The organism is Pseudomonas sp. C9-3, assembly GCF_032392015.1.
In the GTDB taxonomy this organism is placed as follows: domain Bacteria; phylum Pseudomonadota; class Gammaproteobacteria; order Pseudomonadales; family Pseudomonadaceae; genus Pseudomonas; species Pseudomonas nitroreducens.
The window spans coordinates 916,785-972,987 of record NZ_CP135919.1 but is presented as its reverse complement, the minus strand read 5'-3'; the positions used below and the strand labels follow the sequence as shown (position 1 = coordinate 972,987).

At 64.3% G+C, this 56,203-nt stretch carries 54 protein-coding genes (2 of these 54 only partly in view); 23 read left to right on the top strand and 31 right to left on the bottom strand.

Going from position 1 to position 56,203, the window contains the following annotated elements; genetic code table 11:
- Positions 1-806: the 5' portion of an AAA family ATPase gene (locus RS899_RS04370; RefSeq protein WP_015476360.1), read on the bottom strand. 40 nt of this gene lie to the left of the window's left edge; 806 of the gene's 846 nt are visible here — the first part of the coding sequence; the start codon lies at positions 804-806; the stop codon falls past the left edge of the window.
- Positions 807-1,037: 231 nt separating this feature from the next.
- Here RS899_RS04370 and RS899_RS04365 point away from each other — a divergent pair, with 231 nt between their 5' ends.
- From RS899_RS04365 to RS899_RS04345, 5 genes are all read left to right on the top strand, one after another.
- Complete coding sequence (locus RS899_RS04365; RefSeq protein ID WP_054908188.1) at positions 1,038-1,427, top strand: hypothetical protein; 390 nt, start codon at positions 1,038-1,040, stop codon at positions 1,425-1,427.
- Positions 1,428-1,445: 18 nt separating this feature from the next.
- Positions 1,446-1,646 (top strand): helix-turn-helix transcriptional regulator, encoded by a 201-nt coding sequence (locus RS899_RS04360; protein WP_226046240.1) that lies wholly within the window; start codon positions 1,446-1,448, stop codon positions 1,644-1,646.
- A gap of 80 nt (positions 1,647-1,726) precedes the next feature.
- On the top strand, positions 1,727-2,701 hold the full coding sequence (gene cysK, locus RS899_RS04355) for a cysteine synthase A (protein WP_054908186.1): 975 nt from the start codon (positions 1,727-1,729) through the stop codon (positions 2,699-2,701).
- 211 nt (positions 2,702-2,912) lie between these two features.
- Positions 2,913-4,007: a polyamine ABC transporter substrate-binding protein gene (locus tag RS899_RS04350; RefSeq protein ID WP_024765275.1), complete on the top strand. Its 1,095-nt coding sequence runs from the start codon at positions 2,913-2,915 to the stop codon at positions 4,005-4,007.
- Positions 4,008-4,446: 439 nt separating this feature from the next.
- A complete protein-coding gene (locus RS899_RS04345) occupies positions 4,447-5,352 on the top strand; it encodes a DMT family transporter (protein ID WP_315809178.1) in 906 nt (301 codons plus the stop codon).
- Between the two features lie 249 nt (positions 5,353-5,601).
- Here RS899_RS04345 and RS899_RS04340 read toward each other — a convergent pair whose 3' ends face one another.
- Entirely contained in the window at positions 5,602-6,507 is a 906-nt protein-coding gene (locus RS899_RS04340) for a DMT family transporter (RefSeq protein WP_315809177.1), read from the bottom strand.
- Positions 6,508-6,592: 85 nt separating this feature from the next.
- Entirely contained in the window at positions 6,593-7,090 is a 498-nt protein-coding gene (locus RS899_RS04335) for a GNAT family N-acetyltransferase (RefSeq protein ID WP_315809176.1), read from the bottom strand.
- Positions 7,091-7,241: 151 nt separating this feature from the next.
- Between RS899_RS04335 and aceK the strand changes: the two genes are divergently transcribed.
- On the top strand, positions 7,242-8,978 hold the full coding sequence (gene aceK / locus RS899_RS04330) for a bifunctional isocitrate dehydrogenase kinase/phosphatase (protein WP_315809175.1): 1,737 nt from the start codon (positions 7,242-7,244) through the stop codon (positions 8,976-8,978).
- Between the two features lie 68 nt (positions 8,979-9,046).
- On the opposite strand, the gene RS899_RS04325 is transcribed toward aceK, so the two are convergent.
- Positions 9,047-10,951, bottom strand: a complete 1,905-nt coding sequence (locus tag RS899_RS04325; protein ID WP_054908181.1) for a potassium transporter Kup — start codon at positions 10,949-10,951, stop codon at positions 9,047-9,049.
- 244 nt (positions 10,952-11,195) lie between these two features.
- Between RS899_RS04325 and rimO the strand changes: the two genes are divergently transcribed.
- From rimO to RS899_RS04310, 3 genes are read left to right on the top strand one after another with little or no spacing between them, the layout of a single operon-like run.
- Positions 11,196-12,518, top strand: coding sequence for a 30S ribosomal protein S12 methylthiotransferase RimO (rimO, locus tag RS899_RS04320; protein ID WP_054908180.1), 1,323 nt, complete (start codon positions 11,196-11,198; stop codon positions 12,516-12,518).
- Between the two features lie 53 nt (positions 12,519-12,571).
- Positions 12,572-13,033, top strand: a complete 462-nt coding sequence (locus RS899_RS04315; protein WP_024765281.1) for a DUF1456 family protein — start codon at positions 12,572-12,574, stop codon at positions 13,031-13,033.
- A 7-nt stretch (positions 13,034-13,040) separates the two neighbouring features.
- Positions 13,041-13,409, top strand: a complete 369-nt coding sequence (locus RS899_RS04310; RefSeq protein WP_315809174.1) for a DUF2784 domain-containing protein — start codon at positions 13,041-13,043, stop codon at positions 13,407-13,409.
- On the opposite strand, the gene RS899_RS04305 is transcribed toward RS899_RS04310, so the two are convergent.
- Positions 13,357-14,940: a glycosyltransferase family 39 protein gene (locus tag RS899_RS04305; protein ID WP_315809173.1), complete on the bottom strand. Its 1,584-nt coding sequence runs from the start codon at positions 14,938-14,940 to the stop codon at positions 13,357-13,359. The genes RS899_RS04310 and RS899_RS04305 overlap by 53 nt on opposite strands.
- A gap of 173 nt (positions 14,941-15,113) precedes the next feature.
- On the opposite strand from RS899_RS04305, the gene RS899_RS04300 reads away from it, so the two are divergent.
- Positions 15,114-15,887 (top strand): SDR family oxidoreductase, encoded by a 774-nt coding sequence (locus RS899_RS04300; protein WP_315809172.1) that lies wholly within the window; start codon positions 15,114-15,116, stop codon positions 15,885-15,887.
- Positions 15,888-15,945: 58 nt separating this feature from the next.
- Positions 15,946-16,644, top strand: coding sequence for a tRNA (N6-threonylcarbamoyladenosine(37)-N6)-methyltransferase TrmO (gene tsaA, locus RS899_RS04295; RefSeq protein WP_315809171.1), 699 nt, complete (start codon positions 15,946-15,948; stop codon positions 16,642-16,644).
- 8 nt (positions 16,645-16,652) lie between these two features.
- On the opposite strand, the gene RS899_RS04290 is transcribed toward tsaA, so the two are convergent.
- Entirely contained in the window at positions 16,653-16,955 is a 303-nt protein-coding gene (locus RS899_RS04290) for a putative quinol monooxygenase (RefSeq protein ID WP_024765286.1), read from the bottom strand.
- Positions 16,956-17,015: 60 nt separating this feature from the next.
- On the opposite strand from RS899_RS04290, the gene RS899_RS04285 reads away from it, so the two are divergent.
- Positions 17,016-17,429, top strand: coding sequence for a VOC family protein (locus RS899_RS04285; protein WP_054908175.1), 414 nt, complete (start codon positions 17,016-17,018; stop codon positions 17,427-17,429).
- Between the two features lie 165 nt (positions 17,430-17,594).
- On the opposite strand, the gene fpr is transcribed toward RS899_RS04285, so the two are convergent.
- Entirely contained in the window at positions 17,595-18,371 is a 777-nt protein-coding gene (gene fpr / locus RS899_RS04280; RefSeq protein WP_017517998.1) for a ferredoxin-NADP reductase, read from the bottom strand.
- A gap of 223 nt (positions 18,372-18,594) precedes the next feature.
- On the opposite strand from fpr, the gene RS899_RS04275 reads away from it, so the two are divergent.
- On the top strand, positions 18,595-19,521 hold the full coding sequence (locus RS899_RS04275; protein WP_054908174.1) for a LysR family transcriptional regulator: 927 nt from the start codon (positions 18,595-18,597) through the stop codon (positions 19,519-19,521).
- 112 nt (positions 19,522-19,633) lie between these two features.
- On the opposite strand, the gene RS899_RS04270 is transcribed toward RS899_RS04275, so the two are convergent.
- The gene (locus RS899_RS04270; RefSeq protein WP_024765290.1) at positions 19,634-20,005 is read right to left on the bottom strand and encodes a diacylglycerol kinase; all 372 of its coding nucleotides are present in this window, start codon (positions 20,003-20,005) and stop codon (positions 19,634-19,636) included.
- A 107-nt stretch (positions 20,006-20,112) separates the two neighbouring features.
- Complete coding sequence (gene erdR / locus RS899_RS04265; RefSeq protein WP_024765291.1) at positions 20,113-20,763, bottom strand: response regulator transcription factor ErdR; 651 nt, start codon at positions 20,761-20,763, stop codon at positions 20,113-20,115.
- Between the two features lie 266 nt (positions 20,764-21,029).
- On the opposite strand from erdR, the gene RS899_RS04260 reads away from it, so the two are divergent.
- Positions 21,030-21,914: a DMT family transporter gene (locus RS899_RS04260; RefSeq protein WP_233298106.1), complete on the top strand. Its 885-nt coding sequence runs from the start codon at positions 21,030-21,032 to the stop codon at positions 21,912-21,914.
- 154 nt (positions 21,915-22,068) lie between these two features.
- Here the strand turns inward: RS899_RS04260 and RS899_RS04255 are convergent, their stop codons facing one another.
- Positions 22,069-22,785, bottom strand: a complete 717-nt coding sequence (locus tag RS899_RS04255) for a tRNA-uridine aminocarboxypropyltransferase (RefSeq protein ID WP_054908172.1) — start codon at positions 22,783-22,785, stop codon at positions 22,069-22,071.
- Positions 22,786-23,088: 303 nt separating this feature from the next.
- Between RS899_RS04255 and RS899_RS04250 the strand changes: the two genes are divergently transcribed.
- Positions 23,089-23,496 carry a quorum-sensing-regulated virulence factor family protein gene (locus tag RS899_RS04250; protein ID WP_024765294.1) on the top strand — a complete coding sequence of 136 codons (408 nt, stop codon included), beginning with the start codon at positions 23,089-23,091 and terminating at the stop codon, positions 23,494-23,496.
- A 9-nt stretch (positions 23,497-23,505) separates the two neighbouring features.
- A complete protein-coding gene (locus RS899_RS04245; protein ID WP_024765295.1) occupies positions 23,506-23,721 on the top strand; it encodes a DUF3820 family protein in 216 nt (71 codons plus the stop codon).
- Positions 23,722-23,761: 40 nt separating this feature from the next.
- On the opposite strand, the gene RS899_RS04240 is transcribed toward RS899_RS04245, so the two are convergent.
- On the bottom strand, positions 23,762-26,167 hold the full coding sequence (locus RS899_RS04240) for a xylulose 5-phosphate 3-epimerase (RefSeq protein ID WP_315809170.1): 2,406 nt from the start codon (positions 26,165-26,167) through the stop codon (positions 23,762-23,764).
- Between the two features lie 125 nt (positions 26,168-26,292).
- Here RS899_RS04240 and RS899_RS04235 point away from each other — a divergent pair, with 125 nt between their 5' ends.
- A complete protein-coding gene (locus RS899_RS04235) occupies positions 26,293-27,714 on the top strand; it encodes an MBL fold metallo-hydrolase RNA specificity domain-containing protein (protein ID WP_233298109.1) in 1,422 nt (473 codons plus the stop codon).
- A gap of 167 nt (positions 27,715-27,881) precedes the next feature.
- The gene (locus RS899_RS04230; RefSeq protein ID WP_315809169.1) at positions 27,882-28,955 is read left to right on the top strand and encodes an LOG family protein; all 1,074 of its coding nucleotides are present in this window, start codon (positions 27,882-27,884) and stop codon (positions 28,953-28,955) included.
- A 63-nt stretch (positions 28,956-29,018) separates the two neighbouring features.
- Here RS899_RS04230 and recX read toward each other — a convergent pair whose 3' ends face one another.
- From recX to RS899_RS04215, 3 genes are all read right to left on the bottom strand, one after another.
- Entirely contained in the window at positions 29,019-29,483 is a 465-nt protein-coding gene (recX, locus tag RS899_RS04225) for a recombination regulator RecX (protein ID WP_054908168.1), read from the bottom strand.
- Between the two features lie 5 nt (positions 29,484-29,488).
- On the bottom strand, positions 29,489-30,544 hold the full coding sequence (gene recA, locus RS899_RS04220; protein WP_054908167.1) for a recombinase RecA: 1,056 nt from the start codon (positions 30,542-30,544) through the stop codon (positions 29,489-29,491).
- Between the two features lie 85 nt (positions 30,545-30,629).
- Positions 30,630-31,142, bottom strand: coding sequence for a CinA family protein (locus RS899_RS04215; protein ID WP_054908166.1), 513 nt, complete (start codon positions 31,140-31,142; stop codon positions 30,630-30,632).
- Between the two features lie 82 nt (positions 31,143-31,224).
- On the opposite strand from RS899_RS04215, the gene mutS reads away from it, so the two are divergent.
- Positions 31,225-33,798: a DNA mismatch repair protein MutS gene (mutS, locus tag RS899_RS04210; RefSeq protein ID WP_175405528.1), complete on the top strand. Its 2,574-nt coding sequence runs from the start codon at positions 31,225-31,227 to the stop codon at positions 33,796-33,798.
- Positions 33,799-33,863: 65 nt separating this feature from the next.
- The gene (gene fdxA / locus RS899_RS04205; RefSeq protein WP_015476292.1) at positions 33,864-34,187 is read left to right on the top strand and encodes a ferredoxin FdxA; all 324 of its coding nucleotides are present in this window, start codon (positions 33,864-33,866) and stop codon (positions 34,185-34,187) included.
- Between the two features lie 433 nt (positions 34,188-34,620).
- On the opposite strand, the gene rpoS is transcribed toward fdxA, so the two are convergent.
- The 8 genes from rpoS to RS899_RS04165 all read right to left on the bottom strand — a co-directional run bounded on the left by rpoS (position 34,621) and on the right by RS899_RS04165 (position 41,647).
- Positions 34,621-35,625: an RNA polymerase sigma factor RpoS gene (gene rpoS / locus RS899_RS04200; RefSeq protein WP_054908164.1), complete on the bottom strand. Its 1,005-nt coding sequence runs from the start codon at positions 35,623-35,625 to the stop codon at positions 34,621-34,623.
- Positions 35,626-35,720: 95 nt separating this feature from the next.
- Positions 35,721-36,569, bottom strand: coding sequence for a peptidoglycan DD-metalloendopeptidase family protein (locus tag RS899_RS04195; RefSeq protein ID WP_409978040.1), 849 nt, complete (start codon positions 36,567-36,569; stop codon positions 35,721-35,723).
- 73 nt (positions 36,570-36,642) lie between these two features.
- Positions 36,643-37,278, bottom strand: a complete 636-nt coding sequence (locus RS899_RS04190) for a protein-L-isoaspartate(D-aspartate) O-methyltransferase (RefSeq protein ID WP_088418250.1) — start codon at positions 37,276-37,278, stop codon at positions 36,643-36,645.
- A gap of 25 nt (positions 37,279-37,303) precedes the next feature.
- Positions 37,304-38,062, bottom strand: a complete 759-nt coding sequence (surE, locus tag RS899_RS04185) for a 5'/3'-nucleotidase SurE (protein WP_315809168.1) — start codon at positions 38,060-38,062, stop codon at positions 37,304-37,306.
- Entirely contained in the window at positions 38,050-39,108 is a 1,059-nt protein-coding gene (truD, locus tag RS899_RS04180) for a tRNA pseudouridine(13) synthase TruD (protein ID WP_315809167.1), read from the bottom strand. The genes surE and truD overlap by 13 nt, the downstream gene beginning before the upstream one ends.
- Complete coding sequence (ispF, locus tag RS899_RS04175; protein WP_024766061.1) at positions 39,105-39,578, bottom strand: 2-C-methyl-D-erythritol 2,4-cyclodiphosphate synthase; 474 nt, start codon at positions 39,576-39,578, stop codon at positions 39,105-39,107. The genes truD and ispF overlap by 4 nt, the downstream gene beginning before the upstream one ends.
- 59 nt (positions 39,579-39,637) lie before the next feature.
- The gene (fghA, locus tag RS899_RS04170; RefSeq protein WP_054908162.1) at positions 39,638-40,489 is read right to left on the bottom strand and encodes an S-formylglutathione hydrolase; all 852 of its coding nucleotides are present in this window, start codon (positions 40,487-40,489) and stop codon (positions 39,638-39,640) included.
- A gap of 45 nt (positions 40,490-40,534) precedes the next feature.
- Positions 40,535-41,647 (bottom strand): S-(hydroxymethyl)glutathione dehydrogenase/class III alcohol dehydrogenase, encoded by a 1,113-nt coding sequence (locus RS899_RS04165; RefSeq protein WP_315809166.1) that lies wholly within the window; start codon positions 41,645-41,647, stop codon positions 40,535-40,537.
- A gap of 216 nt (positions 41,648-41,863) precedes the next feature.
- On the opposite strand from RS899_RS04165, the gene RS899_RS04160 reads away from it, so the two are divergent.
- The 3 genes from RS899_RS04160 to yedF all read left to right on the top strand — a co-directional run bounded on the left by RS899_RS04160 (position 41,864) and on the right by yedF (position 44,266).
- Complete coding sequence (locus RS899_RS04160) at positions 41,864-42,757, top strand: LysR substrate-binding domain-containing protein (protein ID WP_054908161.1); 894 nt, start codon at positions 41,864-41,866, stop codon at positions 42,755-42,757.
- Between the two features lie 68 nt (positions 42,758-42,825).
- A complete protein-coding gene (gene yedE, locus RS899_RS04155) occupies positions 42,826-44,052 on the top strand; it encodes a selenium metabolism membrane protein YedE/FdhT (RefSeq protein WP_315809165.1) in 1,227 nt (408 codons plus the stop codon).
- Complete coding sequence (gene yedF, locus RS899_RS04150) at positions 44,018-44,266, top strand: sulfurtransferase-like selenium metabolism protein YedF (RefSeq protein WP_045210023.1); 249 nt, start codon at positions 44,018-44,020, stop codon at positions 44,264-44,266. The genes yedE and yedF overlap by 35 nt, the downstream gene beginning before the upstream one ends.
- A 228-nt stretch (positions 44,267-44,494) precedes the next feature.
- Here the strand turns inward: yedF and ispD are convergent, their stop codons facing one another.
- The 9 genes from ispD to rnhB all read right to left on the bottom strand — a co-directional run.
- The gene (gene ispD, locus RS899_RS04145; protein WP_054908159.1) at positions 44,495-45,193 is read right to left on the bottom strand and encodes a 2-C-methyl-D-erythritol 4-phosphate cytidylyltransferase; all 699 of its coding nucleotides are present in this window, start codon (positions 45,191-45,193) and stop codon (positions 44,495-44,497) included.
- A complete protein-coding gene (ftsB, locus tag RS899_RS04140; RefSeq protein ID WP_017521200.1) occupies positions 45,190-45,474 on the bottom strand; it encodes a cell division protein FtsB in 285 nt (94 codons plus the stop codon). Before ftsB ends, ispD begins: the two co-directional genes overlap by 4 nt.
- Positions 45,475-45,537: 63 nt before the next feature.
- Positions 45,538-46,827: a phosphopyruvate hydratase gene (eno, locus tag RS899_RS04135; protein WP_015476278.1), complete on the bottom strand. Its 1,290-nt coding sequence runs from the start codon at positions 46,825-46,827 to the stop codon at positions 45,538-45,540.
- 104 nt (positions 46,828-46,931) lie between these two features.
- A complete protein-coding gene (kdsA, locus tag RS899_RS04130) occupies positions 46,932-47,777 on the bottom strand; it encodes a 3-deoxy-8-phosphooctulonate synthase (RefSeq protein WP_024766068.1) in 846 nt (281 codons plus the stop codon).
- A 2-nt stretch (positions 47,778-47,779) separates the two neighbouring features.
- Positions 47,780-49,408 (bottom strand): CTP synthase, encoded by a 1,629-nt coding sequence (locus tag RS899_RS04125; protein ID WP_024766069.1) that lies wholly within the window; start codon positions 49,406-49,408, stop codon positions 47,780-47,782.
- A 171-nt stretch (positions 49,409-49,579) separates the two neighbouring features.
- Positions 49,580-50,899, bottom strand: coding sequence for a tRNA lysidine(34) synthetase TilS (tilS, locus tag RS899_RS04120; protein WP_315809164.1), 1,320 nt, complete (start codon positions 50,897-50,899; stop codon positions 49,580-49,582).
- Positions 50,900-50,968: 69 nt separating this feature from the next.
- Positions 50,969-51,919, bottom strand: coding sequence for an acetyl-CoA carboxylase carboxyl transferase subunit alpha (gene accA, locus RS899_RS04115; RefSeq protein ID WP_054908157.1), 951 nt, complete (start codon positions 51,917-51,919; stop codon positions 50,969-50,971).
- A 113-nt stretch (positions 51,920-52,032) separates the two neighbouring features.
- Positions 52,033-55,563, bottom strand: coding sequence for a DNA polymerase III subunit alpha (gene dnaE, locus RS899_RS04110; RefSeq protein WP_315809163.1), 3,531 nt, complete (start codon positions 55,561-55,563; stop codon positions 52,033-52,035).
- A gap of 154 nt (positions 55,564-55,717) precedes the next feature.
- A protein-coding gene (gene rnhB / locus RS899_RS04105; protein WP_315809162.1) for a ribonuclease HII crosses the window boundary here: on the bottom strand, positions 55,718-56,203 show its 3' portion. 126 nt of this gene lie beyond the right edge of the window; 486 of the gene's 612 nt are visible here — the last part of the coding sequence; its start codon lies beyond the right edge, outside the window; its stop codon occupies positions 55,718-55,720.

Sequence of the window (56,203 nt, the reverse complement as noted above, 5' to 3'; positions counted from 1 at the left end):
AGCAATTGAACGTCCTGCTCGTTCTTCACCAGGGCACCAGCCAGCGGCGGGATGGCCTTGGTGGGATCGCGTTCGCGCAGCACGGCTTCGCCGATGTTGTCGGCCATCAGCAGCTTCAGCCAGTCCACCAGTTCGGAGGTGGAGGGCTTTTTCTTCAGGCCGGGAACCTTGCGCACGTCGAAGAAGATGTCCAGCGCCTCGCTGACCAGCGTGCCGCTGATCTTCGGGTAGTGCACGTCGACGATCTTCTGCAGGGTCTCGCGGTCGGGGAAGGCGATGTAGTGGAAGAAGCAGCGGCGCAGGAAGGCGTCCGGCAGTTCCTTCTCGTTGTTGGAGGTGATGATGATGATCGGGCGCTGCTTGGCCTTGATGGTTTCGTTGGTCTCGTAAACGAAGAACTCCATCTTGTCGAGTTCCTGCAACAGGTCGTTGGGGAACTCGATGTCGGCCTTGTCGATCTCGTCAATCAGCAGGATCACGCGCTCTTCGGCCTCGAAGGCCTCCCAGAGCTTGCCCTTCTTGATGTAGTTGCGCACGTCGTGGACCTTGTCCACGCCCAGCTGCGAGTCGCGCAGGCGGCTGACCGCGTCGTACTCGTAGAGGCCCTGGTGGGCCTTGGTGGTGGACTTGATGTGCCAGGTGATCAGCTTGGCGCCGAAGGATTCCGCCAGCTGCTCGGCGAGCATGGTCTTGCCGGTACCCGGCTCGCCTTTCACCAGCAGCGGGCGCTGCAGGGTGATGGCGGCGTTGACCGCCAGCTTGAGGTCGTCGGTGGCGACGTAGGACTGGGTGCCTTCGAACTTCATCGGTGAATCCTCGAACGATAGCGGGCCAGGCATTCTGCCGGGCCGGGCGAGTGGTCGGACAAGCTGCGACTATACCGCGCACCCAAGGCGAGTGTGAACGCAGACGCGGCATTCAGTCATTGAATGGCGGGTCAGGGGATGACTGATCGCGATTGGCCTGCCGATGACAAGTTTACTTTACATCGCAGAATTCTCGATGTTAAGTTCACTTTACATCACAAGGAGACCGCGATGAATCCCGCCCTGCGCCGCTACACCCTGTCCTGTGCCGCCCTCATGTTCATCTACTCCGCCCTGGTGGCGCTGATCAGCTGGGGGCTGGACCTGCAGAAGCTGCCATATGCCCTGCGCGTCCTGGCCGCCGCCTCTCCGGCGTTGCCGCTGCTGGCGATGCTCTACGTGTTCGACCGCTACCTGCGCAGCGAGCCGGACGAATTCCTGCGATTCCTGTTGTCCCGCGCGGCGATGCTGGCCGGCGGCGTGGTGGTCGGGCTGTTCAGCGCCTGGGGCTTCCTCGAACAGTACGCCGCCTGGCCGCGCTTCCCGGTAATCCTCGCCTTCCCGCTGTTCTGGGCTGCCTACGGCGTCGCCGTGGTACTGCTGCGCCGCCGATTCGTCTGAAGAAGCTGAGGAGCAGCCATGCACAATCGCCTCAAGGAACTGCGCGCCGAGCACGGCTGGAGCCAGCAGGACCTCGCCACGCAACTGGGGGTTTCGCGGCAGAGCGTGATCGCCATCGAGAGTGGCAAGTTCGACCCCAGCCTGCCGCTGGCCTTTCGTATAGCCCGGGTTTTCAAGCTGCCCATCGAGGCCATCTTCAGCGACGCGCAGCCCGACTGAGCCGGGCGTCCCGACTGGACTACGAAGCCCGCCGGGCATAGGCTGCTGGGTCTGCACAGCTCCAACCTAAGGAACGCATCATGAGCCGCATCTACGCCGACAACGCGCAGTCCATCGGCAATACGCCGCTGGTCCAGATCAACCGCATCGCCCCGCGCGGCGTCACCATCCTGGCCAAGATCGAAGGCCGCAACCCCGGTTACTCGGTGAAATGCCGTATCGGCGCCAACATGATCTGGGACGCCGAATCCAGCGGCCGTCTGAAGTCGGGCATGACCATCGTCGAACCGACCTCCGGCAACACCGGCATCGGCCTGGCCTTCGTCGCCGCCGCCCGCGGCTACAAGATGATCCTGACCATGCCCGCCTCGATGAGCCTGGAGCGCCGCAAGGTGCTCAAGGCCCTGGGCGCCGAGTTGGTGCTGACCGAGCCGGCCAAGGGCATGAAGGGCGCCATCGCCAAGGCCGAGGAAATCCTCGCCAGCGACCCGGCGAAGTACTTCATGCCGGCGCAGTTCGACAACCCGGCCAACCCGGCGATCCACGAGAAGACTACCGGCCCGGAAATCTGGAACGACACCGATGGCGCGGTGGACGTGCTGGTGGCCGGCGTCGGCACCGGCGGCACCCTCACCGGCGTGTCGCGCTACATCAAGAACACCAGGGGCAAGCCGATCCTCTCGGTGGCCGTGGAACCGGTCAGCTCACCGGTAATCAGCCAGACCCTGGCCGGCGAAGAAGTCAAACCCAGCCCGCACAAGATCCAGGGCATCGGTGCCGGCTTCGTGCCGAAGAACCTGGACCTGTCGCTGGTTGACCGCGTGGCCACCATCGCCGACGAGGACGCCAAGAGCATGGCCCTGCGCCTGATGCAGGAAGAAGGCATCCTCTGCGGCATCTCCAGTGGCGCCGCCATGGCCGCGGCGGCGAAGCTGGCCGAAGAGCCGACCATGCAGGGCAAGACCATCGTGGTAGTGCTGCCGGACTCCGGCGAACGCTACCTCTCCAGCATGCTGTTCGACGGCCTGTTCGAGGACCAGGAACTGGTCCAGTAAGCTCTATTCCGCCCCTCTGCGGGGCGGTCTCCTGCCTGCCGTGCCGACTCGGTACGGCTCGGGCCACATGCGCTGTCTGCGGACCCGCAGGCAGCCATGGCCTCTCGCCATGTTCCGGCAAAATGGTTAATTCTTGCCCAGCCCGCGACGAAGCGTCGCCCATCTTTCGCGGATGGCCCGGGCTTTCCGCACCGTTGTCAGGAACACAAGAATGAAAATTTCCGCCCCGTTGCTCTCCACCCTTGCACTCTCCCTCGCTGTCTCCGCCGGCGCCGCCCAGGCCGACAGCGTCAAGATCTACAACTGGTCCGACTACATCGCCCCGGACACCGTGCCGACCTTCACCAAGGAAACCGGCATCCAGGCGACTTACGACGTCTACGACAGCAACGAAACCCTCGATGGCAAGCTGATGACCGGCAAATCCGGTTACGACATCGTGGTGCCGTCGAACCACTTCATGGCCAAGCAGATCCAGGCCGGCGCGCTGAAGAAGCTGGACAAGAGCCAGCTGCCGAACTGGAAGAACCTCAACCCGGTGCTGATGAAGGCGCTGGAAGTGAACGACCCGGGCAACGAGCACGGCTTCCCCTACCTGTGGGGCACCACCGGCATCGGCTACAACCCGGCGAAGATCAAGGAAGTCCTCGGCGACAACGCGCCGATCGATTCCTGGGACATCTTCTTCAAGCCCGAGTACATGGAAAAGCTGGCCAAGTGCGGCGTAGCGGTGCTGGACAACGGCCCGGAACTGCTGCCGATCACCCTGAACTACCTGGGCCTGCCGCATCACAGCCAGAAGCTGGATGACTACAAGAAGGCCGAGGAAGCGCTGCTCAAGGTGCGTCCGTACATCCGCTACTTCCACTCCTCCAAGTACGTCAGCGACCTGGCCAACGGCGAGATCTGCGTAGCCGTCGGCTTCTCCGGCGACATCCTGCAGGCTGCCACCCGCGCCAAGGAAGCCAAGAACGGCGTGGAAATCCAGTACTCCACCCCGAAGGAAGGCTCGCCGCTGTGGTTCGACATGGTCGCCATGCCGAACGACGCGCCGGATGAGAAAGCCGCCTACGCCTTCATGAACTACCTGCTGCGCCCCGAAGTGATGGCCGGCGTGAGCAACTACGTGCACTACGCCAACGGCAACCTGGCTGCCGACCCGCTGGTGGACAAGGCGATCAAGGCGGACCCGGCGATCTACCCGCCGCAGGACAAGATGGCCAAGCTGTTCGCCCTCGAATCCATGCCGATGAAGATCGACCGCGTACGTACCCGCACCTGGAACACCATCAAGACCGGCAAGTAAGCGTCACCCTTGCCTGACAACGCGCGGCCCCGGCCGCGCGTTGTCGTTTCTGTCGCAGGAATCGCAGATTGCCGCGCGACTCGCACAGGGCTCGCGTGCTCGCGCAACGCCCGCTATAGTCAGCCCACGCAGCGCCGTTGCTGCCTCCACTGAACAGGTTCGCCGTCCATGTCCCGATACCCATTGCCCGATCCGGCAATCATCGCTGCAGCCTCCCCGGCACGCGGCGCGGGTGCGGGCGCGGCCTGCCCTCCCCCTCCTGTCGTCGCTGTCGCGTCGCCTCCGCCACCCGGTGCGGCCTACCCGCCACCCGGCGTGAGTTTCTGACGCCTCACACGTTTTCCATCGCCTGGTTTTCCGCGTTGAACTGACGCGGCTCCCGGTATGTGTCCGGCCCTACGCAGGCCGGGCGTGATCTGCCTGACGACAGGTGCATTGCATGATTTCGTTCACTCGTTCTTCCCTGGCCGGCCTGGCCAGTACTTCGCTGTTCGTGCTGCTGTGGAGCAGCGCCGCCATCATCAGCAAGTGGGGCCTGGCCCATGCCTCGCCGATGGTGTTCCTCATCGCCCGCTTCGGCACCGCGCTGCTGGCGCTGCTGATCCTCTCGCCGCTGATCGGCCTGCGCTGGCCGCGCGAGCGCAAGCAGATTCGCCACGCCGTGCTCACCGGCCTGGTGATGCTGGGCATCTACCCGATCTTCTACCTGATGGCGCTGGACCTGCACGTCACCCCTGGCGTGATCGCCACAGTGCTGGGCGTGCAGCCGATGCTGACCAGCTTCCTGCTCGAACGCCGGCATTCGGCGCCGCGCCTTGCCGGTCTAGCGCTAGGGCTGATCGGGCTGGTGATGGTGGTCTACCAGAGCATCGGTCTCTCGGGCCTGACCTTCGCCGGGTTGGCCTGCTGCCTGCTGGCGCTGCTGTCGATCACCGGCGGCTCGATCCTGCAGAAGAACATCCGCGAGAATCCGCTGGGCACCCTGCCGCTGCAGTACATCGCCGGGCTGGCGCTGTGCGTCGCCGTGGCGCCCTTCCAGCCGCTGCACGTGGAATGGAATGCTGCGTTCATTCTCAGTGCACTGTGGATGGGGCTGATGGTCTCGGTGCTGGCCACCGTGCTGCTCTACCGGATGATCGCGGCGGGCAACCTGGTCAATGTCACCAGCCTGTTCTACCTGGTGCCTGCCGTCACGGCGCTGATGGATTACGCGGTGTTCGGCAATCGCCTGTCCGCCCTCGGGCTGCTGGGCATGGGGCTGATCGTGATGGGGTTGATGCTGGTGTTTCGCAAAACGGCTCCGGCGCAGGGCGCTGGGAACGCACAAGTGGTGGATAACGGATAGCCCGCTGCGAGGGTGACTCCCTCACCCTAACCCTCTCCCAAGGGGAGAGGGGACGGTCTGGGCGCAGGGAGAAGCCCTTGTGCCGGCCGCCACGAACGTCCCCTCTCCCTCAGTGAGAGGGGACGGTTTGGGTGCAGGGAGAAGCCCTTGTGTCAGCCGCCACGAACGGCTCCCTCTCCCTCAGGGAGAGGGCTGGGGTGAGGGGAACCTGCTGCGCCGAACTTTCAGCGCCCGCCCCTCACTACCCAATCACCCCGCCGCTTCCACCTTCGCCACCGGCGCCGGCCGCAGCACCAGCCACAGCGCCGCGGCGATCAGCACGCCACCCTGCAGGTGCGCCCAGGACAGCGACTCGTCCAGCAGCAACACGCCCCAGAACACGCCGAAGGGCGGGATCAGGAAAGTCACCGTCATGGTCTTCAGCGGACCGATGCTGGCCAGCAGGCGGAAGTACAGGACGTAGGCGAAGGAGGTGCAGAGAAAACCCAACCCGGCCAGGGCCAGCAGGACTTTCGGTTCCAGCAGCGGCGCCAGCGGCATGTCCAGGCTGGTGCCGAGGAAGAACGGCAGCAGGCACAGCGTCGCGCCGGTCTGGCTGCCAAGGGCAGAAACGCCGAAATCCAGCCCGCCCTGGTCGTTGATCCAGCGCTTGGTGATGAAGCCGGCGAAGCCGTAACAGGTGGTCGCCACCAGACAGGCGGCGGCCCCCCAGAGCAGCCCGGCATCGAACGGGACCGGGCCGGCGCGGGTCAGTACTGCAACGCCTGCCAACCCCAGCAGCACGCCCAGCGACTTGGCGCCGGTCAGCGCCTCGCCGAAGAACAGCGAGCCGATCAGCACGCCCATCAGCGGCGTGGTGGCGTTGAAGATCGCCGAGTAGCCGGCCGGCAGGAACTGCGCTGCCAGGCTGTACATCAGTACCGGGATGCCCGAGCTGATCACGCCGATAAGCAGGATGCGCCCGAACTTGCCGCGGAAATCCCAGCGCGTGCGCATTACCAGCAGGATCACCACCAGCCCGACGGCGGACAGGAACACCCGGAAGAACGCCGTCGGCATCACCCCGATGGCCGGCACCAGTTGGCGCATGAACAGGAAGCTGGCACCCCAGATGGCGGCCAGGGCGAGCAGGTTCAGTAGAGCGGCGGGGTTCATCGCGAACGGCTCCAGGGCAAGTAAGCCACCAGACTACGCTGGTGGAAAATCACATCCATCCACAGCTGACTTTCAAAGTCCACCGTCAGCTTCTGCGCAGGCGCGCCATGCTCAGCACGTCGGCGTAGATGCCGTCGCGAATGGCGTACTCGCGCAATTGCCCCTCCACTTCGAAACCGAACTTGCGGTACAGCGCGATGGCCGGAGCGTTGTCGGTGTAGACGGTCAGCTCGACGCGGCGCAGGGCCATCCAGTTGTCCGCAACCTCCAGCAACTCGGCCAGCAGCCGCGTGCCGACGCCGCGGCCCTGCCAGGCAACCGCCACGCCCATGCCGATGCTGCCGCAATGGCTGCGCCGCACGCGTGGGAACTGTTCGATGCTCGCGCTGCCGATCACCTGATCCTGGTGCATCGCCATCAGCGTTACCCGGCGCTCGTCATCCAGCACCAGCCGCTTGCGCCACAGGTCCGGCGCCTGATGCGGCATCTGCAGCACCTGGCGGCACACGGCCGGGTCGTTGTAGAGGGCTGCGAGGCCATTGATGTGCTGCTCGGTACAACGTTCGATGCGGATGCCGTCCATCGTTTGTCAGCTCCTTGCCAGAAAGAACGGGCCGACCAGCATACGTGGGATACGCCCAGGAAAGCTGCACGATCGCCCGGAGAATTCGTCCTTTCCCTCGCCGTTGCCCGTGGCTAAGCTCGCTGCACAAGAACTCTGCAGAGGCGCTCCCATGGCTCAGCACTGGCCGGCGACCGAGATCGCGACCCTGATCCTCGAAGGCTTCGACGACTACCGCGCGCAGTTCCACCGGATCACCGCCGGTGCGCCGGCACGCTTCGAACAGGCACATTGGCAGGAAGCGCAGCAGGCCTCCGCCGAGCGCATCAACCTGTACGAGGAAAAGGTCGCCGAGACCGTCGAGCGCCTGACCCGCACCATGGCCGGCATCGACCTGGTGGACGTGGAGCGCTGGCCCATCGCCAAAAGCGCCTACATCACCCTGATCGACCCGCGGCTGGACGACGAGCTGGCGGAAACCTGGTTCAACTCGATCTTCTGCGGCCTGTTCAGCCACGACAACATCAGCGACGGCACGATGTTCGTCCACACCACCCGGCCCGCGCTGCGTGCCCACTCCCGCGATCCGCACACGCGCCTCTACCGCCCCGGCGGCAAGCTGCGCCAGGCGCTGGAGAGCATCTTCGACGACTACCGGTTCGCCGTGGACTACGACGACCGCGAGCGCGACCTGGAGCGCATGGATCACCTGCTGCACGCCAACCTGCCGGACTGGGTGTGCAAGGACCCGACCCTGACCATCGAGCTGATCGGTTCAGTGTTCTACCGCAACAAGGGCGCCTACCTGGTGGGCCGCCTGTTCACCCCCGAAGAGCAATGGCCGCTGGTGTTCCCGCTGGTGCACCACGAAGGGCGCGGCATCCAGTTCGACACGGTGATCACCGACGAGGCCGAGGTCTCGATCATCTTCTCCTTCACCCGCTCCTACTTCATGGTCGACGCGCCGGTGCCGGCGGAAATGGTCGCCTTTCTCAAGCGCCTGCTGCCGGGCAAGCACATCGCCGAGCTGTACACCTCCATCGGCTTCTACAAGCAGGGCAAGAGCGAGTTCTACCGCGCGCTGATCAACCACCTGGCGGCCACCGACGACCGCTTTGTCATGGCCCCCGGCGTGCGCGGCATGGTGATGAGCGTGTTCACCCTGCCCGGCTTCAATACGGTGTTCAAGATCATCAAGGACAACTTCAACCCGGCCAAGACCGTGGACCACGCCACGGTGATCCAGAAGTACCAGTTGGTGAAGAACCACGACCGCGTCGGCCGCCTGGCCGACACCCAGCAATTCGCCGACTTCCGCTTCCCGGTGAGCAAGTTCGACCCCGAATGCCTGGCCGAGTTGCTGGACGTGGCGCCCTCCACCGTGGTGCTGGAAGGCGACGTGGTACTGATCCGCCATTGCTGGACGGAGCGCCGCATGACCCCGCTGAACCTCTACCTGGAACAGGCCACCGAGGCCCAGGTGCACGAGGCGCTGTATGACTACGGGCTGGCGATCAAGCAACTGGCGGCGGCGAACATCTTCCCCGGCGACATGCTGCTGAAGAACTTCGGCGTTACCCGCCACGGCCGTGTGGTGTTCTACGACTACGACGAGATCAGCTACCTGACCGAGGTGCACTTCCGCCACATCCCGCCGGCGCGCTACGAGGAGGACGAGCTGTCCTCCGAGCCCTGGTACTCGGTGGGGCCGATGGACGTGTTCCCCGAGGAGTTCCCGCGCTTCCTGTTCGTCGACCTGAAGCTGCGCCGGCAATTCGCCAAGCTGCACGGCAACCTGTTCGATGCCGACTACTGGAAGGGATTACAGGAGCAGATTCGCGCAGGGAAGGTGATCGATGTGTTCCCCTACCGCCGCCATGAATCACCCGAGGAAGCGCTGGCGCGCTGATCCCGCTCGCTGCTCCGGCCAACATGAAAAACGCGCCAATCGGCGCGTTTTTCCTGGGCGGCGTGCACTCAGATTTCCACCTGCGTCCCCAGTTCGATCACCCGGTTCAGCGGCAGGTTGAAGTAACGCAGGTTGCCGTTGGCGTTCTTCAGCAGGAAGGCGAACAGTGCCTCGCGCCAGCGCGCCATGCCGATCAGCTTGGACGGGATCACCGTCTCGCGGCTGAGGAAGTAGGTGGTGCGCATCGGGCTGAAGTCCAGCTCGTTGAGGTGGCACAGCTTGAGCGCCTGCGGGATGTCCGGGTCCTCGATGAAGCCGAAGTGCAGCACCACGCGGAAGAACCCCTCGCCGTAGGCGTCCACCTCGAAGCGACGGTCCGGAGCAACCCGCGGGCTGTCTTCGTTGACCACGGTGAGCAGGACAACCTGCTCGTGCAACACCTGGTTGTGCAGGAGGTTGTGCAACAGCGCATGGGGCACGGCGTCGGTACGCGCGGTGAGGAACACCGCGGTGCCCTGCACGCGGTGCGGCGGCTGCGAGCGGATGCTGGAAATGAACAGCGGCAGCGGCAGCGAGCCTTCGTCGAGGCGGTCCACCAGCAACTGGCGGCCGCGCTTCCAGGTGGTCATCAGGATGAACAGGCCGATACCGGCGATCACCGGGAAGGCACCACCCTGGACAACCTTGGGCAGGTTCGCGGCAAAGAACAGGGTGTCGACGAACAGCATCATCAGGAAGAACGGAATCGCCAGCCACAGCGGCCACTTCCACATCAGCCAGATCACCACGCCCATCAGCAGCGTGGTCATCAGCATGGTGCCGGTCACCGCGACGCCGTAGGCCGAGGCCAGCGCGGCGGACGATTCGAAGCCCAGTACCAGCAGCACCACACCGACCATCAGCGCCCAGTTCACCATGCCGATGTAGATCTGCCCCTGCTCGTGGCTGGAGGTGTGCTGGATCACCATGCGCGGCACGTAGCCGAGCTGGATGGCCTGGCGGGTCAGGGAGAAGGCGCCGGAAATCACCGCCTGCGACGCGATCACCGTGGCCGCGGTGGACAGCGCCACCAGAGGCACCAGCGCCCAGCTCGGCGCCGTCAGGTAGAAGGGGTTACGCGCGGCCTCGGCGTTGACCAGGATGGTCGCGCCCTGGCCGAAATAGTTGAGCACCAACGCCGGCAGCACCAGGGCGAACCAGGCACGGGCGATGGGCTTGCGGCCGAAGTGGCCCATGTCTGCGTATAGCGCTTCGGCGCCGGTCAGCGCCAGCACGGTGGCGCCGAGGATCGCCACGCCGATGCCCGGATGCGAAATGAAGAAATTGACCGCCCAGCCCGGGTTCATCGCCTTCAGCACTTCCGGTTGCTGTGCCACGCCATAGATACCCAGTGCCGCCAGCGCCAGGAACCAGGCCACCATCACTGGGCCGAAGAGGATGCCGATGCGCGCGGTGCCGTGCTTCTGGATGAGGAAAAGGCCGACCAGCACGATCAGCGACAGCGGTACGACCCAGTGCTCCAGCCCGTCGAAGGCGATTTCCAGGCCCTCGATGGCGGACAGCACCGAAATCGCCGGAGTGATCATGCTGTCGCCGTAGAAGAGTGCCGCGCCGATCAGCCCGGCGATCACCACCATCGCCTGCAGTTTGTGGCGCCCGCTGGCGGCGCGACGAGCCAGTGCGGACAGCGCCATTACCCCGCCCTCGCCCTGGTTGTCGGCGCGCAGTACGAAGATCACGTACTTGATCGACACCACCCAGATCAGCGACCAGAAGATCAGCGACAGCACGCCCAGCACGCCGTCGTGGTTGGCCTGCACACCATAACCACCCACGAAGACTTCCTTCAGGGTGTACAGCGGGCTGGTGCCGATGTCGCCGTAGCAGACGCCCACGGCACCGACCATCAAGCCGATCGCGGAGCTCGAGTGGGGCTGTTCATGCTCAACGGTGCCGGCGCTTGCATCGGACATGTAACAAAATTCCTCAAAAAAATTCGGCGCATCCTGCTCCGACCCATTCGTCGATGCAAGAGCCGGGTTCGAAGGTTCTGATTGACTATAGAGCCTGTTGCCCGGAATTACCGGGCGCAAGGGGTTGTCCGGCGGCGTGCGACAGCTTGTCCCAGAGAGGCTGGTCAAGTGCGCGGGACGCCGCTAGAATTGCGCACTTTTTGATCAGAGGCGCCGCCAGCGCGCCCTTCGAGGTTAGCCGCACATGTCCACCGCCACACCCAAAGTAGGATTCGTCTCGCTCGGATGCCCGAAAGCGACTGTCGACTCCGAACGCATCCTCACCCAACTGCGCATGGAAGGGTACGAAATCGTCCCCACCTACCAGGACGCGGACGTGGTGGTGGTGAACACCTGCGGTTTCATCGACAGCGCCAAGGCCGAATCCCTGGACGCCATCGGCGAGGCCATCGCCGAGAACGGCAAGGTAATCGTTACCGGCTGCATGGGCGTAGCCGAAGACAGCATCCGTGACGTACATCCCAGCGTGCTGGCCGTCACCGGCCCGCAGCAGTACGAGCAGGTGGTCAACGCCGTCCACGAGGTGATCCCGCCCAAGGCCGAGCACAACCCGCTGATCGACCTGGTGCCGCCGCAGGGTATCAAGCTGACCCCGCGCCACTACGCCTACCTGAAGATTTCCGAAGGCTGCAACCACAGCTGCAGCTTCTGCATCATCCCGTCAATGCGCGGCAAGCTGGTCAGCCGCCCGGTGGGCGACGTGCTCAGCGAAGCCCAGCGCCTGGTGAAAGCCGGCGTGAAAGAGCTGCTGGTGATCTCCCAGGACACCAGCGCCTACGGCGTGGACCTGAAGTACAAGATGGACTTCTGGGACGGCCAGCCGGTGAAGACCCGCATGCTGGAGCTGTGCCAGGCGCTCTCCTCGATGGGTGTGTGGGTGCGCCTGCACTACGTCTACCCGTACCCCAACGTCGACGATGTGATTCCGCTGATGGCCGAGGGCAAGCTGCTGCCCTACCTGGACATCCCCTTCCAGCACGCCAGCCCGAAAGTGCTCAAGTCCATGAAGCGCCCCGCCTTCGAGGACAAGACCCTGGCGCGCATCAAGAAGTGGCGCGAGATCTGCCCCGAGCTGACCATCCGTTCCACCTTCATCGTCGGCTTCCCCGGCGAGACCGAGGAAGACTTCCAGTACCTGCTCGACTGGCTGACCGAAGCCCAGCTCGACCGCGTCGGCTGCTTCCAGTACTCCCCGGTGGAAGGCGCCCCGGCCAACGATCTGGGCCTGGAAGTCGTCCCCGATGACGTCAAGCAGGACCGTTGGGAACGCTTCATGGCACACCAGCAGGCCATTTCCGCCGCACGCCTGCAGCTGAAGATCGGCAAGGAAATCGAAGTGCTGATCGACGAAGTGGATGACGAAGGCGCGGTCGGCCGCTCCTACGCCGACGCCCCGGAAATCGACGGCGCCGTGTACATCGACACCTTCGATGTGAAGCCGGGCGACAAGGTGCGCGTGCGCATCACCGACGCCGACGAGTACGACCTCTGGGCCGAACTGGTCTGATCCGCAAAAGCCCCGCTGATGCGGGGCTTTTCATTTCTGCTATTGGAAAGCCCATGACCAACAACGACGTACTGCGCAGTCTGCGCTACCTGCTGGACATCCGCGATGCGCAGGTCGCCGAGATCACCGCGCTGGCCGGCTTCAACCTCAGCACCGAAGACGTCGGCGCCTTCCTCGCCCGCGACGACGAGCCGGAGTTCAAGCCCTGCAGCGACCGCGTGCTGGCGCACTTCCTCGACGGCCTGATCGTGCATCGCCGTGGCCGCGACGAATCGCGCCCGCTGCCGCCGGTGGAACTGCCGCTGACCAACAACATCACCCTGAAGAAACTGCGCGTGGCCTTCGAACTGCGCGACGACGATATCCTCGCGATCCTCGACAGCGTCAGCTTCATCGTCACCAAGACAGAACTGGGCGCGCTGTTCCGCAAACCCGGCCACAACAACTACCGCCCCTGCGGCGATCAGTTGCTGCGCAACTTCCTCAAGGGCCTGACCCAGCGCCAGCAGCGCTGAGATCGACATGCTCTATCGCCTGGCCGCCGACGCCGTTGTCCTGTTCCATCTGGGCTTCATCCTCTTCGTGCTGCTCGGCGGCCTGCTGGTGCTGCGCTGGCCGCGCCTGGCGTGGCTGCACGTACCGGCGGCGGCCTGGGGCATGGCGGTGGAATTCCTCCACCTCTATTGCCCGCTCACGCCGCTGGAGAATTACTTCCGCGCCCTGGCCGGCGACCAGGGCTACAGCGGCGGCTTCATCGAGCACCACCTGATCCCGCTGATCTACCCCGCCGGCCTGACCGAGGCAACCCAGGTCGTCCTCGGCCTCATCGTGGCCGCAGTCAATCTGCCGCCTTACCTGCTTCTGCTGCGGCGGGTGCTGCGTTCGCGCTGAGCGGCTTGTCCATCGGCAGATAGGCCAGGCTCGCCTCCTTGTTCTTCGCGTGCCCCAGGCGCTGGCCATTGTTGAGCCCGGACTCGATCAGCCGGTGATCCGCCGTCAGCCAGTTCAGCGGCTGCGTACCTTCATGCGTCACCTGGGAAATGATCAGAGTACGCGCCGGGTCCCAGTCCTCGCCGGTGCGCTGGCGCAGCCAGGCGAACAACGCGGCGCTATCGCCCTGCGGATAATTGGAATGGATATAGAGGAAGGGATGGGCCTGCCGTTCGCCATGCTTCTGCAGATAGATCGGCAGGCGCGCGTCGTCATCGCCGAGAACCAGTACCCGCCACTGCGACCAGGGCGCCGTCTGCTCCGCTGCAGCACGCACCTCCCTGGCGAAGAGCGGAACCCCGCCGCCAGCATTGCTCCATGGGTACGCCACGCCCACCACCAGCAGCATTACCACCGCTGCGGCACCGACCGCCCGCGGCCAGGCACGCCCCAGCCCGGCCAGCTTGCGTTCATGCCGCCACTCGATCACCCACCACGCACCCAACAGTTGCGCGAACGGCACCAGCGGAAGCACGTAGTAACTGCGCCGGCCACCACTGGCAGTGAAGAACGCGAACAGCAGCACCAGCGCCCAGACCAGCCAGCGCGCATTGGGCTCCAGTTGCTTCCAGCGGCGCGCAGCGAACCACAGGCCAAGTACCCACAGCGGCGCCCAGGGCAGCGTGTAGGCCGGCAGATAGAGCAGGTAGGTGTAAATCGGACCCTCATGGTCGAAGGGCTGGAAGAAGCGCACCACGTTCTCGCGGAATACCAGCGCCAGCCCGCTCTCGCCGTAGCTGGGCTGGCCGTAGAAGTGCGACAGCACGAAGGGAATCGCATACACGCCACCAGCCACTACCAGCGCCACCAGCAACCGCAGGTTCAGGTGCCGGCGCCAGCGTCCCTCGCTGAGCAGATGCGGCAGCAGCACCAGCCCCGGCAGGACGAAACCGATCAACCCCTTGCACAGCGACGTCAGCGAGAGGATCAGGAAGAAGCCCAGGTAGCTCCTGAATCGCGAGTCCTCCGGGTCACGCCAGTACCAGGCCAGCGCCGCCAGCACGCCGAACACCGTGAGCATGTCCGCCGTCGCCACCCGTGCCCAGAACAGGAAGTAGAAAGTGGTCGCCAGCAGCCAGCCGGCCAGCAGTCCGGTGCCCTTGCGCAGCAGGCGTTCGCCCAGCCACCAGGTGAGCCAGATGCTGCCCAGCCCGGCCAGCACGGTGCTGAGGCGCAGCGTCCAATGGTTGAGACCGAACAGGCTGGCCGGCGCGGTGATCAGCCAGTAGGACAGCAATGGTTTGTCGTAGTACGGCGCCCCACGCAGGTAGGGGTCGAAGTAGTCGCCTGACTGCAGCATCTGCAACGAGATATCCGCCCAGCGCACTTCCGGGCCCCAGACCTCGCGCCAGCCCAACCCGAACAGCAACAGCAGCGCCGAGACGCCCAATAGCAGCGCCAATGCCTTCCGATCCTTGCTCCAACCCTGCATCACCTGGCCCCCGACCAACCGAATGTGCGGCGGACACTAGGGCAACGAAGGTTATGCGCAGGTTAAGAAAATGCAGCCGCCGCGTAATGCGCCGCCATTTCCCGATTGGATAGTGCTCGGAGCGCCCCGCTCATCCCGCTAGGGTGAGGCGAAAAACCAGCCAGGAGAGGCTCATGCACCCGTACTTTTCCCTCGCAGGCAAGACCGCACTGGTCACCGGCGGCACCCGCGGCATTGGCCGGATGATCGCCCAGGGCCTGCTCGAAGCCGGCGCCAGGGTCATCATCTGCGCCCGCGATGGCGCCGCCTGCGCCGACACCGCCGCCGAGCTGTCGCAGTACGGCGAGTGCATCGGCCTGCCGGCCAACCTCGCCACCGAGGAAGGCGCCCGCGCGCTGGCCGCCGAGCTGAACGAGCACCTGGATCACCTCGACATTCTGGTCAACAACGCCGGCACCACCTGGGGCGCGCCGCTGGAAAGCTACCCGGCCTCGGGCTGGGAGAAGGTCATGCAGCTCAACGTCACCGCCGTGTTCAGCTGCATCCAGCAACTGCTGCCGCTGCTGAAGAAGGCCGGCAGCGCGCAGAGTCCGGCGCGGGTGATCAACATCGGCTCGGTGGCCGGCGTCACCTCCCACGGCGAGAACGCCTATGCCTACGGCCCGAGCAAGGCCGCGCTGCACCAGCTGTCGCGCATGCTCGCCCGCGAACTGGTGGGCGACCACATCAACGTCAACGTCATCGCCCCCGGCCGCTTCCCCAGCAAGATGACCCGCCACATCGCCAACGACGAGCAGGCCATGGCCGAGGACACCGCCGTCATCCCCATGCGCCGCTGGGGCCGCGAGGAAGAAATGTCCGCTTTGGCAATCAGCCTGGCGAGCGCCGCCGGCGCCTACATGACCGGCAATATCATCCCCATCGACGGCGGCTTCCACCTCGGCTGAAGCCCGCTGCGAGGGGAATCGGGTACCATGGTGGCCCCTGCAAAAAGCCTGTGCCGCCATGTCCCACACCCTCTCGCCCATCGGCTACGTCCGCTCCTGCTTCAAGGAGAAGTTCGCCATCCCGCGCCAGCCGCAACTGGCTCCGGCCGCGACCGGCGTACTGGAACTGCTGCCGCCGTTCGACACGGGCGACGCGGTACAGGGCCTGGAGCAGGTCAGCCACGTCTGGCTGATATTCCTCTTCCACCAGGCGCTGGAAGACAAGCCACGGCTGAAGGTGCGCCCGCCGCGCCTGGGCGGCAACCAGTCGATGGGCGTCTTCGCCACCCGCGCCACCCACCGCCCCAACGGCCTAGGCCAATCCGTGGTGAAGCTGGAAAAGGTCGAGCCCGGCCGGCTCTGGCTGTCCGGCATCGACCTGCTCGATGGCACGCCGGTGATCGACATCAAGCCGTACGTGCCCTACGCGGACATCGTGGTCGACGCGCGCAACGCCATCGCCGACGCCCCACCCGCCCCCATCGCTGTGCACTGGAACGACGAAGCCCTGCGCCAGGCCCATGAACACGGCCTTCGCCTCGGCCAGCCAGTGCACGAGCTGATCGAGCAGTGCCTCGCCCAGGACCCGCGCCCGGCCTACCAGAAGCCGCCGCCCGAGCGTCGCTACGGCGTGCGCCTGTGGGACCTGGACGTGCACTGGCACTACCCGGCCGACGGCGAAATCTGCGTGCTGGACGTGCAGCGCGCCGCCGACTGAAACCTGCCTCAGTCCACCGGATTGAGGGCGATCACGTCGCTCTCGAAGCACTCCTGCTCGATGATCAGCGGCTCCACCAGCGGGCGGCTGTCGCGGAAGTGCGCGGTCTGCGTGTGCGCCTCATAGGCCGCGTCGTCGCGGTAGATCTCGTAGAGGTAGATCACGTCCGGATCAAGGCGATCCTGGGACACATCGAAGACCAAGCAGCCCGGCTCGCTGGACACGGAAGCAGCGGCGTTGGCCTTGATGGCGTGGAGGAAATCCTCGGCGCTACCAGGTTTGACGCGGGTCTTGATGAACAGACTGTACACAGGGCGTTCCTTTTGTTTTAAATTTGAAAATAAATTGTATACAAAAAAGGAAGCACGTCCATGTCCGATCTCCCTGCCCGCCCCGGCCGCCTCAACGGCCTGCGCCATCTCGCCCTGCTGGTGCCGAACCTGGAAGAGTGCGAACGCTTCTATGTCGATGTGCTCGGCATGGAGGTGCTGAACCGTGCCAACGAGGACCTGGTGTACCTCACCTGCGGCAACGACAACCTCTCGCTGGGGCGCGGCTTCGGTGCCGCCAACGGGCTGCAGACCATGGATCACTATGGTTTTGTGGTAGACAGCGTGGAAGAGCTGGAAGCCTGGTACCAATACTTCAAGGCACGCGGCGTGACGCTGCTGGACCGCCCCTTCGACCATGGCGACGGCGCGCGCAGCTTCCACCTGCTGGACCCGGCGGGGAACAAGGTGCAGCCGCTGTATCACCCGGCAGTGTCGGGGCAGCGGCTGGTCTGACGCCCATGTAGGAGCGAGCTTGCTCGCGAACAGGGCCGCCTTGCCGTTTCGCGAGCAAGCTTGCTCCTACAAAGAGCTGCTGTCTGGGGCAAAAATCCAGGCATAAAAAACGCCGCGCTCCCAAAGGAATCGCGGCGTTCTTTCGACTGAACCGTCGGACGCTGCTTACTTCTCGACGAAGGCGCGCTCGATCAGGTAGTCGCCGGGCTCGCCCATGCGCGGGGAGATCTGCAGGCCGAAGCTGTTCAGCACTTCGCTGGTCTCGTCGAGCATGCTCGGGCTGCCGCAGATCATGGCGCGGTCGTCCTGCGGGTTCATCGGCGGCAGGCCGATGTCGGCGAACAGCTTGCCACTGCGCATCAGGTCGGTCTGGCGGCCCATGCTGTGGAACTCTTCACGGGTGACCAGCGGGCAATAGATCAGCTTCTCTTTCACCATGTCGCCGAAGTACTCGTGCTCCGGCAGGACCTTGGTGATGAAGTCCGCGTAAGCGAGCTCGCTGACCCAGCGCACGCCGTGAACCAGGATGACCTTCTCGAAGCGCTCGTAAACTTCCGGGTCCTGGATCACCGAGAGGAACGGCGCCATGCCGGTGCCGGTGCTCAGCAGATACAGGTGCTTGCCGGGCTTGAGGTCGTCCAGCACCAGGGTGCCGGTGGGCTTGCGGCTGACCATCAGCTCGTCGCCTTCCTTCAGGTGCTGCAGACGCGAAGTCAGCGGACCGTCCGGGACCTTGATGCTGAAGAACTCCAGGTGCTCTTCGTAGTTCGGGCTGGCGATGCTGTACGCGCGCATCAGCGGACGACCGTTGACTTCCAGGCCGATCATCACGAACTGGCCGGTCTTGAAGCGCAGACCCGGGTTACGGGTGGTCTTGAAGCTGAAGAGGGTGTCGTTCCAGTGGTGCACGCTGAGAACGCGCTCGGTGTACAGGTTGCTCATCAAGGACTCCTAGGAGAAACGTGGCGCACCCCAGCAGATCCCGGACGTAGCGCAATTGCGCGACATTTTATAGGCGGCGACAATATCCGCAAAATAAATTATCTGGATATTGCTAATCCAAAACGCAGATAAGGCCGCATCATGTCGCCGCAAAAGGATACCTTCCGGGCATTCCGGCACCGGGGCGACGAAATGTCGCGCAGCCTTTTCGGAGCCATCCTCGATGAAATTCACCCTGCGCCAGCTCGAAGTCTTCGTCGCCGTCGCCCAGCAGGAAAGCGTCTCCCGCGCAGCTGCCGGGCTATCCATGTCGCAATCGGCGACCAGCACCGCCCTGGGCGAGTTGGAGCGGCAGTTCGACTGCAAGTTGTTCGATCGCTCCGGCAAACGCCTGACCCTCAACGCCCTCGGCCGCCAGTTGCTGCCCCAGGCAGTGGCGCTGCTGGACCGCGGCAGCGAGATCGAAAACATGCTCAACGGCAAGAGCGCCTTCGGCTCGCTGGACCTGGGCGCCACCCTGACCATCGGCAACTACCTGGCGACCCTGCTGATCGGCACCTTCATGCAGCGCCAGCCCGACTGCCGGGTGCGCCTGCACGTGCACAACACCGCCCACGTGGTGCAGCGCGTGGCGCACTACGAACTCGACCTCGGGCTGATCGAAGGCGACTGCCAGCACCCGGACATCGAGGTGCAGCCCTGGATGGAAGACGAACTGGTGGTGTTCTGCGCACCGCAGCACCCACTCGCCCGCGAAGGTAACGCGAGCCTGGAGCGCTTGACGGAAGAAGCGTGGATTCTGCGGGAACAGGGTTCCGGCACGCGGCTGACCTTCGACCAGGCCATGCGGCACCACGTCGAGCCGCTGAACGTGCGGCTGGAACTGGAGCACACCGAGGCGATCAAGCGTGCAGTGGAATCAGGACTGGGGATCGGCTGCATCTCGCGCCTGGCCCTGCGCGACGCCTTCCGCCGCGGTAGCCTGGTCCCGGTGGAAACACCTGACCTGGACCTGCGCCGGCAGTTCTATTTCATCTGGCATCGGCAGAAATACCAGACCGCGACCATGCGCGAGTTCCTGGAACTGTGCCGCAGCGAAACCGCCGGGGTAACGCGCAGCGACGATATTGTCCTGCCGATGATTCCCTGAAGCGTGCTTTTTTGTAGGACCGAGGGGGCGCTCAGCCCTTGCTCGCGAACGCTTCACGCCTGCGACACCAGTGTCAGGCCGTTCGCGAGCAAGCTCGCGCTCCTGCAGGCCGTCAGCCGAGCAGGATGCCCGCCCAGGTCACGGTGATGATGGTCAGCGCGACGAACTGGGCCGCACTGCCCATGTCCTTGGCGTTCTTCGACAGCGGATGGCGCTCCAGGGAAACCCGGTCCACCACCGCCTCGATGGCGGAATTGAGCAGTTCGACGATCAGCGCCAACAGGCACACGGCGATCATCAGCGCGCGCTCGCCACGGGTCACATCGCAGAAGAACGACAGCGGGATCAGGATGACGTTGATCAGCACCAGTTGGCGGAAAGCCGCTTCACCCTTGAAGGCGGCGGCGAAGCCGGCCAGCGAGTAGCCGGCGGCGTTGAAGATGCGTTTCAGGCCGGTCTGGCCCTTGAAGGGGGAGGCGGACACGTGTGGTTCTCACAGGCAAAGGTCGCGGCACTCTATACCAGCGATCGTCAAAAAGGGGTCAAGGCCATTACAGAATGTGACGGCCCCTGAGCCGGAATGTGGTGGGCTCAGGCCCCCGGCACCGACTCCATCTGCGCCAGCAACAGCGCTGCCTGGGTGCGGGTGCGCACGTTCAGCTTGCGGAAGATCGCGGTGACGTGGGCCTTTACCGTGGCTTCGGAGACGCTCAGCTCGAAAGCGATCTGCTTGTTCAGCAGACCTTCGCAGACCATGGTCAGCACGCGGAACTGCTGCGGCGTCAGGCTGGCCAGGCCAGCGCTGGCGGCGCGCACGTCATCGCTCATCTCGGTCACGGCATCCACCTGCGGCGGCCACCAGACGTCACCATCGAGCACCGCGCGCACGGCCTGCTGCAGCACGCTCAGCTCGCTGGACTTGGGGATGAAGCCGCTGGCGCCGAACTCGCGGGAGCGTTGTACCACGGCGGCATCTTCCTGGGCCGAGACCATCACCACCGGAATCTGCGGGTACTGCCCGCGCAACAGCACCAGGCCAGAGAAGCCGTAGGCGCCGGGCATGTTCAGGTCCAGCAGCACCAGGTCCCAGTCGGCCTTCTCGTTCAGGCGCGTCTCCAGCTCCGCGATACTCGCGGCCTCCGACAGTCGCGCCTCGGGGCCAAGACCGATGGTCAGAGCCTGGTGCAGGGCACTGCGGAACAGCGGGTGATCGTCAGCGATCAGGATCTCGTAGGAAGCCATGAATTTTCCTTGAAGGCCGCGTCGAAGTACTGCCGTGGATAACAGCCAGACTTGCGCAGGAAAGGTCGGAGCACGGATAGAGCACTGCTCGTAACATTGTACGCAAAGACCACCCCCGGTGTCCGCCGCGAATACATCGCCCAATGGTACATACAGCGTGGCTTCAAAGCCCCTGCCAGTGTGCCCGCCGAGAAGCCGCTCCCCTTTCCAAAGGCCCGGCGTTACGGCAGAGTTCCGCTTTTTTTCCTGCCCGTTACGAGAACAAGATGAAAAGCCATGCGCTGCGCGCCGATATCCTGATGCTGTTCACCGCGATGATCTGGGGGGTCTCCTTCGTCGCGCAACGCCTCGGGATGGATGCCATCGGTCCCTTCCTCTATACCGGCCTGCGCTTCACCCTCGGCGCCGTGGCACTGCTGCCGCTGCTGGCCTGGTCGAGCAAGCGCGGCGCCCAGCCGTTCAACCGGGGCCTGATCCTCGCAGGCCTGGCCATCGGCACCGCGCTGACCGTGGGGATCAACCTGCAGCAGGTTGGCCTGATGTTCACCAGCGTGACCAACTCCGGCTTCATCACCGGCCTGTACGTCATCATCGTGCCGCTGCTCGGCCTGCTGATCGGCCATCGTGCCGGCATGGGCACCTGGCTGGGTGCCGCGCTGGCCGTGACCGGCATGGCCATGCTGAGCATCGGCCCGGGCTTCCACGTTGCCTCCGGTGACTGGCTGCAACTGACCGGTGCCTTCGTCTGGGGCGGCCACGTGCTGCTCGTCGGCCTGTTCGCCAGCCGTTACGACCCGATCCGTCTGGCCTTCCTGCAGTTCGTCACCTGCGCGGTGGTGAGCATGATCCTGGCCGTGGTGTTCGAAGAGATTCACTGGGACGCCATCGTCCAGGCCGCCCCCGCCCTGATCTATGGCGGCCTGTTCGGCGTAGCCACCGGCTTCACCCTGCAGGTCATCGCACAGAAGCACGCCATTGCCTCCCACGCGGCGATCATCCTCTCGCTGGAGGCGGTGTTCGCCGCCATCGCCGGTGCACTGTTCCTCGACGAGACCCTGCATGTGCGCGGCTACTTCGGCTGCGCACTGATGCTGGCCGGCATGCTGGTGGCGCAGCTGTGGCCGAAGAAAGCCGAGGTGAAGGCGGTCTGATCTCTACTGCATAACGGAGCGAGACTGTTCGCGAGCAAGCTCGCTCCTGCAGGCTGGGGATTCGGCGCTCTTCGTAGGAGCGAGCTTGCTCGCGAACCGCACACCTCGGCGCCCGCCCTGAACATCAGAAACCTGCATGCGATGAAGAGCCGATCTAGCGCTCGGTAAACGGCCTCAACGCCTGGTGCGCCGGGCTCTGCTCGTCCAGCGGCTGCTGGCGCTTGGAGCCCAGGTAGCGCTCGCTGAATACGTCCAGATAAGCATCCAGCGCATCGCCGGCGCGGCGGTCGCCGGCCAACCCCAGGCACAGCGCCGCGACTTCGGCGGTGCACAGGTGCTCGTCGAACTTGGAGCGACGCAGGCGATAGCGTGACAAGGCATCGGGGGTGATGCTCAGCACGGGGAAACGGTCCAGGTAGGGGCTCTTGCGGAACATCTTGCGCGCCTCGTTCCAGGTGGCGTCAAGCAGGATGAACAGCGGGCGCTTGCCGCCCTGCGGCTCCACCGTCGTCACTACGCGCTCGGGCTGGACGAACTCGCCGGGGAATACCACATACGGCTGCCATTGCGGATCATCGAGCAGCGCCAGTAGTGCCGGATCGACCTCGATGCGCGACCAGCCGAATGCCCAGGTCTCGGGCACCGTCTCGGCGATCAGCCAGCCGGTATTGCTGGGCTTGAGCGGCTCGGTGTCGAACATCACCAGGCACATCGCCGCGTTGGACTCGACCTGCGGGCGCAAGCCGCACATGCAGTAGTTCGGCCGCAGGCGGCAACCGGGACAGCGTGGCGAGCGCGAGCCACGGGCCACGAAGGGCTTGAGGCAGCGGGCCAGGCGCTCATCACGCAGGCGGGCGACAGCGTGGCTCATCGGGCCACCGGGGTGCGGAAGATCGGACGGTACATCGAAGGCTCGAACGGGGCGACGGTTGCGGACCGCCAATTGTACCAGAGCTGCAACCAGCCTCCCTGTACACGGCCGAGTGGCGATGAAAGTCGCGACCGGCTTCGCGTCATCCCTCAACGAAGTTGGCCGCCTGGCGTGCCGGACAGCGGGCTGCGGCAATCGAATCTCGGCAGAGAGGTCGTTTTCGGGGACAATAGGCGGCTGTAATGACCAGCGAACCCGGAAGGCTCGCTACGGTCGAATCGGCACCATTGTCAGGAGATGCCCATGCTGCGCCTCACCGCCCTCGCCCTCTGCCTCGTTCTTCCCGTCGCGCATGCCGCCTCGAAGAAGGACTTCGAACTGACCCAGACCCTGGAAAAGGTCGCCAAGGAAAGCAGCGAAGGCACCCCGCGCGCGATCAACGAGGACATCCTCGACCAGGGCTACACCGTCGAGGGCCCGCAACTGATCAACCACCTGAGCGTACGCGCCAGCCATGCCGAGCGCATGCGCGAGAACCCGGACAGCGTGCGCAGCCAACTGGGCGACAGCGTCTGCAGCAATACCGCCTACCGCCAGTTGCTGGCCGAGGGCGCGATCCTCACTTACAGCTTCACCGAGTACAAGACCAACGCCCCGGTCGCCACCGAGCGTTTCGACGCCGGCAGCTGCAAGATCAAGCTGAAGAAATAAGTCGCCTGCATGCTCGACAAGGAAATGTTGCTGAAGATCGCGCGCACGCCGATGCCCTTCGGCAAGTACCAGGGCCGCATGCTGGTGGACCTGCCGGACGAGTACCTGCTGTGGTTCCACAAGAAGGGCCAGTTCCCGGCCGGTGAACTGGGCCGGCTGATGCAGCTGACCCTGGAACTGAAGATCGACGGCCTCGACGGCCTGATCAAGCCGCTCAAGCGCTGAAGCCCGCGCAACCGCCGCGTGGCGGTTGCGCCAGCGCCGGTCAGCGCAGGACCGCAGGACTTTCCTTGCCGGCCACCGCTGCTGCCTCGTCCGGTGCGAGCAAGGCGCTGCGCGGGACGTCCAGCAGTCGTGCACAGGCCGCCAGCACATGGGCCCAACTGCAACGGTTGGTGAACAGCATGCCCGCTTCGTCCAGCGTTCCGCCCTGGTTGCGATACCCCAGCACCGCCGTCTTCAACGCATCGGGCAGGATCGGCCAGAGGTGCCCACGCGCCACCTCCGGGCGCATGTGGGTGAGCAGCACGCGCCGCTCGTAATGATCGGGGAACAGACGCATGGCGATGGACTCGTCCGCCAGCGCCGGCAACTCCCAATTGTCGCGCGGCGCGCGGAAGCGCCCCGGCTCCTGTAGATAAACCAGTCGATACGGATAGCCGGCCTCCTCCAGCCGCAAGGCAGCGCGGCGCATCTCGGCCAACTGGTAACTGCCGTTGGCGATCAGCAGCAGCGGTTCGGCGCCGGGATGCTCGTCCAGCAGGATTGCGCCATCTCGCGCCAACTGCTCGGCCTCGGCCTGGGTGAATACCGATGGCCGCTCGCGCTTGGGAGCCACGATACAGGCCAACTGCCCGCGGCTGCGGTAGATGTCCGGCAACAGCGCCAAAAGGCTGTTGTGGTCGGCCGGGAAAACTACCCGCACCATGTCGCTCATCTCGCCCAGCAGCGCCTCGCAGAAAGTGGTGTCCTGGTGGGATTGCTGGTTCTTGCCGTTTTCCCAGGTATGCGAGGTCGCCACCAGCGGCCAGCCGAGCCAGCCCGCGGGGCGTCCGGCTTCCTTCTGCTGGCGGGCGAAGATCAGCGTCTGGCGCACTGCACCGAGCATCTTCACGCAGAAGGCTTCATAGCTGGCCACCAGGTTCAGCCCGCCCTGGTTGGCCAGGCAGGCAGAAACCACCGCCTCCTCGTTGAGCGCTGTGATGATCCGGCCATCCACGGCCTCCAGCTCGCTTTCCGGCTCGCTCACCCGGTGCCGCAGCGCCTTGAGCACGCCGCCCAGGCGGTTGCTCGCCAGTTCGTCTGGATTGCCGACACGGGCGCGCAGGTCCGGGTTGGCGCCGCACAGGTCGACGTAGAAGCGATCCAAAGCGGCCATGGGGGAGCATTCGTCATTGCGGTAATGCAGCGGGGGAATCGAAGGCTCGATGGGCCGACGCACGGCGAGCGGGTTATCCCGTTCCAGTACTCGGCCGCTGCGCGAAGCGATGAAGAGCTGGCAAGCCTCGGCTAGCTCATCGGGCTCGACCCACAGAGGCGCCGCATGCTGATTGAACAGGTCGCGCGCCTCGGCATCCACGCTGGGATTGCCCGGCAGCGGCAGGTTGTGCGCAGCATTGCTGCCAGCGCCATAGAACCCGTAGCCCTTGGTCGTTTCGGCGATGCCGTAGGGAATCGGCAAAGGGTAGCGGAGGATGCCGCGCTCCTTCTCATCGACGCGGTGCTGCAACCGTTCTTCCATTTCCCACAGAGCACAGACGAAAGCTGCCGGGTCGCGGCCGTCGAAACTGATCGGGTCGAAACCGCAACGCCGCAGGTGCAGCTTGAAGCCTTCCAGCCCTTCGTGGGTGCCCAGCTCAGTTCGCTGCTCGATACGCCGGCCATTGGCGATCATCACCGGCAAGGCCGTGCCGCAGTCCTCGGCGCGCCACCAGCGGGGAATCCAGTCGCTACCGCGCTGCTCCTCGGCAGCGCCGTCGGAGAGGAAGGCCACCAGGGTCTCGCCCGGCAGCGGCATGTGCGCATACATCAACTCGGCGAAGCCGAGGTATCCCCCTTCGGCAATGCCACCGGCAGTGTGCGGACTGACGTGGCTGCCCAAAGGAGCCGCAACCTTGCCTTCCGCCGTCTGCGCGTAGCTGTAGAAGTCCTGTACCAGCCGATCCAGGCCGGCTTCGCCATTCCCGTAAGCTGCAGCCTGCTCCGGATGCAGGTTGCCGGTAAGCACGTTGAGCGCGTCGATCGCGGCCACGCAGTGCCCTTGGCCCATCAGCCAGCCGCGTGTCTTGCCGCTCAGGGCATTCAGGGCGAGATAGCCGGCGTAGGCTGGCACCATGTTCAGCGCGCCGCCGGTATGTCCTTCGGGCTGTGCCTTTAAATCTTCGGGCTGCAAGGGCGCGCCATCGAGGCGGACGCGCCTGGCGTAGGTCATGTGCGCCACCAGCCAGAGACCGGCGCAGGTCAGGCGATCCAGCGCGCCGAACAACCGGTAGACGCTGGCCAGATCCGGCTGCAGGCCGTACTGGACCAATTGATGAGCGACACGAAAGACCGCCGCCTGGGTCTGCACGCTATGCTGAAGCGGACCACGGCCTCGCAGCCAGCGGGCGTATTCCGGCTCGGCTGCCGCATGGGCGGCAAGCTCCTCGGGGCTTGGCAGGATCTGTGACATGTCGGCTCTCCCTTGGTTATGCCGGAAAGTCTAGGTCTCCAGAGATCGGACGGGCGCTGACATGTATCAACGACCGTCCCGACCATTCGAGCAAGGCTGAAAGTGAATTCCGACAAGGAGACGACATGGCGCTTCTCACCTTCATCGGCGCAATCCAGGAAGTCACCGGTTCCTGCTACCTCCTGGAAACCCGCGACGGCGTCCGCGTACTACTCGAATGCGGGATGCGCCAGGGGCGCAGCGGCAACAAGGGCACTCGCGACAACGAGGCGACCAACCGCACGCCCTTCCCCTTCGATCCGCAGGAGCTGGACGCCGTCGTCCTGTCCCACGCCCACCTGGACCACAGCGGCCTGCTGCCGCGCCTGGCAAAGGAAGGCTACAAGGGGCCGATCTACGCCACCGAATCCTGCTGCGACCTGCTGGAATTGATGCTGATGGATTCGGCACACATCCAGGAGAAGGACGCCGAGTGGGAAAACAAGTGGCGCGCCCGCCTCGGCAAGCCACCCGTCAAGCCGCTGTACACCGTCGAAGACGCTTCCCGCGCGCTGAACCAGCGCCGCCGCGTCAGCTATGGCAGCACGGTGGACGTGGCGCGCGGCATCCGCGTGACCTTCCACAATGCCGGGCACATCCTCGGCTCGGCCATCGTCGAACTGGAAATCCATGAGTTCGGCTCGACCCGCCGCCTGGTGTTCTCCGGGGACCTGGGCAGCACCTGCTCCCCCCTGATGCGGACGCCGACACCACTGACCCGCGCTGATGTGGTGCTGCTGGAGTCCACCTACGGCGACCGCGACCACCGCGACGCCAACGACACCCTGCTGGAGCTCGCGGGCATCCTGCAGCGTGCCCAGAACGAGGGCGGCAATGTACTGATCCCGTCCTTCGCCGTGGGCCGCACCCAGGACCTGATCTACTACCTCGGGCGCTTCTATCAGGAGGGCCGGCTGCCGCAGCAGGTCGTCTACCTCGACAGCCCCATGGCGGCCCAGGCCAACAATATCTATCTGCAGCACATCGGCGAGATCGCCGACGTCGACCGCGAATACATGCGCGGCACCGGCACGGCCAAGGTCGGCGAGTGGCTGCCGATCCTGCGAACCACCCAGAACGCCGAAGAGTCCATGGCGCTGAATCGCATCAAGAGCGGTGCCATCATCATCGCCGGCAGCGGCATGTGCACCGGCGGGCGGATCGTCCACCACCTCAAGCACAATCTCTGGCGCGAGGAGTGCCACGTCGTCTTCCCCGGCTTCCAGGCCAAGGGCACGCTGGGACGTGCCATCGTCGACGGCGCCGAATCGGTCCGCATCCTGCGCCAGCGCATCAGCGTTAAAGCGCAGATCCACACCCTCGGCGGATTCTCCGCGCACGCGGGACAATCACAATTAATTCAGTGGGTTGGCCACTTCGAGAACAAACCCGAGCTATACCTGATACATGGCGAGCGGGAAAAGATGGACGTACTCAAGGGTGCACTCCAGGATCGCCTGAACTGGACGGCCAACATTCCGGAGCCCGGAGACCGGATCGCCATCTGATATCGAGGCCTCACCGACTGTCACAGCCCGCGTGCCAGACTGGGGCGGCCTCCTGCTGAACCCTGTGCGTGCGGCGAAGCGCCATTGCGTTACCGCCCAAGTCACCTTGCGTGGCCGGCGCCGCCCATGGACAGGCGATCAGGGGTTGATGAACAAGGAGTATCAACATGCCCTATGAGCCCGACGACTACCTCTCCAGACACTTCCAGACCAGCGGCACCGACCTCGCACAGAAGATCGAGGAGCTTGCCGCACTGGCCGCTCCCGGCGACAGCCAGAACCTGCCGCTGTACCGCGAAATGCTCACTACCGTCGCCCGCATGGCCCAGGCCGACCGCAATCGCTGGGACGCCAAGATCATGCTGCAGACACTTCGCGAAATGGAGCACGCCTTCAGCACCCTGGAGCAGTTCAAACGGCGCCGCAAAGTCACCGTATTCGGCTCGGCCCGCACGCCGGCCGACCATCCCGTCTACACCCTGGCCCGCGAACTGGGCGAAACCCTCGCGCGCTACGACCTGATGGTCATCACCGGCGCCGGCGGCGGCATCATGGCCGCGGCCCACGAAGGCGCCGGCCTGGAAAACAGCCTCGGCTTCAACATCACCCTGCCCTTCGAGCAACACGCCAACCGCATCGTAGACGGCACCAGCAACCTGCTGTCGTTCCACTTCTTCTTCCTGCGCAAGCTGTTCTTCGTCAAGGAAGCCGACGCCCTGGTGCTCTGCCCTGGTGGCTTCGGCACCCTGGACGAAGCGCTGGAGGTGCTGACCCTGATCCAGACCGGCAAGAGCCCACTGGTGCCGGTGGTCCTTCTCGACCAACCAGGCGGGCATTACTGGGATCACGCCCTGGAGTTCATCAAGGAGCAACTCGAAGACAACGGCTACATCCTGCCCAGCGACATGAGCCTGATGACACTGGTACACAGCGCCGAGGAAGCCGCCGGGGAAATCGCCCAGTTCTACAGCAACTTCCACTCCAGCCGCTGGCTCAAGGATCGCTTCGTGATCCGCCTGAACCACCCGCTGAGCGTGCGCGCCCTGCAATTGCTGGAACGCGAATTCGGCAATCTGTGCGTAAGCGGTGGATTTCACCAGCAGCCCTACAGCGAGTCGGAACTGGACGAGCCGGAATTCTCCCATCTCACCCGCCTGGCCTTCGCCTTCAATGGCCGCGCCCAGGGGCGTTTGCGGGAGCTGCTGAACTTCATCAACCAGCCGGAAAACTGGGAGCGCTGATTTTCCAGAACGATTTTCAGAGGCAGGAAACGAACAAGGCACCCGGTGGGGTGCCTTGTTCGTTCAATCATCTGATCGTCGACCACTCAGAAGCCGGCTGATGGCTTCCATCGAATAACCCCGATAGCTCAGGAAGCGCCCTTGCTGGGCTCGCTCGCGAGCATCCTGCGGCAGCCGGGCGAACTTCCGACGCCAGACCTCATGCAGGTTCTCGCCCCAGTCGACACCGGACTCGCTCAGCGCGCCATCGATCTCGCCACGGGGCAAACCGCGCTGCGACAGCTCCTCGCGAATCCGCATCGGCCCGTAACCGGCCCGCGCACGGCTGGCGATGTAGCTTTCCAGGTAACGGCTCTCGTTGAGCAGCCCCTCCTCGGCCAAACGGTCGAGGGCGGGGTCGATCAGGTCCTGCGTCGCACCGCGCTGCCGCAGCTTGCGCGAGAGCTCAGCCCGACCGTGCTCGCGGCGTGCCAGCAGGTCCATGGCGACCCGCCGCACCGCGACGGGGTTATCGAGCTCGGTGGTCATTCCTATTAATAGTCGGCTTCAGCTTCCGCTTCGGCTTCTGCCGCAGCGAGCTCGGCCTTGGTCGGCGCCGACTGATTGGTCAGCAGTTGATCGCGGATGGCCTTGTCGAGAGTGGTGCAGATCTCGGCGTTGTCTTCCAGGAACTTGGCGGCGTTGGCTTTGCCCTGGCCGATCTTGCTGCCCTGGTAGCTGTACCAGGCGCCGGACTTCTCGATCAGGCCCAGCTGCACGCCCAGGTCGATGATCTCGCCGGTGCGGTAGATGCCGCGGCCGTACATGATCTGGAACTCGGCCTGACGGAACGGCGGGGCGACCTTGTTCTTCACGACCTTGACGCGGGTTTCACTGCCGACCACCTCGTCGCCTTCCTTCACCGCGCCGGTCCGGCGGATGTCGAGACGAACGGAGGAGTAGAACTTCAGCGCGTTACCACCGGTGGTGGTTTCCGGGTTGCCGAACATCACGCCGATCTTCATGCGGATCTGGTTGATGAAGATGACCAGGCAGTTGGCGTTCTTGATGTTGCCGGTGATCTTGCGCAGCGCCTGGGACATCAGGCGGGCCTGCAGGCCGACGTGCTGATCGCCCATCTCGCCTTCGATTTCGGCCTTGGGTACCAGAGCCGCCACGGAGTCAACGATGATCACGTCAACGGCGTTGGAACGCACCAGCATGTCGGTGATTTCCAGCGCCTGTTCGCCAGTGTCCGGCTGGGAGACCAGCAGGTCGTCGACGTTGACACCCAGCTTGCCGGCGTAGTCCGGGTCCAGGGCGTGTTCGGCGTCGACGAAGGCGCAGGTGGCGCCGACCTTCTGTGCCTGGGCGATGACCGACAGGGTCAGCGTGGTCTTACCCGAGGATTCCGGGCCGTAGATCTCGACGATACGGCCGCGCGGCAGACCGCCGATGCCCAGCGCAATGTCCAGACCCAGCGAGCCGGTGGAGATGGCGGGGATCGCCTGGCGCTCATGGTCGCCCATGCGCATGACCGCGCCTTTGCCGAATTGGCGTTCGATCTGTCCCAGGGCCGCGGCCAGGGCGCGCTTCTTGTTGTCGTCCATTGAAGTCCTCGCGAAGTCAGGCGGCCGGGCGGCCACGAACAACTGTATAAGTAGCCAGTATTATTCCACAGGGCAAGCCGCTCGCCTACCCCTGAATCGGATTTTCCCCGCCCGCCAGTCGCAACAGCCCTTCCAGAGCGGTCGCCACGGTCTGCCGGCGTACAGCTTCCCGATCACCGGCATACAGACGGCGTTCGCTGAACACCTGTTCACCTTTCCTCCAGGCCAGCCAGACGGTGCCCACCGGCTTCTCGGCAGAACCGCCGTCCGGCCCAGCAATACCGCTGACCGCTACGGCAATATCCGCCCCGCTTCGCGGCAGAGCCCCCGCCACCATGGCCTCGACAACTTCCTGGCTCACTGCACCCACCTTGGGGAACAGTTCTACCGGCACATCCAGCTGACGAGTCTTCTGGCTATTGGAATAAGTCACGTACCCCACCTCGAACCAGGCCGAGCTACCCGGGATACGCGTGATCGCTTCGGCGATACCGCCCCCCGTGCAGGATTCGGCGGTTGTGACGCGCAGTTGCTCGGCGGCAAGTCGCACGCCCAACCGGGAGGAGAGATCGGTAATAAAGGAATCGGTAACGGGCACAGTGCGCTCCGGGGTTAAAGAAGGCTAGGTGGATACCGTACACTAGGCGCTTTTGCATGTTGAAGCCGGACAGCCAGAAGCCATGAGTCAGAGCGACCTCTCCGCCCACACACCGATGATGCAACAGTACTGGCGGCTGAAGAATCAGCACCCGGACCAACTGATGTTCTACCGCATGGGCGATTTCTATGAGCTGTTCTACGAGGACGCCAAGAAGGCCGCCAAGCTGCTGGACATCACCCTGACCGCACGCGGCCAGTCCGCCGGCAACTCCATCCCCATGGCCGGCATTCCCTTCCATTCCGCCGAAGGCTACCTGGCCAAACTGGTGAAGCTCGGCGAATCGGTGGTGATCTGCGAGCAGATCGGCGACCCGGCCACCAGCAAGGGCCCGGTTGAGCGCCAGGTGGTGCGCATCCTCACCCCCGGCACCGTCAGTGACGAAGCGCTGCTCGACGAACGCCGCGATAACCTGATCGCCGCCGTACTGGGAGACGAGCGCCTGTTCGGCCTGGCCGTGCTGGACATCACCAGCGGCCGCTTCAACGTCCAGGAAATAAAGGGCTGGGAAACCCTGCTGGCCGAACTGGAACGTCTGAATCCCGCTGAACTGCTGATCCCCGACGACTGGCCCCAGGGCCTGCCGGCGGAGAAGCGCCGCGGCTCGCACCGTCGCGCGCCGTGGGACTTCGATCGTGACTCGGCGAAAAAGAGCCTGTGCCAACAGTTCGGCGTGCAGGACCTCAAAGGCTTTGGCTGCCAGGAACTGACCCTGGCCATCGGCGCCGCCGGCTGCCTGCTGGCCTACGCCAAGGAAACCCAGCGCACCGCCCTACCGCACCTGCGCAGCCTGCGCCACGAGCGCATCGATGACACCGTGATCCTCGATGGTGCCAGCCGCCGCAACCTGGAACTGGACACCAACCTCGCCGGCGGCCGCGACAACACGCTGCAGTCGGTTGTCGACCGTTGCCAGACCGCCATGGGTAGCCGCCTGCTGACCCGCTGGCTGAACCGCCCATTGCGTGATCGCGCCGTTCTCGAAGCCCGCCAGGACTCCATCGCCTGTCTACTGGAGCGCTATCGCTTCGAAATCCTCCAGCCGCAGCTGAAGGAAATCGGCGACGTTGAACGCATCCTCGCCCGAATCGGCCTGCGCAATGCCCGCCCGCGCGATCTCGCTCGCCTGCGCGATGCCCTCGCGGCGCTGCCGGACCTGCAGAACGGCATGACTGAGCTGGAAGCCCCGCACTTGGGTGAGTTGGCCAGCAGCATCCGCACCTACCCGGAACTGGCCGACCTGCTGGCCCGCGCGGTGATCGAAAATCCGCCGGCAGTGATTCGCGACGGCGGCGTCATCGCCCGCGGTTACGACGCCGAGCTGGACGAGTTGCAGATGCTCAGCGAGAACGCCGGCCAGTACCTGATGGACCTGGAAACCCGCGAAAAGGCTCGCACCGGCCTGCCAAACCTGAAGGTCGGCTACAACCGCATCCACGGCTACTACATCGAACTGCCCCGCGTGCAGGCAGAACAGGCTCCCGCTGACTATATTCGCCGCCAGACCCTGAAAGGTGCCGAGCGCTTCATCACTCCGGAACTGAAGGCTTTCGAAGACAAGGCGCTATCGGCCCAGAGCCGCGCCCTGGCCCGCGAGAAGCAGCTTTACGAGGAACTGCTGGAACTGCTGATCGGCCAATTGGCGCCGCTGCAGGACACCGCCGCAGCCCTGGCCGAACTGGACGTGCTGTCCAACCTCGCCGAGCGCGCCCTGAACCTCGACCTGAACCGCCCGCGCTTTGTCGAGGAATCCGGCATTCTCATCGAGCAAGGCCGCCACCCCGTGGTCGAGCAGGTACTGGATACGCCGTTCGTCGCCAACGACCTGAACCTCGATGAAGACACTCGCATGCTGGTGATCACCGGCCCGAACATGGGCGGTAAATCGACCTATATGCGGCAAACGGCGCTGATCGTGCTGCTAGCGCACATTGGCAGCTTTGTGCCGGCGGCGCGCTGCGAACTGTCGCTGGTGGACCGGATTTTCACCCGTATCGGCTCTTCCGACGATCTCGCTGGCGGTCGCTCCACCTTCATGGTGGAAATGAGCGAAACCGCGAACATCCTCCACAACGCCAGCGACCGCAGTCTGGTGCTGATGGACGAAGTGGGACGCGGCACCAGCACCTTCGACGGCCTGTCGCTGGCATGGTCCGCGGCTGAACACCTGGCGAAACTGCGAGCTTTCACCCTGTTCGCCACCCACTATTTCGAGCTGACCGTGCTGCCGGAAAGCGAGCCGGCGGTGGCCAACGTGCACCTGAACGCCACCGAGCACAACGAGCGCATCGTGTTCCTGCACCACGTACTCCCTGGCCCGGCCAGCCAGAGTTATGGCTTGGCGGTCGCACAATTGGCCGGCGTGCCGGGTGCGGTCATTCAGCGCGCCCGCGAACACCTTTCGCGCCTGGAAACCACCAGCCTGCCCCACGAAGCACCGCGCTCGAGCGACCCGAAAAGCCCGGCGCCACTGCAAAGCGACCTGTTTGCCAGCCTGCCGCACCCGATCGTCGAAGAGCTGATGCGTGTCAGCCCCGACGACCTGACTCCACGTCAAGCTCTCGAATTGTTATATGCATGGAAGATGCGGGTCTGACGGACCGCTGGACAAGCTGCTAGAATCGCGCGCGCTTAGCCGCCCGCCTGAGGAGAAAATTAGAAATGACCTTCGTCGTCACCGACAACTGCATCAAGTGCAAATACACCGACTGCGTGGAAGTATGCCCGGTGGACTGCTTCTACGAAGGCCCGAACTTCCTGGTCATCCACCCGGATGAGTGCATTGACTGCGCCCTGTGCGAACCGGAATGTCCGGCACAGGCGATCTTCTCCGAGGACGAGGTCCCGGATGGTATGCAGGAGTTCATCGAGCTGAACAAGGATCTGGCCGATGTATGGCCGAATATCACCGAGAAGAAGGATTCCCTGCCGGACGCCGAAGAGTGGGACGGCAAGCCGAACAAGATGCAGTACCTGGAGCGCTGATCCGCGCTTCCGACCAAAAACACGAAAGGCCCGCTCAGTGCGGGCCTTTCTGTATCCGGGCATCACTTTCTTGCAGGCAAAAAAAGGGGCGGGATAACCCGCCCACTCTTTCTTCCTTTTTTCATCATCCTGATGAACCGCTTCCCGCGGTGCTCCTGCCCGACATCCTTACCGGCCTGCGCCTTTCCGTGTACGCAGGAGTGATATTACCCGCCTGCCAGAACTCAGCAACTGGGGCACTTCCGCGCACCCGATCTGTCTCGCAGCCGAGGTAAAAATAAAATCCTTTAAAAAACAACAAGATAAGAAAAATAGACGCCACAGCTGGCGGCTCTTCAAGCTGAACACTCACACGCTATGTAAGCGAATGCTTACATCAGAGCGCATAAAAAAGCCCGGAATCATCCGGGCTTCTTCGTTGTCGACCTGGCCGCTACTGGAACAGCGCGTCGCTCGACAGGCCGTTCTTCTCGAGGATCTCGCGCAGTCGCTTGAGCGCCTCGACCTGGATCTGCCGAACCCGCTCGCGGGTCAGGCCGATTTCCTGGCCAACCTCCTCCAGGGTGCTGCTTTCATGGCCGCGCAAGCCGAAGCGACGAATCACCACCTCGCGCTGCTTATCGGTCAGTTCCGACAGCCACAGGTCGATACTCTCGCTGAGGTCGTCGTCCTGCAGCAGTTCACAGGGGTCGGTGGGACGGTCGTCGGTCAGGGTGTCGAGCAGGGTCTTGTCCGAATCCGGGCCGAGGGAAACATCCACCGAGGTGACCCGCTCGTTCAGACCGAGCATTCGTTTCACCTCATCCACCGGCTTCTCGAGCAGGTTGGCGATTTCCTCGGGCGACGGCTCGTGGTCCAGCTTATGGGTCAGCTCGCGAGCAGCCCGCAGGTAGACGTTGAGCTCCTTCACCACGTGGATCGGCAATCGAATGGTGCGGGTCTGGTTCATGATGGCCCGTTCGATGGTCTGACGAATCCACCAGGTCGCGTAGGTGGAGAAGCGGAAGCCGCGCTCGGGGTCGAATTTCTCCACCGCGCGGATCAACCCGAGGTTGCCCTCTTCGATCAGGTCGAGCAGGGAAAGGCCGCGATTGACGTACCGTCGCGCGATCTTCACCACCAGACGCAGGTTGCTTTCGATCATCCGTCGCCGGCCCGCTGGGTCGCCCTTTTGCGCGAGACGCGCAAAGTGGACTTCCTCTTCCGGGGTCAGAAGCGGCGAGAAACCGATTTCATTCAGATACAGCTGGGTCGCGTCGAGCGCGCGGCTGTAGTCGATGTGCTTGTGTTGCTTGAGAGAGGAAAGTGAGGTGGCTTTAGGAGTGACTCGAAGCGATACCTGCTCTTCGGCAAATGACTCTTCGAGGATGATGCCGGGCTCCAGAAGAAGCACTTCATCATCGACGTCAAACTCCGGCCCTTCTTTTTTAAGTGCCATGTCGTTATCCCTTGCTGAGTTCGACAACAAGCCCAGGTGCGTCCTTATCCTTAGGACACCTAGGCCCGCTCACCCACGCAGGGGAACAGCCAGCATCAACGACTTGGCAGGTATTGCAGCGGATCTACAGGTTTACCCTGGCGGCGAATCTCGAAGTGCAGCTTCACCCGGTCAGTCCCTGTGGAGCCCATCTCGGCAATGTTCTGCCCGACCTTGACCTGTTGCCCTTCCCGCACCAGCAACCTGCGGTTGTGACCGTAGGCGCTTACGTAGGTATCGCTGTGCTTGATGATCACGAGTTCGCCGTAGCCCCGCAAACCACTACCGGCGTACACCACCGTGCCATTAGACGCAGCCAGGACAGGCTGGCCCAATTGCCCGGCTATATCAATCCCTTTATTCAAACTGCCGTTTGATGCAAAACGCCCAATGAGAGTGCCATTGGTTGGCCAAATCCAGCCTCCCGGCGCCCCCCCTGCAACCGCCGGAGTTCCGCCGCTGGCGGGCGGTTGCGCTGGCGTGGTGACGGCAGGCGTGGTCGGTTTGCTGGCGGTTGCCGGGGTAGATGTCGGTTTGTTGACAACGACTGGCGCGACAGGCGTTGCGCTTTTGGCGACAGACGGTGCAGCAGTCGAACCACCGTCAAAGCGAATGGCCTGGCCTGGGCGAATGGTGTAAGGCGCGGAGATATTGTTGCGCGCGGCCAGGGCTTTCCAGTCCCAGCCATAGCGGAAGGCGATGGAGTACAGCGTGTCGCCGGGGCGCACTACATACTGGCCACTGGTAACAGCCGGCTTCTGCTGGGCGTTGCGGTCCACCACGGTCGTGGTGCTACGAGAAGTCGAAGAACAGGCCGCCAGCAGAGAGCAGACGGCAATGGCCACCACAGCGTGGCCCAGGCCCTTGATCCAGTTCCGTTGATACAGGGTCGCTGTCAAGCTCACCCATCCCCCTTATCCATGAATTGACGTCCAGCCTCACTGGCCGGCAGTAACCGCAGCCTTGACCAGCCTGCTCTCAGCCTAGCGGACCGTTGAGCAGCGGGACAAAGCGGACGGAGTCCAGCACCTGCCGCTGGAAGCCATCCTCGGTGCGGACGATCAGCATCAGTTGCTGCACCTCGCCACCGCCTACCGGAATCACCAGCCGCCCTCCGGGCGCCAGTTGGTCCAGCAATGCCTGCGGGACCTCGGCCGCAGCTGCGGTAACGATGATGCCGTTGTAAGGCGCCAGGGCGGGCCAGCCTTCCCAGCCATCGCCCCAACGAAAGACAACATTTCTCAGGTTTAGCTCCGCAAGTCGCTCCTTGGCGCGATCCTGCAGGGCCTGGATGCGTTCGACGGAGAATACCCGCTCCACCAACTGAGACAGCACCGCCGTTTGATAACCAGAACCCGTACCGATCTCCAGCACCTTGTCCAGGGGGCCGGCGGCGAGCAGCAACTCGGTCATCCGCGCCACCATGAAGGGCTGCGAGATGGTCTGGTTATGCCCAATGGGCAGCGCGGTGTCTTCGTAGGCGCGGTGCGACAGCGCTTCATCGACGAACAGGTGGCGCGGTGTACGGCGGATCACTTCCAGCACGTGAGCGTTGGACAGTCCCTCTTCGTACAAACGCTGGATCAGCCGCTCACGGGTACGCTGGGAGGTCATGCCGATGCCGCCGCGGCGGGACAGTTCATTGGCCATGGTCGAGCCCTCCGAGCCAGTCTCCAAGGACATTGAACGCCTCCCGGAAGGTCCGGTCCATCTGCAGTGGCGTAATCGACACGTACCCCTGCATGACGGCATGGAAATCAGTGCCCTCGCCGCCGTCTTCAGCATCGCCGGCGGCGGCGATCCAGTAGCCTTCCTTGCCGCGCGGGTTGACCACCTTGACCGGCGGCTTGGCGCGAGCACGATGCCCCAGGCGAGTCAGCTGGATGCCCTTGATACGCTCCAGCGGCAGATTGGGGATATTCACGTTGAGCACGGTACGCGGCGGCAGATTGAGCTTCTCATGGGACTCCACCAGCAGGCGGGCGAAATGCATCGCGGCCGGCAGGTTGTCCGTCAGGCGCGAACACAGCGAGAAGGCGAAGGCCGGCCGGGACAGGAAACGCCCTTCCAGGGCTGCAGCCACGGTGCCCGAGTAGAGCACGTCATCGCCCAGGTTGGCGCCGAGATTGATACCCGAGACGACCATCTCCGGCACTTCTTCGAGCAAGCCATTGAGGCCCAGGTGCACGCAGTCGGTCGGAGTGCCGTTGAGGCTGATGAAACCATTGCCCAGGCGATGGGGATGCAGCGGCCGATCCAGCGTCAGCGAACTACTCGCTCCGCTACGATCGGCTTCCGGGGCGATCACGATGCAGTCCGCATAATCGGACAGCGCGTCGTGAAGCGCGGCGATACCGGGTGCAGTGACCCCGTCGTCGTTGGCAATCAATATGCGCATGGGCTTTCCGTCTGCCCTGCCGGCACGAGGTCGATCAGCTCGCGCACTACCACGGTGGCGAAGCAGCCAGCCGGCAGGACGAATTCCAGTTGCAGAATGTCAGGGGCGGGATAATGCCATGTAAGGCCCGGGATGGGGAGGCGCAGAATGCGCCGTTCGTGCGCCATGTCCGCACTGGCGAGCCACTGGCAAAGCGCCATCTCCGCTTGCTGCACGCTGCGTTCGATATCTCCCGGCCGGTTCGCCGCCGGTGAATCACCCTCGCCCCACATGGGGCCGGTGGGGTGCAGGTCGAGCACGGCGAGACGCGGGTCGGAGCATTCCGCTTCGCCGGCGGGGAAGAAGCTGCGGCTGTCGGTGAACGCCAGCAGGTCGCCGACCAGCGCCTGGTTCCAGGTGCCTTCGGCCACCCGGCGAGCCAGCACCTGATTGAAGACATAGCTGCGCGCTGCCGAGAGCAGGCGCGAGCGAATGTTGCGATGCTCCGGCAGCTTGCCGCGCTCGGCGAAGCCACGAGCATCGAAGACGTTGCCGCCACCATGGCCGAAGCGCTGGGTGCCGAAGTAGTTCGGCACGCCCTGGGCCACGATGGCCTTCAGGCGCGCTTCGAGCTGCTCGCGATCTGCCTGCAACTCGGTCAGGCGCAAGGTGAAGCCGTTGGCCGAATGTGCGCCGCGCTGCAGTTTGCGGCGATGGCGATTGCGCTCGAGGATTCGCAGCGTGTCGTCCTCGGCGGCTGCCAGGTCCGGATCGGACTTCCCCGGCAAGTGCAGACTGAACCACTGGCGGGTCAGCGCCTGGCGGTCCTTGAGACCGGCATAGCTGATCATCTTCACCGGGACGCCGGCGGCACGGGCAAGACGGCGCGCCGCTTCCTCGGTGTTCAGGCCGCGTTTCTCCACCCACAGCCACAAGTGCTCGCCATCGCCGGAGAGGGGAATATCCAGCACTTCGTCGACCTGGAAGTCTTCGGCCACCGCCTTGAGCACAGCCTGCCCGCAAGCATCGCCATGGGCGCGCGGGCCCAGCAGTTCCCACTCGGTCATGCGCGCCCCAGCAAAGCGACGGCGTGGACGGCAATGCCCTCTTCGCGCCCGGTGAAGCCAAGTTTCTCGGTGGTCGTGGCCTTGACGTTGACCTGGTCCAGTTCGACCTTCAGGTCGGCAGCGATGGTCTCGCGCATGTTCTGGATGTGCGGCGCCATCTTCGGCGCCTGGGCGATGATGGTGGTGTCGACGTTTTCCACCTTCCAGCCCTTGGCTTCCACCAGGCTCAGCACGTGGCGCAACAGTGCGCGACTGTCGGCCCCCTTGAACTGCGGGTCGGTATCAGGGAAGTGCTTGCCGATATCGCCCAGCGCGCAGGCGCCCAGCAAGGCATCGGAAAGCGCGTGCAACAGCACGTCGCCGTCGGAGTGGGCAACGAGCCCGAACTTGTGGGGAATACGCACGCCGCCAAGGGTGATGAAGTCTCCCTCGCCGAAGCGGTGCACGTCGTAGCCATGTCCGATACGCATGAAAAAACGCCCTGTTGATGTCAGGGCGTCGATTCTACCGGATCACTGCGCTCAGGGTGTCAGCCGCAGAGCGCCGCGGCATGGTGGCGCAGGTGATCTTCGATGAAGCTCGCAATGAAGTAGTAGCTGTGGTCGTAACCGGGCTGCAGGCGCAGGTCCAGCGGATGACCAACCGCAGCGGCGGCTTCGCGCAGCGCTTCGGGCTTGAGTTGCACGGCGAGGAAGTCGTCGCGCTCGCCCTGGTCGACCAGGATCGGCAGGCGCTCGCCGGCGTTGGCGAGCAACTCCACCGCATCCCACTCGCGCCACGCCGCCGGATCTTCGCCGAGGAAGCGACCCAGCGCCTTCTGTCCCCAGGGGCAATCGCTCGGATGAGTGATGGGGGCAAAGGCGGACAGCGACAGGTAGTGCCCCGGATTGCGCAGGGCGCAGACCAGCGCGCCGTGGCCGCCCATGGAATGCCCGCTGATGCCGCGTTTGCGGGAAACCGGGAAATTCGCTTCGATCAGCGCCGGCAACTCCTGCACCACGTAGTCGTGCATCCGGTAGTGCCGCGCCCAGGGCTCCTGGGTGGCGTTAACGTAAAAACCCGCCCCCAGTCCGAAATCCCAGGCGCCGTCCGGATCGCCAGGCACTTCCGGGCCGCGCGGGCTGGTATCCGGCGCAACGATCACAATCCCGAGTTCCGCGGCCACGCGCTGGGCGCCGGCCTTCTGCATGAAGTTCTCGTCGGTGCAGGTCAGGCCGGACAGCCAGTAAAGCACCGGAAGGCCCGCCTCTGGCTCGGCCTGCGGCGGCAGGTAGACCGCAAAGACCATCTCGCAGCCGAGCGTCTCGGAGCGATGGCGATAACGTTGATGCCAGCCGCCAAAGCTCTTCTGGCTGCTGATCAGTTCGATGGAATCCGTCATGGAGCCTCCTGTGAGGCCGGGCGCACAAGGCGCCCGGCGGTTCGATCAGTAATGGATGACCGAGCGGATGCTCTTGCCTTCATGCATCAGGTCAAAGGCCTCGTTGATCTTCTCCAGGCCCATGGTGTGGGTGATGAAGGTATCCAGCGGGATCTCGCCCTTCTGCGCCTTTTCCACATAGCTCGGCAGCTCGGTGCGACCTTTCACGCCGCCGAAGGCCGAACCGCGCCAGACACGACCGGTGACCAGTTGGAATGGACGGGTGCTGATTTCCTGGCCGGCACCGGCCACGCCGATGATGGTGGATTCGCCCCAGCCCTTATGGCAGCACTCCAGCGCCGCACGCATCAGCTGGACGTTGCCTACGCATTCGAAGGAATAGTCCACGCCGCCGTCGGTCATTTCGACAATCACTTCCTGGATCGGCTTCTGGTGATCCTTCGGATTGACGAAATCGGTGGCGCCCAACTCCTTGGCTATATCGAACTTCGCCGGGTTGATGTCCACCGCAATGATGCGCGAGGCCTTGGCCATTTTCGAGCCGATGATCGCCGCCAGTCCGATGCCGCCCAGACCGAAGATGGCAACGGTAGCGCCCTCCTCCACCTTGGCAGTATTGAGCACCGCACCGATGCCGGTGGTGACGCCGCAGCCGAGCAGGCAGACCTTCTCCAGCGGCGCTTCCTCGGGAATCTTCGCCAGGGAGATTTCCGGCAGCACGGTGTATTCGGAGAAGGTCGAGCAACCCATGTAGTGGTAGATCGGCTCGCCCTTGTAAGAGAAGCGGCTGGTGCCATCGGGCATCAGGCCCTTGCCCTGGGTAGCACGCACGGCCTGGCAGAGGTTGGTCTTGCCGGATTTGCAGAATTTGCACTCGCGGCATTCGGCGGTGTACAGCGGGATGACGTGGTCACCCACTTTCAGCGAAGTCACGCCCTCGCCCACCGCTTCGACGATACCGCCACCTTCGTGACCCAGGATGCACGGGAATACGCCCTCGGAATCCTGGCCGGACAGGGTGTACGCGTCGGTGTGGCAGACGCCGGTGGCGACGATGCGCACCAGGACTTCACCCTTCTGCGGCGGCGCCACATCGACTTCGACGATTTCCAACGGCTTGTTGGGGGCGAAGGCAACGGCAGCACGGGACTTGATCATCTGGAAACTCCTGAACGAAGGAAACGACAACGCCCGCCAGGGGCGGACGGGTTCGGCGCGACGGCCGAGAAGCCGGGACGGGCCGGAGCCCCGTCGGGGAACATTCGGGGCAGTCGACGAAAAGTGCGCCCCAAAGCCTTGGAAGTGTAGAAAACCTCCTGTCAGGGAATAATCAGGCAATAATCAAAACATTATTGCCATACAGGGATAATCTACATGCATCGCTGGGAAGGGCTGGACGAATTCGTTGCCGTCGCCGAAACCGGTCAGTTCACCGCCGCCGCCGAGCGCCTGGGCGTGTCTTCGTCCCACGTCAGCCGCCAGGTCGCGCGGCTGGAGGAGCGCCTGCAGACGCGCCTGCTCTACCGCAACACCCGAAAGGTAACGCTCAGCGAAGCCGGCCAGACCTTCCTGCAGCATTGCCGCCGCCTGCAGGACGCGCGCGAGGAAGCCTTGCGGGCGGTCAGCGATCTATCTGCCGAACCCAAGGGGCTTCTGCGCATGACCTGCGCGGTGGCTTACGGCGAACGATTCGTGGTGCCGCTGGTGAACGGGTTCATGGAGCAGTTTCCGCAATTGCGCGTCGAGATAGAGCTGTCCAACCGCCAACTCGACCTGTTCCATGAAGGCTTCGACCTGGCGATCCGCCTCGGACGCCTGAGCGACTCCCGGCTGGTGGCAACACGTCTGGCGCCGAGGGTGATGTACCTCTGTGCAACGCCGGGCTACCTCGCCCACCACGGCGCGCCACACAGTGTGGCAGAGCTCGCGCAACACAATTGCCTGGTGGGCAGCAGCGACCAGTGGAGTTTCCTCGAGGACGGCCGCGAAACCCAGCACCGGGTGCAGGGCAACTGGCGCTGCAACAGTGGCCAGGCGGTGCTGGACGCGGCGTTGCGCGGCTTCGGCCTGTGCCAACTGCCGGATTACTATGTGTTGGAACACCTGCGCAGCGGCCGGCTGGTTTCCTTGCTGGACCAGCATCAGCCGCCCAATACCGGGGTCTGGGCGCTTTATCCACAGCAGCGGCACCTGTCGCCCAAGGTGCGGCAACTGGTGGATCACCTCAAGGAAGGCCTACAGCATCTTCAGCCCTCTCCCTTGCCATGAAGCAAGCGGCTGAAACTGGCCTTGGCTAGAATGGGAGGTTTCCCACCCTTCGGATCAAGGACGACGAGATGTCAGCCCTTTCTTCCTTCCGCGAGCGCTATCTACTGCGCTTCTGGTCGCCACTGCCAACCCTGGTCGCCCTAGGGGTCATCTCGGCTTACTACTTCGCCATGACCGGCACCTTCTGGGCCGTCACCGGCGAGTTCACCCGCTGGGGCGGCCACGTACTGTCCTGGTTCGGCCTGCAACCGCAGGAATGGAGCTACTTCAAGATCATCGGGCTGCAGGGCACGCCACTCGACCGCATCGATGGCGTGATGATCATCGGCATGTTCCTCGGCGCGCTGGTCTGCGCGCTCTGGGCCGGCAATGTCAGCCTGCGCTGGCCGACCAGCAAGCGCCGCCTGCTGCAGGGCCTGATCGGCGGGGTGATTGCCGGTTTCGGTGCGCGCCTGGCAATGGGCTGCAACCTGGCGGCCTTCTTCACCGGCATCCCGATGTTCTCGGTGCATGCCTGGGCCTTCATGTTCTCCACCGTGATCGGCGCCTGGTTCGGCGTGAAGATCAGCCTGCTGCCCTTCCTGCGCATTCCGTTGAAGGTCGGCGGCAAGGCGGCAGCCCTGCCGAGTGCCGAAGCCCTCGCTCGCCGCGCCAAGCTGCAATGGCGACTGGGCATGGGCGTACTGGTGCTCGCCGCGCTGTTCGCCGCCTGGCGTTTCGAGGTCTCGCTGGTACTGGGCATGGCCTGCCTGTTCGGACTGCTGTTCGGTGGCCTGATCGAGCGCGCGCAGATCTGCTTCACCAGCGCCGCCCGCGATCTCTGGACCACCGGCCGGACCCAGGCCGCGCTGGGCATCCTGCTGGGCATGGCTGCTGCCTGCATCGGCACCTTCGCGGCGATCCACAACGGCCTGCCACCGAAGATTTTCTGGATGGGACCGAACGCCGTGATCGGTGGCGTGCTGTTCGGCATCGGCATCGTGCTGGCCGGCGGCTGCGAGACCGGCTGGATGTACCGTTCGATGGAAGGCCAGGTGCATTTCTGGGTGGTCGGCGTCGGCAACGTGATCGGCGGCACCTTGGTCGCGGTGTTCTGGGACCAGCTCGGCACCAGCCTCGCGCTGCCTTATCCCAAGCTCAACCTGCTGCAGGAGTTCGGCCCCGGCGGCGGCCTGCTGATCACTTTCGCCGGCCTCGCGCTGTGCATGCTGCTGGTGCAGCTCAACGCGCAGCGCTTCACTCGTAGACGGAAAACCAACGATGTCCGAAACCAAGACGCCGACGCTGTCGCTTGATCTGCGCGGCGAACACTGCCCGTACAACGCCATCGCCACTCTGGAAACCCTGGAGACGCTCAAGCCCGGCGACCTGCTGGAAGTGGTCACCGACTGCTCGCAGTCGGTCCATGGCATTCCGGAAGACACCCAGCGTCATGGCTACCATTGCCTGGCGGTCGAGCAGCACGGCGCGCTGTTTCGCTTCCTGATCGAAGTACCGCTACTGGGCTGAGGCTGCTCTTGTAAGAGCGGATTCCGTCCGCGATGGGCCTCCGGCGCGACTCGAACCTGCCGCGGACAGAGCCCGCTCCAACGGTTCGGCCCAGGGCGCAATCTGTAGGAGCGAGCTTGCTCGCGAACAAGGTTTCCGGCGACTTCAGCGCTGGCCAGGTTCGCGAGCAAGCTCGCTCCTACAGAGGCCGGATATGCCGCGAACGGTAAAGTGCCGGCCAAGCAGGAATCAGTGCTTGGCGAAATTACGCTGCAGGCGCTGCAGGTCTTCCGGGGTGGTGACCTTGATGTTGTCCACCCGCCCTTCCACCATGCGCGGCGCATAGCCCGCCCACTCCATGGCAGATGCCTCGTCGGTGATGGCCGCGTCGGCCACCAGCGCATCGGCGAGCGCGCGGTGCAGGGCGCCGAGGCGGAACATCTGCGGGGTGTAGGCCTGCCAGACCACGCTGCGATCGATGGTTTCGACCACGCGGCCATCAGCGCCGACGCGCTTCAAGGTGTCCCGCGCGGGCACGCCGAGCAGGCCGCCCACGGCGTCGAATTCCAGCTCATCCAGCAGGCGGTCCAGGTCGGTACGCGCCAGGTTCGGTCGAGCGGCGTCATGCACCAGTACCCAGTCGTCCGGCGTGGCGCCCAGCTCGGTCAGACGCAGCAGGCCGTTGAGCACGGAATCGGCGCGCTCGCGGCCACCATCGGCACGATGGATCAGTTCATTGGAAGCACTGGGCAGGGTCGGCCACCAGGGATCGTCGGCGGCCAGGCACACCACGAGCCCCTTCAGACGGGGATGACCGAGGAAACAGTCGAGGGTGCGCTCGAGAATGCTGCGACCGGCAAGGTCGAGGTATTGCTTGGGGCGGTCGGCGCGCATCCGCGAACCGATGCCGGCGGCCGGGATGACGGCCCAGAAGGCGGGAGTGGTCATTGCGCGAGCTGGTAGAGGGTTTCCTTGTCCTTGACCATGCCGAGTTCGTGACGGGCACGCTCCTCGACGGTCTCGGTGCCTTTCTTGAGCTCGGCGACTTCCGCCTCGAGGATGCGGTTACGTTCGAGCAGGCGCTCGTTCTCGCCCTGCTGGTCGGCGATCTGCTTCTGCAGGTCGCGCACCTGCGCCAGGCTGCCATCGCCAACCCACAGGCGATACTGCAGGCCGGCCAGCGCCAGGATCAGCACGACGAACAGCCAGTAAGGGCTACGTAACCTCAAACCTTCAGCTCCCTATACGCGAAGGGGTGGCTTCTGCCACCCCTTCACCGTACCAGACTCGGATCAGCCGCGGAATTCCGCGCGACCACGGTACGGCGCCTTGGCGCCCAACTGCTCTTCGATACGCAGCAACTGGTTGTACTTGGAAACGCGGTCGGAGCGGCAGAGGGAGCCGGTCTTGATCTGACCAGCGGCGGTGCCGACGGCCAGGTCAGCGATGGTGCTGTCCTCGGTTTCGCCCGAACGGTGCGAGATCACCGCGGTGAAGCCGGCGGCCTTGGCCATCTGGATGGCTTCCAGGGTCTCGGTCAGCGAGCCGATCTGGTTGAACTTGATCAGGATCGAGTTGCCGATCTTCTCGTCAATGCCGCGCTTGAGGATCTTGGTGTTGGTCACGAACAGGTCGTCACCGACCAGTTGCACCTTCTCGCCGATCTTGTCGGTCAGGACTTTCCAGCCAGCCCAGTCGGACTCGTCCATGCCGTCTTCGATGGAGATGATCGGGTAGCGCTGGGTCAGGCCTGCCAGGTAGTCGGCGAAACCTTCGGCGCTGAATACCTTGCCTTCGCCTTCGAGGTCGTACTGGCCGTCCTTGAAGAACTCGGAAGAGGCGCAGTCCAGGGCCAGGGTCACGTCATCGCCCAGCTTGTAGCCGGCGTTGGCGACGGCTTCGGCGATGGCGGCCAGGGCGTCTTCGTTGGAAGCCAGGTTCGGCGCGAAGCCACCTTCGTCACCCACAGCGGTGTTCAGGCCACGGGCCTTCAGCACGGCCTTGAGGTGATGGAATATCTCGGCGCCCATGCGCAGCGCGTCGGCGAAGTTCTTGGCGCCGACCGGCTGAACCATGAACTCCTGGATGTCGACGTTGTTATCGGCATGCTCGCCGCCGTTGATGATGTTCATCATCGGAACCGGCATGGAGTACTGGCCCGGGGTGCCGTTCAGGTCGGCGATGTGCGCGTACAGCGGCACGCCCTTGGCCTGGGCAGCGGCCTTGGCAGCAGCCAGGGACACGGCCAGGATGGCGTTGGCGCCCAGCTTGCCTTTGTTCTCGGTGCCGTCCAGGTCGATCATCGCGTGATCCAGACCTTTCTGGTCAGCCGCGTCCTTGCCCAGCAGCAGGTCGCGGATCGGGCCATTGATGTTGGCCACGGCTTTCAGCACGCCCTTGCCCAGGTAACGGCTCTTGTCGCCATCGCGCAGTTCGAGAGCCTCGCGGGAACCGGTGGATGCACCGGACGGGGCGCAAGCGCTGCCGACGATGCCGTTGTCCAGGATCACGTCCGCTTCAACGGTCGGGTTGCCGCGGGAGTCCAGGACCTCACGGCCCTTGATGTCGACGATCTTTGCCATTCTTGATAACACTCCGAAGATAGAGATAAACGGGGCGGCTGGTGAGACATCAGAAGCGGCTCAATGGCCTGCCGTGCTCAGCGCGGCAGGCATCGAGCCGATTCTCAGGCAGTCTCGATAATGGGGAAACTCTTGACCAGGTCGTCCAGCTGCTTGAGCTGGGACAGGAAAGGCTCGAGCTTGTTCAGGCGCAGGGCGCACGGACCGTCGCACTTGGCGTTCTCAGGGTCCGGATGGGCCTCCAGGAACAGGCCGGCGAGGCCCTGGCTCATGCCGGCCTTGGCCAGGTCGGTGACCTGGGCGCGGCGGCCGCCAGCGGAATCGGCGCGACCACCCGGCATCTGCAGGGCATGGGTCACGTCGAAGAACACCGGGTACTCGAACTGCTTCATGATGCCGAAGCCGAGCATGTCCACCACCAGGTTGTTGTACCCGAAGGAGGAGCCACGCTCGCAGAGGATCAGCTGGTCGTTACCCGCTTCCTCGCACTTGCGCAGGATGTGTTTCATCTCCTGCGGTGCAAGGAACTGGGCCTTCTTGATGTTGATCACCGCGTTGGTCTTGGCCATGGCCACGACCAGGTCGGTCTGCCGGGACAGGAAGGCCGGCAGCTGGATGATGTCGCAGACCTCGGCCACCGGAGCGGCTTGGTAGGGCTCGTGCACGTCGGTGATGACCGGCACCTTGAAGGTCTTCTTGATCTCTTCGAAGATCTTCAGCCCTTCTTCCATGCCCGGACCACGGAACGAGGTGATCGAGGAACGGTTGGCCTTGTCGAAGCTGGCCTTGAACACGTAGGGGATGCCGAGCTTCTCGGTCACCTTCACGTACTCTTCGCAGACCTGCATCGCCAGGTCGCGCGACTCCAGCACGTTCATGCCGCCAAACAGCACGAACGGCAGGTCGTTGCCGATCTGGATATCACCGACGCGGATGATCTTCTGGGTCATGTTCAGGCTTTCCCGGCTTGTTTCAGGGCGGCATTGACGAAGCCGCTGAACAGCGGGTGGCCATCACGCGGGGTGGAGGTGAATTCCGGGTGGAACTGGCAGGCGACGAACCACGGATGATCCGGAGCCTCGACCACTTCGACCAGCGCGCCGTCGCCGGAGCGGCCGGAAATCTTCAGGCCGGCGGCTTCCAGTTGCGGACGCAGGTTGTTGTTCACTTCGTAACGGTGACGGTGACGCTCGACGATCACTTCCTTGCCGTAGCAATCGTGCACCAGGGTGCCGGCGGACAGCAGGCACTCCTGGGCGCCCAGGCGCATGGTGCCGCCCAGGTCGGAAGCCTCGGTGCGCACTTCGGTGGCGCCGGTAGCGTCCTGCCATTCGGTGATCAGGCCGACAACCGGGTGGCCGCTGGACTTGTCGAACTCGGTGGAGTTGGCATCGGTCCAGCCCAGCACGTTGCGGGCGTACTCGATAACGGCCACCTGCATGCCCAGGCAGATGCCCAGGTACGGAACCTTGTTCTCACGGGCGTACTGCACGGCGGTGATCTTGCCTTCCACGCCGCGCAGGCCGAAGCCGCCCGGAACCAGGATGGCGTCGGCGCCTTCGAGCAGGCTGGTACCCTGCTGCTCAATGTCCTCGGAGTCGATGTAGCGCAGGTTGACCTTGGTGCGGCTCTGGATGCCGGCATGGGTCATGGCTTCGATCAGCGACTTGTAGGCGTCGAGCAGTTCCATGTACTTGCCGACCATGGCGATGGTGACTTCACGCTCGGGGTTGAGCTTGGCATCGACCACACGGTCCCACTCGGACAGGTCGGCCGGGCCGCACTCGAGGCCAAAGCGCTCGACGACCAGGTCGTCCACGCCCTGGGCATGCAGCACCGACGGAATGCGGTAGATGGTGTCGACGTCTTCCAGCGAGATGACCGCGCGCTCTTCCACGTTGGTGAAGAGGGCGATCTTGCGGCGGGAGGATACGTCTACCGGGTGGTCGGAGCGGCAGATCAGGATGTCCGGCTGCAGGCCGATGGAACGCAGTTCCTTGACCGAGTGCTGGGTCGGCTTGGTCTTGGTCTCGCCGGCGGTGGCGATGTACGGGACCAGCGTTAGGTGCATCAGCATGGCGCGGCGCGAACCGATCTCCACGCGCAGCTGGCGGATGGCCTCGAGGAAAGGTTGCGATTCGATATCACCGACAGTGCCGCCGACTTCAACCAGGGCCACATCGGCATCGCCGGCGCCCTTGATGATGCGACGCTTGATCTCGTCGGTGATGTGCGGGATCACCTGCACGGTGGCGCCCAGATAGTCACCACGGCGCTCCTTGCGGAGCACGTCCATGTAGACGCGGCCGGTGGTGAAATTGTTGTTCTGGGTCATCGTGGTACGAACGAAACGCTCGTAGTGGCCCAGATCGAGGTCGGTCTCAGCGCCGTCGTGGGTGACGAACACCTCACCGTGCTGGAACGGGCTCATGGTGCCCGGGTCGACGTTGATGTAGGGGTCCAGCTTGAGCATCGTGATCTTCAGGCCACGCGCTTCCAGAATGGCAGCCAAGGAAGCCGAGGCGATGCCTTTCCCCAATGAAGAAACAACACCACCCGTGACGAAGATGTAGCGCGTCATGAAAAGCCCTGAATGTCAGCGTTTAGGCGGCTCGGCCGCCGGGGAAGCGAAGGTGTCGGGTACAAGACCCGGCTCACGACTTCGTCGTGAAAATAGCGAACTCCCACTGATTCGAAGGCGAATCAACAGGAGCGGTACAAGACGGGAGCGTAGTCTACCGGAAAGCCGCTATCAGCTCAAACCCGAGTCATTCGTCGGAGGTGTCCAGCGCAGGGTCCAGCCCTGCCCAGCCTCCACCCGCAAGCCCGGCAGCAGCGCTACACCGAGCAGTTCGTCGGCTCGCCAGAGCAGCGGCAGGCGGCCACGCAGGAAGGCCGGCACCGCCGCTTCGTTGAGCAGGCGCTTGAGGTCACGGCTGCCGCGACCGACCAGCGCCATCACTTCTCCGCCCTGCCGGTAACGAACATCCAGCGGCCCTTCCGGCGCTTCGCCGTCAAACCGCAACTCACCATTGCCTGGCAGCGAAAGTACCTGCGAAGGGTCGCGCCAGCTCTGAATTGCCGGTACGAAACCCAGCCAGGGATTGGCCAGCCACCAGAGCCGACCGTGGGCACGGCGCAGCTCGCCATCGGCAAGGCGCCAGATTGGCTCGGCATCTTCGCGAGCGTCGCGCAGGTCCCGCCAACCGGCCCAGTGGGCACTGTCCGGCAAGCGCGCCAGGGGCGCGAGCCAGTGGCGCAGGGCATTGCGCTGGCGTGGCTCGCTCAGCTGCACCAGTGCGGCGACAGCCAGTGAGGGCAATTGCATACCGATGTATTCGTCGCGGGCACCGGCCGACACCAGGTCGTTCTGCGCCAGTTCGGCGAGCAGTCCATCGGCCTCCGCCAGGTGCTCGGCACTGCGGGCGATGGTCTCCACCGCCGACGGCCAGCGCTGGACGATGCCCGGCACAACCTGATTGCGCAGATAGTTGCGGTCGTAGTCGTCGCAAGCATTGGACGGATCGTCGACCCAACCCAGCCCATGGCGACAGGCGTACCTCTCCAACTCCGTACGACTGATGCCCAGCAACGGACGCAACAGCGTCCCAGCCCCCAGCGGGCGGCAAGCGGCCATTCCGGATAAGCCGCGCACTCCGGCACCACGAAAGAGCCGGAATAGAACGGTTTCAGCCTGGTCGTCACGGTGCTGCCCGGTCAGCAGGCACTCCCCCTCCCCCAGCGCCGCGGTGAAAGCCGCATAACGCGCCTCCCGCGCCGCGCGCTCGAGGCTTGCACCACCATCGACTTGCACGCGCGCCACCTGAAAGGGCACACCCAGGCCATCGCAGAACCGCTGACAGTGTTCCGGCCAAGCGTCAGCGACGGCCTGAAGGCCGTGGTGAACGTGAATGGCGGAGAGCGGAGGCAAGGATTGCCGGCGAGCCGACCCGGCCAGGAGATGCAGCAGGACGGTGGAATCCAGCCCGCCGGAAAAGGCAATGCGCCACGCCGGCGCAGCGCGCCAGGGAGCGAGGAAGCTCAGCAGTCGGGATTCGAGTTCAGCAGACATGGCGCAGGTCGACAGGGTCGGGGACGAGGCAAGGATACCTCGTCACCCGCGCTGCGCCGAAGGCGTCGATCAGGCGACGCCGTAGCTCATCAGGCGCTCGTAGCGGCGCGCAAGGAGCTCTTCGGTGCTCAGCTGACCCAGGGTGTCGAGTTGCCCGAGCAGGGAATTGCGGATGGTCTCGGCCATGGCGGCCGGGTCGCGGTGGGCGCTGCCCAGCGGCTCCGGGATAACGTTGTCGACGATACCCAGGTCCTTCAGGCGGTTGGCGGTGATGCCCATAGCCTCGGCCGCTTCCGGTGCTTTCTCGGCGGTACGCCAGAGAATCGAGGCGCAACCTTCGGGCGAGATCACCGCATAGGTGGAGTACTGCAGCATGTTCAGCTGGTCGCACACGCCGATGGCCAGCGCACCGCCCGAACCACCTTCGCCAATCACGGTAGCAATGATCGGGGTCTTCAGGCGCGCCATGACACGCAGGTTCCAGGCGATCGCCTCGCTCTGGCCACGCTCTTCGGCGTCGATGCCCGGGTAGGCGCCGGGAGTATCGATGAAGGTCAGGATCGGCATCTTGAAGCGCTCGGCCATCTCCATCAGACGGCAAGCCTTGCGGTAGCCTTCCGGGCGCGGCATGCCGAAGTTGCGGCGCACCTTCTCACGCACTTCGCGGCCCTTCTGGTGGCCGATGATCATCACCGGCTGGTCTTCCAGGCGGGCAACGCCACCGACAATCGCGGCGTCGTCGGAGAAGTGGCGGTCGCCGTGCAGCTCTTCGAACTCGGTGAAGATGTGCTCGATGTAGTCGAGGGTATAGGGACGACGCGGATGGCGAGCGAGCTGGGCGATCTGCCAGCTGGACAGGTTGCCGAAGATGTTCTCGGTCAGCGCCTTGCTCTTTTCCTGAAGACGGGAGATTTCGTCGGTGATGTTCAGGGCGTTGTCGTTACCGACCAACCGCAGTTCTTCGATCTTGGCGTGCAGGTCGGCAATGGGCTGTTCGAAATCGAGAAAATTCGGGTTCATGGGCTATCCGTCGTTCTGTTGGCGGCTGGGCCTGGTCCGTAGGCGCCCTACCTTACGGTATCGGGCGCCGAGGGTCGAGACTGGCGAGCGGGCGGCGTTTGGCCACCGCCACGCTAGCGGTAGTTCAGGAAGACGTTGTCGCGGCCGAACTGGTCACGCAGCGCTTGAATCAGGTTGTCTGCCGGGTCGATCCGCCACTGCTCGCCGAACTGCAGCAGCGCGCGTGCCGACTCGCCACTGTAGTCGACGGTGACCGGACAACTGCCCCGGTGGCGGGTGCACAGATCGGCCAGCCAGCGCAGGCGATCACCCTTGAGCGCATCGGCATGCACACGCACACGCAGGCTCTCGGCCAGCGAAGTACGGGCCTCTTCCAGGCCCATCACGCGCTTGGCGCGCAGGCGCAGGCCGCCGGAGAAATCGTCCTGGCTGACTTCACCCTCGATCACCACCAGCGCATCGGTCTGCAGCAGCGCCTGGTTGGCGGCGAAGGCTTCGGCGAACAACGAGGCTTCGATGCGGCCGGAGCGGTCGTCCAGGGTCACGAAGCCCATCTTGTCGCCGCGCTTGTTCTTCATCACCCGCAGATTGACGATCAGGCCGGCGACAGTCTGGGTATCGCGCGCCGGCTTGAGTTCGACGATGCGCTGGCGGGCAAAACGTCGCACCTCGCCTTCGTACTCGTCGATAGGGTGGCCGGTCAGGTACAGGCCGAGGGTGTCCTTCTCGCCTTTCAGGCGCTCCTTGAGATTGAGCTCCTTGACCTTGCGATGGTTGGCGTAGACGTCCGCCTCGGGCTCGGCGAAGACGCCACCGAACAGGTCCATGTGGCCGCTGTCGTGGCTGCGCGAGGTCTGCTCGGCGGCCTTGACGGCTTCTTCCATGGAGGCCAGCAGCACGGCGCGGTTGATGTCGACGTGGGCGTGATAGGCCTTCTGCTCCTCAAAGAAGTGCGGGCCGAGACGGTCCAGCGCACCGGCGCGGATCAGCGCTTCCAGGGTGCGCTTGTTGACGCGCTTGAGATCGATGCGATCGCAGAAGTCGAACAGGTTCTTGAACGGGCCGCCTTCGTTGCGGCACTCGGTGATGGCTTCCACCGGGCCTTCGCCGACGCCCTTGATCGCACCCAGGCCGTAGACGATCTGGTCGTCCTCATCCACGGTAAAGCGGAACTCAGAGTTGTTCACGTCCGGCGCGAGAATGCGCAGCTTCATGTGGCGGCACTCTTCGATGAGCGTCACCACCTTGTCGGTGTTCTGCATATCCGCGGTGAGCACCGCGGCCATGAACGGGGCTTTCCAGTGGGTCTTCAGCCAGGCGGTCTGGTACGACACCAGGCCGTAGGCGGCGGAGTGCGACTTGTTGAAGCCGTAGCCGGCGAACTTTTCCACCAGGTCGAAGATGTTGCCCGAGAGGTTGGCGTCGATGCCGTTGTTGGAACAACCCTCGATGAAGCCGCCGCGCTGCTTGGCCATTTCCTCGGGCTTCTTCTTGCCCATGGCGCGGCGCAGCATGTCCGCGCCACCGAGGCTGTAGCCCGCCATTACCTGGGCAATCTGCATCACCTGTTCCTGGTACAGGATGATGCCGTAGGTCGGCTTGAGCACCGGCTCGAGGCCGGCGTACTGGTAATCCGGGTGCGGATAGGAAATCTCTTCGCGACCATGCTTACGGTTGATGAAGTCGTCCACCATGCCCGACTGCAGCGGACCGGGACGGAACAGCGCCACCAGTGCGATGAGGTCTTCCAGGCAGTCCGGCTTGAGCTTCTTGATCAGCTCCTTCATGCCACGCGATTCAAGCTGGAAGACCGCGGTGGTCTCCGCCTTCTGCAGCAGGTCGTAGGTCTTCTTGTCGTCCAGCGGGATGCGGTCGATGTCGACCAGATTCGGGTCGCCGTTCTTCTTCTGGATGCGATGGATGATCTCCATCGCCCATTTGATGATGGTCAGGGTACGCAGGCCGAGGAAGTCGAACTTCACCAGGCCGGCGGCTTCCACGTCGTCCTTGTCGAACTGGGTCACCAGACCGGCGCCCTCTTCGTCACAGGCGATGGGGGCGAAGTCGGTCAACTTGGTCGGCGCGATCACCACGCCGCCGGCGTGCTTGCCGGTACCACGGGTAACGCCTTCCAGCTTGAGCGCCATGTCCCAGATTTCCTGGGCTTCTTCGTCGGTCTTGAGGAAGTCGCGGAGCATTTCCTCCTGCTCGAAGGCCTTCTCCAGGGTCATGCCCACTTCGAAGGGAATCATCTTCGACAGCTTGTCGGCCAGGCCGTACGACTTGCCCTGCACCCGCGCCACGTCACGCACCACCGCCTTCGCAGCCATCGAGCCGAAGGTGATGATCTGGCTGACCGCATTGCGGCCGTAGGCGCCGGCCACGTAGTCGATCACCCGGTCACGGCCTTCCATGCAGAAGTCGACGTCAAAGTCGGGCATGGAAATACGTTCAGGGTTGAGGAAACGTTCGAACAGCAGGTCGTAGGCCAGCGGGTCGAGGTCGGTGATCTTCAGCACATAGGCGACCAGCGAGCCGGCACCCGAGCCCCGGCCAGGGCCCACGGGCACGCCGTTGTTCTTGGCCCACTTGATGAAGTCCATCACGATCAGGAAGTAGCCAGGGAAGCCCATCTGGATGATGGTGCCCAGCTCGAACTCCAGGCGGTCGACGTAGATCTGCCGCTTCTCTTCGTAGTTCGGCGTGGTTTCCTTCGGCCAGAGCACTGCCAGGCGCTCCTCCAGGCCCTCGTAGGAGACATGGCGCAGATATTGGTTGATATCCATGTCGTCGTAGGGGATCGGGAAGTTGGGCAGGAAGTACTTGCCCAGCTGCACATCGATGTTGCAGCGCTTGGCGATCTCGACGGAGTTTTCCAGAGCCTCGGGGATATCACTGAACAGCTCGGCCATTTCTTCCGGGCTCTTCAGGTACTGCTGGTCGGAATAGTTGCGCGAACGGCGCGGATCATCCAGGGCGCGGCCTTCGCCGATGCATACGCGGGTCTCGTGGGCCTCGAAATCCGCCTCCTTGATGAAGCGCACATCGTTGGTGGCGACCAAAGGCGCGCCACTGCGAGCCGACAGAGCCACGGCGGCATGCACGTGCTCTTCGTCATTGACCCGGTTGGTGCGCTGGATGTCCAGGTAGAAGCGGTCCGGGAAGACCTCCAGCCACTCGGCCAGGAGCGAGTCCGCATGGGCGTCGTCGCCCTCCAGCAGGGCCATGCCGATCTCGCCCTCCTTGGAGCCGGACAGCGCGATCAAGCCTTCGGCGGCGTCCTTGACCCACTGCCGTTCGATGATGATCTCGCCGTTACGCTGGCCTTCCTGCCAGCCGCGGGAAATCAGCTCGGTGAGGTTGCGATAGCCCTTGGCGTTCATCGCCAGCAGGGTCAGGCGGGTCAGCGGGCCATCCTCGTCGCGGTTGGCCAGCCAGATGTCAGCGCCGCAGATCGGCTTGATGCCACCGCCCATGGCCGTCTTGTAGAACTTCACCAGCGAGCACATGTTGCTCAGGTCGGTCACCGCCACCGCCGGCATACCGGCCCCGCTAACCGCCTTGATCAGCGGCTTGACCCGCACCAGGCCGTCGACCAGGGAGAATTCGGTGTGCAGACGCAGGTGAACGAAGGTGGCGGTCATGGTGGTCCTTGGCAAACGCGAAAAACGGCAAGCCCCGGATTGTACCGGGGCTGTCCGCAAAGCTACAGGGATCAATCGGCCAGCCGTCGCAGCCGCTGCGTCAACGCACCGGAGAACAGCCTGCCAGGAATATTTTCAGAGTAATAACAGGGTGTTACAGGATGCCGGCGGCGTCTTCGAGCAAAGCGCGCACCGGGCCGAACGAACGGCGATGAATGGGTGTGGGGCCCAGGCGCTTGAGGGCTTCGAGGTGCACGGGAGTGGGATAGCCCTTGTGCCCGCCGATGCCGTAGCCAGGGTACTGCGCTTCCATTTCCTGCATCTCGCGGTCGCGGCTGACCTTGGCCAGGATCGAGGCGGCGGCGATGGCCGGAACCTTGGCGTCACCCTGCACCACCGGCGCCGAAGGGACTTTAAGCTTCGGGCAACGATTGCCGTCGATCAGCGCCAGTTTCGGCGTGACACTGAGGCCTTCCACCGCGCGCTGCATGGCGAGCATGGTGGCATGAAGGATGTTGAGCTGGTCGATCTCGTGGACGTCCGCTCGGGCGATGCACCAGGCCAGGGCTTTCTCGCGAATCTCGTCGAAGAGTTTTTCCCGCTTGGCTTCGGTGAGCTTCTTGGAATCGTTCAACCCGCT

Bases quoted from the DNA above. Each gene is read 5' to 3' on its own strand.
- dnaE (WP_315809163.1), bottom strand. From the start codon at position 55,563: ATGACCGCCACCTTCGTTCACCTGCGTCTGCACACCGAATTCTCCCTG.
- RS899_RS04260 (WP_233298106.1), top strand. From the start codon at position 21,030: ATGAAAAGCCATGCGCTGCGCGCCGATATCCTGATGCTGTTCACCGCG.
- RS899_RS04250 (WP_024765294.1), top strand. From the start codon at position 23,089: ATGCTGCGCCTCACCGCCCTCGCCCTCTGCCTCGTTCTTCCCGTCGCG.
- surE (WP_315809168.1), bottom strand. From the start codon at position 38,062: ATGCGCATATTGATTGCCAACGACGACGGGGTCACTGCACCCGGTATC.
- RS899_RS04160 (WP_054908161.1), top strand. From the start codon at position 41,864: ATGCATCGCTGGGAAGGGCTGGACGAATTCGTTGCCGTCGCCGAAACC.
- fdxA (WP_015476292.1), top strand. From the start codon at position 33,864: ATGACCTTCGTCGTCACCGACAACTGCATCAAGTGCAAATACACCGAC.
- recX (WP_054908168.1), bottom strand. From the start codon at position 29,483: ATGACCACCGAGCTCGATAACCCCGTCGCGGTGCGGCGGGTCGCCATG.
- truD (WP_315809167.1), bottom strand. From the start codon at position 39,108: ATGACCGAGTGGGAACTGCTGGGCCCGCGCGCCCATGGCGATGCTTGC.
- RS899_RS04235 (WP_233298109.1), top strand. From the start codon at position 26,293: ATGGCGCTTCTCACCTTCATCGGCGCAATCCAGGAAGTCACCGGTTCC.
- RS899_RS04360 (WP_226046240.1), top strand. From the start codon at position 1,446: ATGCACAATCGCCTCAAGGAACTGCGCGCCGAGCACGGCTGGAGCCAG.
- fpr (WP_017517998.1), bottom strand. From the start codon at position 18,371: ATGAGCAACCTGTACACCGAGCGCGTTCTCAGCGTGCACCACTGGAAC.
- RS899_RS04190 (WP_088418250.1), bottom strand. From the start codon at position 37,278: ATGACCTCCCAGCGTACCCGTGAGCGGCTGATCCAGCGTTTGTACGAA.
- RS899_RS04300 (WP_315809172.1), top strand. From the start codon at position 15,114: ATGCACCCGTACTTTTCCCTCGCAGGCAAGACCGCACTGGTCACCGGC.
- fghA (WP_054908162.1), bottom strand. From the start codon at position 40,489: ATGACGGATTCCATCGAACTGATCAGCAGCCAGAAGAGCTTTGGCGGC.
- aceK (WP_315809175.1), top strand. From the start codon at position 7,242: ATGGCTCAGCACTGGCCGGCGACCGAGATCGCGACCCTGATCCTCGAA.
- RS899_RS04165 (WP_315809166.1), bottom strand. From the start codon at position 41,647: ATGATCAAGTCCCGTGCTGCCGTTGCCTTCGCCCCCAACAAGCCGTTG.
- RS899_RS04230 (WP_315809169.1), top strand. From the start codon at position 27,882: ATGCCCTATGAGCCCGACGACTACCTCTCCAGACACTTCCAGACCAGC.
- RS899_RS04245 (WP_024765295.1), top strand. From the start codon at position 23,506: ATGCTCGACAAGGAAATGTTGCTGAAGATCGCGCGCACGCCGATGCCC.
- RS899_RS04255 (WP_054908172.1), bottom strand. From the start codon at position 22,785: ATGAGCCACGCTGTCGCCCGCCTGCGTGATGAGCGCCTGGCCCGCTGC.
- RS899_RS04310 (WP_315809174.1), top strand. From the start codon at position 13,041: ATGCTCTATCGCCTGGCCGCCGACGCCGTTGTCCTGTTCCATCTGGGC.
- yedE (WP_315809165.1), top strand. From the start codon at position 42,826: ATGTCAGCCCTTTCTTCCTTCCGCGAGCGCTATCTACTGCGCTTCTGG.
- rimO (WP_054908180.1), top strand. From the start codon at position 11,196: ATGTCCACCGCCACACCCAAAGTAGGATTCGTCTCGCTCGGATGCCCG.
- accA (WP_054908157.1), bottom strand. From the start codon at position 51,919: ATGAACCCGAATTTTCTCGATTTCGAACAGCCCATTGCCGACCTGCAC.
- eno (WP_015476278.1), bottom strand. From the start codon at position 46,827: ATGGCAAAGATCGTCGACATCAAGGGCCGTGAGGTCCTGGACTCCCGC.
- ispD (WP_054908159.1), bottom strand. From the start codon at position 45,193: ATGACCACTCCCGCCTTCTGGGCCGTCATCCCGGCCGCCGGCATCGGT.
- tilS (WP_315809164.1), bottom strand. From the start codon at position 50,899: ATGTCTGCTGAACTCGAATCCCGACTGCTGAGCTTCCTCGCTCCCTGG.
- RS899_RS04340 (WP_315809177.1), bottom strand. From the start codon at position 6,507: ATGAACCCCGCCGCTCTACTGAACCTGCTCGCCCTGGCCGCCATCTGG.
- tsaA (WP_315809171.1), top strand. From the start codon at position 15,946: ATGTCCCACACCCTCTCGCCCATCGGCTACGTCCGCTCCTGCTTCAAG.
- RS899_RS04365 (WP_054908188.1), top strand. From the start codon at position 1,038: ATGAATCCCGCCCTGCGCCGCTACACCCTGTCCTGTGCCGCCCTCATG.
- cysK (WP_054908186.1), top strand. From the start codon at position 1,727: ATGAGCCGCATCTACGCCGACAACGCGCAGTCCATCGGCAATACGCCG.
- recA (WP_054908167.1), bottom strand. From the start codon at position 30,544: ATGGACGACAACAAGAAGCGCGCCCTGGCCGCGGCCCTGGGACAGATC.
- RS899_RS04325 (WP_054908181.1), bottom strand. From the start codon at position 10,951: ATGTCCGATGCAAGCGCCGGCACCGTTGAGCATGAACAGCCCCACTCG.
- kdsA (WP_024766068.1), bottom strand. From the start codon at position 47,777: ATGACCCAGAAGATCATCCGCGTCGGTGATATCCAGATCGGCAACGAC.
- mutS (WP_175405528.1), top strand. From the start codon at position 31,225: ATGAGTCAGAGCGACCTCTCCGCCCACACACCGATGATGCAACAGTAC.
- RS899_RS04350 (WP_024765275.1), top strand. From the start codon at position 2,913: ATGAAAATTTCCGCCCCGTTGCTCTCCACCCTTGCACTCTCCCTCGCT.
- ispF (WP_024766061.1), bottom strand. From the start codon at position 39,578: ATGCGTATCGGACATGGCTACGACGTGCACCGCTTCGGCGAGGGAGAC.
- RS899_RS04125 (WP_024766069.1), bottom strand. From the start codon at position 49,408: ATGACGCGCTACATCTTCGTCACGGGTGGTGTTGTTTCTTCATTGGGG.
- RS899_RS04305 (WP_315809173.1), bottom strand. From the start codon at position 14,940: ATGCAGGGTTGGAGCAAGGATCGGAAGGCATTGGCGCTGCTATTGGGC.
- rpoS (WP_054908164.1), bottom strand. From the start codon at position 35,625: ATGGCACTTAAAAAAGAAGGGCCGGAGTTTGACGTCGATGATGAAGTG.
- RS899_RS04240 (WP_315809170.1), bottom strand. From the start codon at position 26,167: ATGTCACAGATCCTGCCAAGCCCCGAGGAGCTTGCCGCCCATGCGGCA.
- RS899_RS04315 (WP_024765281.1), top strand. From the start codon at position 12,572: ATGACCAACAACGACGTACTGCGCAGTCTGCGCTACCTGCTGGACATC.
- RS899_RS04275 (WP_054908174.1), top strand. From the start codon at position 18,595: ATGAAATTCACCCTGCGCCAGCTCGAAGTCTTCGTCGCCGTCGCCCAG.
- erdR (WP_024765291.1), bottom strand. From the start codon at position 20,763: ATGGCTTCCTACGAGATCCTGATCGCTGACGATCACCCGCTGTTCCGC.
- RS899_RS04335 (WP_315809176.1), bottom strand. From the start codon at position 7,090: ATGGACGGCATCCGCATCGAACGTTGTACCGAGCAGCACATCAATGGC.
- RS899_RS04345 (WP_315809178.1), top strand. From the start codon at position 4,447: ATGATTTCGTTCACTCGTTCTTCCCTGGCCGGCCTGGCCAGTACTTCG.
- yedF (WP_045210023.1), top strand. From the start codon at position 44,018: ATGTCCGAAACCAAGACGCCGACGCTGTCGCTTGATCTGCGCGGCGAA.
- RS899_RS04285 (WP_054908175.1), top strand. From the start codon at position 17,016: ATGTCCGATCTCCCTGCCCGCCCCGGCCGCCTCAACGGCCTGCGCCAT.